This window comes from Actinokineospora sp. UV203 (assembly GCF_056323665.1).
The window spans coordinates 6,050,902-6,104,639 of sequence record NZ_CM150484.1 but is presented as its reverse complement, the minus strand read 5'-3'; the positions used below and the strand labels follow the sequence as shown (position 1 = coordinate 6,104,639).

Genomic DNA, 53,738 nt, shown 5'->3' with positions numbered 1-53,738 from the left:
GGTCAGCGCCCCTTCACGCGGAAGCAGGTCGTCGCCCTCGACGTGGGCGACGGAAACCTCGATGCCGAGCTTGTCCGACAACGCCCGAACCGCCTGGGCGAGGCCGGCGGGGTTCAGCCCACCGGCGTTGCTGACGATCTTGACCCCGCGCTCGACGGCCAACCCGAGACAGTCCTCAAGCTGCCGGACGAACGTCTTCGCGTACCCGCCCGTCGGGTCCTTCATCCGCTGCCTGCCAAGGATCAGCATGGTCAGCTCAGCCAGATAGTCGCCGGTCAGGACGTCAAGATCGCCGCCGGTCAGCATCTCGCGCATCGCCGAGAGGCGGTCGCCGTAGAAGCCGGACGCGTTGCCGATGCGGATCACGTCTTCGCCCTCCCGGTCCCCGGCGCCCCCGCGAAGGCCTGCGCGATGTCGAGCCACTCGTCGGCCTCCGCGCCGAACGCGACCAGCGCGGTGTCGTCGCGGTGCACGCGCTGGGTCACCAAGCGGCAGAAGTCGACCGCGGGCCCGGTCACCCGTTGGGAGGCGTCCTCAGGTCCCCAAGTCCACCGGGTCATGTCCGGCGCCAGCAGCTCCACGCGAAACGGTGAAGCAGGTGGCGTGCGCCCGTTGAGCTGGAAGGCGAAGTCCCGCGTGCGCACCCCAAGGTGGGCGACGTGCTTGATCCGCGGACTCGGCGACCGCTTGATCCCGAGCGCGTCGGCCACATCGCAGGAGTGCGCCCACGTCTCCATGATCCGGGCGGTCGCCATCGACGCGGCGCTCATCGGCGGCCCATACCAGGGCAGCTTCGTCCCCGCGGGCACCTGCGCGAGGGCGGAGTGGAGGGCGTCCCGCAACGAGCGCCAGCGCGCGAGCAGCTTCGCCGGCGGCTCGGCGGCGCCCTCGGCGGCCCCGTCGTCGACGAAGTGCGCGACGTTGCCCCCGCTCAGCGCGGCGGCGAACTCGGTCTGGAAGGCCTCCGGGTCGGTCACCGCCAGCAGGGACCGCTCGTCGGTCCAGGCCAGGTGGGCGACCTGGTGGGCGACCGTCCACCCCGCCGCGGGCGTCGGCGTGGCCCACTCGTCGTCGGACAGCGGCTCGACCCAGGAGTCGAGTTCGGCGCCTTCGGCCCGCAGGTCAGCGAGCAGCGCGGTCAGATCGATCACCTGTCCACCGTCGCACGCCGGACCAAACAAATCAAGCATGCGTGCTTGATTTTATTCTCGACCAGTCCTCCGAATACGGCGAACGGCCCCCTGACCAGTGCCTTTGGTCAGAGGGCCGTTCCAGCTCGACGTCGTTTCTCGATCGGGTGATCCCTGCTCGACCACCCGAGCGAGGTCCAGCCGAGCCGTGGTTGCTCACCCCACAGCGTCGGTGTTAGTGGTGGACCTCCTCTCATCCAGTCGCTTTGCCGCCGTCAGGTTTGGCGGCGAACCAGGTTCCGCCGACGCCCTGCCCCTTGATGTCGCACGGGACCTTGTCGTCGGCGAACAGATAGAGCGGCCAACCCCCCGCCGTGAGCTGCCGGGACCCGTCACCGCGCTCAACGGTCCCCAGCACGGACGGGTCGGCCCCGTCGAGCTTCGGCGAGGCGCCCTCGGGGACCAGCAGCGGCGGCCACTTCGCCGCGCACTCACCATCGCAAGTGGACTTCGGCGGGTTCGGGGTGTCCTTGTCGAACCGGTACAGCGTCATTCCCGCCGCGTCGGTGAGGATCTGGCCGAGCGGCGCCACCGGCATCACCTTCACCTCAAGGGATCCGGCTTCAGGGGCGATGGCTTTCTTGCCCGCCGAGGTGAAGCCGAACCAGGTCCCGCCGACCCCCTGCCCCTTGACGTCACCCGGCTCCGTGTCCTGGGCAAAGGTGTAGGCGGGCCACCCGCTGATGCTCAGCTGCCGCGTGCCGTCCGTGCGCTTCAGGCTCGACACCAGCGCCTTGTCCACCCCGTCGACAGCGACCTCGGCGTTTTCCGCAACCAAGACCGGCGGCCATTTCGCCGCACACTCACCGTCGCAGTTGGACTTCGGCGGTTTGGCCGTGTCCTTGTCGAACCGGTAAAGCGTCTTCCCGTCGCCGGTGGTGATGATGGCCCCCAAGTCCGGGACGGTGGCGACCGCGAGTTTCGCCTGCGCGGCACCCGTGTCCGGAGACGCGTCCGACTTGACCACCGCGACCTCACTCGGAATCGTGCCGGGCGATTCGCCGCCGCACGCCGTCGCGGCGATGCCGATCGGCACCAGCGCCACGGCCAGGGCGAAGTTCCGAATTCGCGTCATTGGCTCTCCCATTTCCGTATCGGCTTTCCCAAGGGAATACGTGACAGCGGCCGATCCGGTTCTACTTTTCTGGCGCCTTGAGTGTCGTGATGACTTTTCCGGAGGAAACGCGGCGAACCTCGACCCGGTCGATCTGGGCCACCGGATAGGGCGTCGTCCCGGACACCACAATCCGTTCACCCGGTTTCGGCGGGTCGAACAAGGCGATTTCCGTGCTCTCCCCGCCCCGGGACACGACCACGACCGAACACGGGGTCGAGCCGGTGATGCCGCCGAGGTCGAGAGCGATCCGGCTGCCCTCCGGCGTGGTCTCCACCCAGGCGTGCGAGGTCGACGATTCGAGGGACCCGCTGACGCCGCCCGGTTCCTCGGCGACGGGATCGAGCCGGGTCAGCGCCGAGGGCGACTCCGAGGCCTGCCCCGCGGGCGAGTCGGCGCCCTCCCATCCGAGGAACCCGATCGCGGTCACCGCGCCCGAGAGGAACACCAGCACCGCCGCCGCGGTCGCCGCGCGCCAGTTCGGGAACCGCCGCCGCTCGACCTTCGAGGGCAGGCCGTACAGCACCGCCCCCCGCGCGGGCGCGTCCGGCCAGGTCTCGGCGACCGTGTCCAGCAGCCCGGGCAGCTCTTGCAGTTCGAACAGCTCCACCTGGCAGTTCGCGCAGCCCACGAGGTGGCCTTCGAACGCCTCCGTGCCGCGGGCGTCGAGCGTCCCGAGGGCGTAGGCCGCCACGTCGAAATGCGAGGCCATGGCGCTCACCCCCGCGCCCGAAGCGCGCGCCGCAGTGCCCGCATCGCGTGGTAGGTCCGGGATTTGACCGTGCCCGGTGGGATGCCCAGCCGGGCCGCGGCCTCGTCGACCGTGTGGCCCTTCAGGTACGTCTCGATGATCGCCTCGCGCTGATCGGGCGAGATCCGACGCAGCGCGTCGTGCACGACGATCGCGTCGACCGTGCTGTCGGCCTTGTCGGAGACGCCGACCCGGTCCTCGGCGATGTCGGTGCCGCGGATCTCGATGGGCCGGACCTGCCGCCCCCGGTGCGTGTCGATCACGATCCGGCGGGCGACGACGAACAGCCAGCCGCGCAGCATCTCCGGCCGTTGATCAAGTTTGTCGGCGTGTTTCCAGGCCCGGATGAAAGTCTCCTGGACGACGTCCTCGGTCCATTGCCGGTCGTATTTCGTCAGACCGAGAACATGGGCGCTGAGCTGATTCGCGAATTGCCGATAAAGCTGGCGCACCCACTCGTCCTTCGGGTCGTCAGGCACGACCGCGACCGGTCTGACTGCCCGCGTATGGCGACCCACTCGGGGGAGCATGGCCGACTGCCGTGATTCTGTCCATTCAGCACGCTCGGTCACGGAAACCCTCATTGTCCGGTCATTATTCCGTTTGGTCCATCGAATGAGTGCCGACTGGCGTAATGCCGCTCGATGAGGACGCGGGCGGGGATGCCGTCGCGGGGCGGGCGGGCGTGCGGCGGGCGAGAGGCGGTGGGGACGGGAAGCAGCCGGTCCAGCGTCGCCGACCAGTCGAGCATCGCGTGCGGGCGGTCCCAGGTGGCGACCGCGACCAGGTTCCCGGCCCGGACGAACCCGGTGACCCCAGCGTCGAGCGGGACGGTGTCGGTGGCCAGCGCGGGCATCCCGACGTGCTGCACCCGCACGTCGAACTGGCTGGTCCAGGCCCTGGGCAGCGGGGTGAACGGCTTGGCCGCCCACTTGCCCGCGAGCAGGTTCTCCGCCGCCGCCCGGCCGCCTTCGACGGCGGTGATCCAGTGCTCGACCCGCCGCGGGACCGGGTCGAACCGCAGGTTGGGCCACCGGGCGATGTCCCCGGCGACCACGACGTCGTCGACCCCGGCGGCGAACAGCGTCGGCTCGCAGAACACCCCGTCGTCCACCCGCAGACCGGACCCGCGCAGCCATTCCACCGACGGCGTGCTGCCCACGGCCAGCACCACGCACGCGGCGAAGACGACGTCGCCGTTGTCCAGGTGCAGGCCGACCCCGTCGCGCCCGGTGTCCCACTTCCTGATCCGGGCGTTGCTCCGGGTGTCGACCCGGTGTTCGGCGTGCAGTTCGCCCGCCGCGTCGGCGATCGCGTCGCCGAAGCGGTGCAGCAGCTTGGCCGAGTTGTTGACGACGATGACGTCGCGCCCGATCGCCCGCATGCTCGCGGCGAACTCGCAGCCGATGAACCCGCCGCCGACGACCACCGCGGGCAGCCTGCTCGACCGCAGCGCCGCCTGGACACCCTCGGCGTCCTCGACCGTGCGCAGCACCCGCACCCGCGGGTCGTGGCGCGGCGCGGCGGGCAGGGACCGGGGATACCCGCCGGTGGCGAGGATCAGGCCGTCGTAGCCGACCTCCTCGCCGCCAGGCAGCAGGACCGCGTGCCGGGCGGTGTCGAGCCCGATGGCCCGGGTGCCCAGCCGCCAGCCGACGTCGAGGTCCACGCCTGCCTCCAGCGTCACGTCCCGGGCCTTGAGGCTGCCGCGCAGGAGCTGTTTGCACACCGCGGGCCGGTGGTACGGCTTGCGCGGCTCGTCGCCGATCACCACGATCTCGCCGTCGAAACCCAGTTCCCGCAGCCGTTCCGCGGCCCGGAAGCCCGCGGCGCCCGCGCCGACGACGACGATCCTCTCCACCGTCACCGGGCACTCTCCCGCAGCCGGATCGCCTGCATCGGGCAGTTGCGCGCGGCAGCGGCTACGGCGGTCTCGTCGGCCGCGTCGATCCGCCTGCCGTGCCGGAGCCGGTTGTCGCCCAGCCGGAACACCTCGGGCGCCTCGGCGACGCAGATCCCGTACAGCTCGCACCGGTCGTTGTCGACGCGCACCACCGTGGCACGTCCGCGTCCGCGTCTCATACCTTCTCCGTCTCCACTCCGAGTCGTTCGAGCGTGTGCGCGGGCAGGGCGCGCAGCACCGCCAAGGTGACGGCCGGGACGAGCAGGGTGATCCCGCCCAGCCACAGCACCGACAGATGGCCGTTGGCCACGGCGCCCAGCAGGGAATGCAGCGCGCCCAAGGGAATCGCGAGGTACGCCGTGCGGTGCAGCCACGCCCACCGGCGGTAGGCCGTCCACCCGCGCAGGCACGCGCTGAGCGCGATGGCGACCATCAAATACAGCGACACCACGCCGAGCCCGTGCCGGACGTTGGGGACGAACGGCGTCAGCAGGTGCTCCAGTGGCATCGCTCCGCTTGGGAGGAACCGGAAGCACACCGCGTGCACCACGCCGAACACGATCGTCAGCGTTCCCAGCGTCAGGTGCGCGGCGCGCATCGCCTTGCGGCTGACCGCGTGCCGCCCCCACCCGGTGACGGTCATCACGCCCAGGCACAAGGTCAGGCACATGAGCCCGTAGGCGAAGCGCGCGCTGAGCGCCGCGACCGCCCGCACGCCGGGTTCCCCCGCTGCCTGGGCGAGCAGGTCAGCAGTTGCGGCCACTGTTGACGCACCTCACCACGTCACCCATCTGCGTGCGGTTCATCAGCAGGTGGACGAAGCCGTGGTCGGAGTCGGGCCGGTGGTTCTCCTGCGGGAACCCGTCGAGCGCGAACCCTTGGGCGAGATTGGCTTTCGCCGGGACCGCGTACTCGACGGTCATGTCCAGCTGCGGTATCGCGACGGTGTTGCGCGGACACCGGCCCGAGCTGTCGGGGAATCGCACGTGGTCGCGGTGGTTGGCGCTGTCGAGGCTGCGGCCGTCCCAGCAGCTCGGGTATTCCAGCAGGCGCACCACACTTCGGCCGCGGGGGCAGACCGGGTACTTGGCCGTGGTCCGGTCCTCGAAGCCCTTGCACGTCCAGCTGACCCGGACGTTCGCCGGACCGTTCTCCCCCGGCTTCGCGTCACCGGTGGTCATCCGCAGCCCCTGCGGCGCGGCGACGACCTGCTGGAATCGGTTGCCGCGGAACAAGAGCGTGACTTTGCCGTCGAGGATCGCGCCGAGGTTGCCGTCCTTGCCGCCGCCGGGCTGGCCTGCGTCGTCACCGTTGCGGGTCAGGTCGCGCAGGACCGGCCACAGGTACGACGACTTGTCGCCGGTCACGCAGGTGGTGCCGCCGCGCAGCAGGGACCGGTCGTTCGAGCGGCCGTTGGTGGTCAGGTTCCCGACGTGGTCGTGCTGGTGCTGGGCGGCGTTCACCACACCCGGCGCGGCGATGTGGTTGTCGGAGTTGCGGTGTTTCTCCTTGTTGTCGCCGCACTTGTTGACGAACGATCCCGGCGACGCCCGCCGCTCGATCTGGACCTTGTTCGGCCGGACCTTGGTGATGTCGACGTAGAACGCCTTCTGCGGGGCCGTGCCGGTGCCGGGCCCGCCGCCGTGGGCGCGGGCGATGCCGATGCCCGCCGCCGAGCCGCCGACGACGAGTGTGGCGACCGCGAGTGCCGTCCAGTGCTTGACCTTCATGTCCTGGTTCCTTCCATTTCGTTGACTGCGAACGCTCCGACCGAGGGCGGCGTCGCCTTCCCGCGTGAGCGGCGCAGCCAGGTGATGAGCAGCACCACCAGCGCGGACTCGGCGAACACGAGCAGCCCGACCAGCGCGAACGACTGGGCGTCGGCCCGCAGTTCGGTGTCGAAGGAGGTGCCCGCGAGCGGCTCGGCAATCGTGGTGAAGTCCACCAAACCGGTCTTCTCCAACAGGTTCTGGTGCCGCAGCACGGCCTGGTTCGCGATGGACGCGAGGTCGCGCACCTCGGTGTTGCGGCTGCCTCCGCGCACTTGGGCGACGGTCACCAGGACCGTGCCGTGGGCCTGCCGCAGGCGGTTGGCGAAGATCTGGTCGAACTCCTCGGGACTGCCCGCCGCCCGCATCTCCGCCAGCCAGCCCTGTTGCAGTTCGTTCGGCTGATCAGGCAGCGGGACCCGCAGTTTCGCCGCGGACTGCCGGACGGCGACGTCGAGTTGCCCGTGGTCGACCATGAGCGTCATTCCGAGCGCCTGGATCTTCGGGTTGCGCGAGACCTCGCGGGCGATCTCCCCCGCGGGTCCTTCCCAGAGGCCCGCTCGGCGCGCGGCACGCAGCAGTTCCACGTCGGCGGCGCCGAGCGGACCCCATTCGGTCGGTCGCGGCTCGGGGTTCCGCGACTCGACGAGGAGTGTGGGCACCAGCCCCACCACGACAACCGCGAGGAGCAGCACCGCGGCCACCGCGGCGAGGACGCGGCGGGGGCCGAGCAAGTCACGGATTGACCGCACTGGACCCCTCCAGAACCGTGGTGATCTCGGCCTTGCCGCCGGTGGCGCCGACGACGAACCAGTCGGCGTCGCGGCCGGTCATCTCGCCGGGCATCGAGTCCCCGGCGAAGGTGTAGAGCGGCCTGCCCGCCAGCGTGGCCTGCTTCGGCCCGCCAGGTCGGTCGACGGAGCCGACCATGGACTGGTCGAGATCGGTGATCTTGAGGTCTTCGGTGAAGGGCACCGGCCGCCAGGTCTCCGCACACTTCCCCGTGCACGCTGACCTGGCCGGATTGGTCTTGTCCTTCACGAATCCGTAGACCGTGCGGCCGGCGCCGTCCACGACAATGGGCCCGCTGTTGAAGCCGCGCACCAGTTGCAAACCGGCGGGGCGCGGCTGTGCCGCCACGAGTTCGACGTGGTGGCCCCGGCGTTCCTTGGGAGTCGCTTCCTCGCCGCCGTGGCATCCCGCCACGGCGAACGCCAAGCCCACCAGCATGACCGCCGACCGCTTCATTCCAACCTCCGCGCTGACGTCTTGGGTCTGTGCAAGGAGGTACGAGGAGAAAGTTCGCACGGTTTAAAGAAAATTGGGCGCCCCCGCGAACTTCGCGGGGGCGCCCACTGGCACGAGGTCACCCAACCACCGCGCGAGTCCCCAATTCCCGACACCGAGTTCTCAGTTCAGGTCCGCCGCCGAAATGGGAACTCATCGTCGGGAGGTGGGGGACTCGCGGGGTGGGTCAGCCGGTGAATAGCAAGCGGTTGGGGGTGGCGGGGCTGGGGTTCTGGATGCGGTCGCGGGTCGAGGCGCGGACCAGTTCGCGTTGGACTTGGGTGGGGGTGGCGTCCGGTTGGGCGGCCAGGATCAGCGCGGCCGCGCCTGTGACGTGCGGTGTTGCCATGGAGGTGCCGCTGAGTGTCGCGGTCTCGCCATCGAGGAACGACGACGGGATGTCGACACCGGGCGCGTAGAGGTCCACGGCGGGACCGAAGTTCGAGAAGTCCGCTTGGTTGTCGGCGGCGTCGGACGCGGCGACGGTGATCGCCTCGGCCACCCGGGCGGGCGAGGTCTCCCCCGCGTCCTGGCCGTCGTTGCCCGCCGCGACGGCGAACGTGACACCGGCGCGGATGGCGCCGCGGACCGCCTCGTCGAGCACGTCGTCACGGGAGCCGCCGAGGCTCATGTTGGCCACCGACGGCCCGTCGAGGTTGCGCACGACCCATTCGATCCCGGCGATCACCCCGGCGGTGCTGCCGTCGCCGTCCTCGTCGAGCACCCGCACCGGCACTATCTTGATTCCCTTGGCGACGCCGAAGTCGCTGCCGCCGATCGTGCCCGCGACATGGGTTCCGTGGCCGTTCAAGTCGTCGGGGTCGCCATCGCCGTCGATGGCGTCGAATCCGCCGACGACCCGGCCGCCGAAGGTCGGGTGGTCGGCGTCGACCCCGGTGTCGATCACGAACGCGGTGACGTTCTCGGCCAGGGAGTCGACGGTGAAGTCGTCGTCGAGCGGAAGATCGCGCTGGTCAAGCCGGTCGAGCCCGTAGGACGGCGGCGCTTCGCTGATCTTGATCCGCTGGTTGGCCTGCACGTACGCGACCGACCGGTCGGCGGCGAGCCTGCGCGCTTCACGGTCGGACATGGTGGCGACGTAGCCGTTCACCGCCGCCTCGAAGGTCTGCTCGGTCCGACCGCCGTACCGCGAGGTGAGGGCGCTCGCGGTACGGGTTTTCTTGTCCCTGAGGACGACGATGTAGCTGTCTTTGATCGAGTCGGGGCTGTCGGCGAGCCGTACGACCCCTTCCTGGGCGTGCGCGGGCATGGACACCGCGACGATGGCGAAAACGGCGGCGGCGGTCAGCCCGATGCCGCTGAGAACGCGCGTGGTTCTCCGGCGCTTCCTGTTCATCAAACGTGGTCCTCCGGTCCGAATGACTCGGGCGCAGGTGTCCACACAGGACAGAGCCGAGAAGGATCAGCCGAAGGCACATCGGCTGGGTGCCGACGATAAGGGCTCAAGTCGAGCCGCGTCAATGCTTACGCGCGGAGATCCCCGCGACCGCGCTGCCAGTCGGAAACCCCGTCCAGACCGGCGTTCAGCTCTTCGCCGAGTAGCGCCGCCCGGTGTTCGACCGCCGCGTCGCCCAGCAGTGACCGCACGAGTTTCGACTCGGTCAGCCGGGTCAGCGCGTCCCACGGTGTGCGGGCGAGGTCGCCGACGACCCGGCCCTCGGCGGGCAGCGGGAGCCGCTCCGCCACCCCGGACATCCCTGCGGCGAGCAGGGCGGCGAGCACGAGGTGGACCTGCGCGTCGGCGCCCGCGAACCGGGCCTCCATCCGCAGCGACGGACCCTGTCCGACCAGGCGCACGGCCGCGGTCCGGTCGTCGGTCCCCCACCGCAGCGTGCGCGGCGAGAGGGGGCCGGTGCGTAGCCGGACGTAGGAGTTCCAGGTCGGCGCCCAGAAGGCGGTGAGGTCGGCCGCGGCACGCAAGACGCCCGCGAGGAAGTGGCCGAAGACGGTCGACGGCTCGGTGGGCTGCACGCCCGCCACCAGCGACGTGCCCGCCGCGTCGGCGAGGGACAGGTGGACATGGCAGGAGCTGCCGGTGCCGGTGGACTCGGCGGCCAGGTAGCCCGCCCGGACCCCGCGCTCGGCGGCGGCCCGGCGCAGGACGAGCTGGTGCAGCATGGCGTCGTCGCAGGCGGCGAGGGCGTCGCGGTGGCGTAGGACGATCTCGTACTGGCCGGGGTGCGCCTCGCCGCGAGCGGACTCGGCGCCGAGGGCCAGCCGGTCGACGGCGGCGTGCAGGTCCGGCAGCGGGGACAGGCCGTCGACGGCGTAGTTGTGCACCCGGTCGGCCAGCGGTGCGCCGTCGAGGGCGGTGAACGTGACCTCGTGCTCGATTCCCACGGCCGGAACGAAACCGAGCTTTTCGGTGGCGGCGACCTGTTCCCGCAGCAGCGTGCGCGGGGCCTCGGGGACCGGGCGGCCGTCGGGCCACTCGACATCGCAGACGACGAACCAGGTGCCAGGCTCGTCCGGGGCGAGGGTGGCCAGGTCGGGCCGCAGCCGCAGGTCGCCGTAGCCGCCGAGGAACTGGTCGACGGCGGGGGCGTTGACCTCGGCCCGCTCGGGGTTCCAGCCGAACACGGCCGCGCCAAGGCCGTGGCCGTTGGGCAGCACCGTGTCGACGAAGAACTCGGCCGCCACCTCGACCGCGGCGAACCGGGCGTGCGGGTCGGGCACCAGGCAGACGACGCGGCGCACGTCCCCGGACGCGACCGCCGCCCGCAGCGCCCCGGACAGCGAGGACGCGGCGAGCGCGCGGTCGGCCAGGGTTCTCGGCCCGACCGGCCGACTGTGCTGGATGGTCATCGCCGGTTCGTCATCGCTGGAGTCACGGCCTTGGCGCGAGCGCCCGGACGGTCTCGATCGGGTCGGCCCCGGTCGGCAGGACGGCGATGGCGGGCGTGGTCAGCCCGGCGTCCACATAGGACTGGACGCGTTCGCGGCAGTGGTCGACGCTGCCGTGCACGATCAGGTCGTCGACCACGGAGTCCGGGATCGCCGCGTTGGCCCCGGCGCGGTCGCCCGCCGCCCAGGCGTCGTGCATGGGCTTGAGTTCGTCGCCGCGGCCCAGCCAGTCGTGGAATGCGGCGTACGCCGGGACGGTGAGGTAACTGCTGATCAGCAGCCTGCCCAGGGCGCGGGCGGCGTCGGCGTCCTCGGTGGGGCAGACGAAGATGCGGGCGACCAGTTCCAGGTCCGGGCCCACCTCGGCCCGCACGGTCGGCACGTCGCCCGCGCCGAGCCAGTTGGTGATCGCGCCGTCGGCCTCACGGGCGGCCAGCTTGAGCATCCCGGGCCGCAGCGCCGCCAGCATGATCTCCGGCGGCTGGACCGGCGGGCGCTCCAGCCGGAACTTGGTGATCTCGAAGGTGGCGTACTTCTCGGTGATCTTGTCCCCGGCCAGCGCCGACCGCAGGAACCGGAGCGTGTCGCGCATCCGGTGGAACGGCTGGTCGAAGTCGATGCCGTTCCAGCCCTCCACGATGGTCGGCGAGGAGGTCCCGATGCCGAGGGCGAAGCGGCCGGGCGCGAGTTCGGCCATGGTGGCGGCGCTCATCGCGAGCAGGCCGGGCCCACGGGTGTAGACCGGCACGATCGCCGTGCCGAGTCGGAGCTCGGGGGCCCATTCGGCGGCCAGCGCCAGCGGGGTGAAGGCGTCGGTGCCCGCGGTCTCGGCGGACCAGACGTCGGTGTAGCCGAGGTCGGGTAGCTCCTTGACCAGGTCCCGGTGTGCCGCCAGGGGAACCCCGGTCAGCGGCAACGTGATGCCCCACCTCGACATAAGCGCCTCCTGGATCGTCTCTTGCCGACAGCGTTCCACACCCCGACGCCGCTCATCCATCACTGTCATTTCCGACACGGTCCTGTTCGAGGTCTTGCGCCTGGTGCAGCCACGTGGTGAACAGGTCGACGTCGATGTCGGCCGGGCCGCGCAGCTTGACCGCCGCCATCTCCCGCCCGCCGGGCTCCAGCCTGCCGGATGGGTCGGCGATCTCCTGCCCCCGCCAGAATCCGAAGGTCACATAATCGGAGTACGCCTTGAGGTAGCAGATCGACGACTTGCCCGGTTCGGGCCCGCGCTCCACACCGGGTGTCCGTGCCACACCGCGCCTGCGTCGGGCGGCGCCGCGTCGATGAGCGGCAGGAGCGCGTCGGTGATGGGGCTTCTGGTGGCGGGACGGACGCGGGGACCGGTGTTTCTGTCCGATCGGCGGCCCGCTCCGGCGCGACGACCGGGCGAGGGGGATCTGTGCCCGGAGAGCGGGCGCAGGCGGCTTTCCTATGAGCGGGCGGAGTATCTGTTCAAGCGGGCCACGGGCCACACGCTCCGACAGCTGCGTTTCACACCCCGATAACTCTCATCCATCAGTGTCATTTCCAGGAGGCGAAACACCTGATCTCATGGAACACATGAGCGAACCACTGCCTGCCCGGATGCGCGCCCTGGCCAGTGAGCTGACGAGACTGCGGGAACAGGCGGGCCTGACCACCCGCCAGGTCGCGGCCCGGATGGGCACATCCATCGCGACCATCAACCGGACGGAAAACGCCAAGCGGATTCCGTCAGTGGCGGATGTCGCCACCATGCTGGCGATCTACGGGGTGAAGGGGGCGGAACGCAGCCGGATCTTGACCATGGTCGAGGAGATGAGTTCCTCCGGCTGGGTGGAAACCAGCGGCCGGTTCACCCGCCTGCTGACTCCGCTGGTCGACTTCGAGTCGGAAGCCACCTCCATCGTGAACTTTGCGCCGTCGCTCGTGCCCGGACTTCTCCAAACTCCCGGTTACGCACAAGGGGTCACTGCAACAGGCCGCTTGGACAAGCCCAAGCGCGACGCGTTGGTCGCCACCCGGTTGGACCGCCAGAAGACGTTGGTGAAACGAATGGCGCCCCGGTACACGGCCTTCCTGGACGAAGCTGTGGTCCGAAGGCCGTATGGCGGGCCAGAGGTGATGGCGCACCAAATCCGGTGGCTCATGGATCGGGCGAAACTCCCCAACGTGGAGATTCGCGTGATCCCCTTCCGGCACGGCGGCTACCACAACCTGGGCTACTACTCGATGCTTGAGTTCGAGCGAGCGCCGACGATCGTCTACCTCGAGCATCAAGGCGCGTCGGGCTTCCTGCATGAGCAGGTAGACATCGACTTCTTCGAGCACACGATTTCAGGCTTGGCGAAAGTGGCGCTGGGATCCGCCGATTCGGTGAACTTCCTGGCGAGAATTTTGGCCGATTACGAACGGAGCTGAAACAGCATGCACGCTGAGTGGCGGAAATCGAGCTTCAGTGGCGGGGCCACTGCCGACTGCGTCGAGGTCTCCTACTCGGCAGAGGTGTGGCTGCGCGACTCCAAGAAGCCCGATGCCGGAACCCTGCGCCTGCCCGCGTCGTCATGGCTGCCCGCTCACCTGACGTCGCTGGTGGTTCGCACCGGCTGACATGTCAGTCGAGCGCCTCACGGCGCAAGTCGACGGAGCACTCCACCTCAGCGATGAGGTTCGGCGCCTTCTCGCTCACGCGACCGAACTCCTCGGCGATGCCCAACGAGCATTCGCTGCGGGCTTCGCCGGTACCGCTGACTCTGAGGCCGCCGCTGTCGAACGCTCCTTGGCGGAAGTCAGTCACATCCTCACCCATCAGATCGCCACCATCAGCGAGGCGGAACAGATCTTCCGGGGTTACCTGCGCGCGATCGGGGCCACGAGCTCGATTCCGCACGATCGTGCACCACCCGTCGACAGGGTCGAACGCATCCGCGCATCGCTCCCCCCGGCGGTCACACCTGGCTCCGGCCAGAAGACCCACGGTCGATGGACCGACGCCAACGGCGAAACCCACGAAGAGGTAAGCGGCAAGGATGAGAAGTACGAAGAGGTCGTGCGGCTACTTAAGAGTATGCGGGCACGACGGATGCCACTCGTCACGACACACGTCGAAATCAAACTCGCCGCACACATGCGAAAGAACCAGGTCCGTTCCATCACATTGATACTGAACAACATTCCCTGCTTGGGCGACATGGGTTGCGACGCGCTTATCTCCGTCATTCTTCCGGCGGGGTATACGATGACGGTCCATGGATCCGACGGCATTGTCCGCGAGTACCGAGGAGGTGGCACGTCCGAGTGGGTGCCATAGTCGTGCACTACGACCGCGCACATGCGTCGTCGCCGGTCCGGGTCGATACCGAGCAGCAGATCGACGACTTGATCGACCGGCTCCGCGCCGAATCACCCGCCCAAGCGCCACTGTTGATGCAGGTCGCACTGGCCGTCGATCCCTACACGCAGGGACTCGACGTGGGGATCAAGCGTGACCGAGGCGTGCTGCGCTACAGCGGGCGCGACTGGTTCGAAGGCGTGTACAGCGTCGGCGAACTGCCCGCCGATGAACCACCCACGTACTTCTACATGGATACGGACACAGAGTTTCCGACAAATTCGGAACTGTCGATCGACACCATTCGGTTGGCTGTCAAAGAATTCATGACAACAGATGGCGCCCGTCCCACCTGCCTTGACTGGCAACCCGCCGGATGACCAGACGGCTGCCCGACGACTGCCGCCGCCAAGACCAATGGAAACCGATGCGCCGCCATGATTCAGGTCGGCATCAGCGGAAACGAGGGCTACCCGATCCTCGAAGTCGGACTTGGCCAAGAGCGGGGCTTTATCACCTACCACGCCGAGGATGGTGGCGCCACCAGCGGCGACGGCAATCCGGAGGGCGTGATGGAAGTCGTGGAATGCGTGTACATGGGCAGCGTCAGCGAAATCCCGGCCGATGTGGAAGTGCCCATTGAGCAGGTACGACACGGCCTTCGCGAGTTCCTCGACACCGGCTCGCGTCCGTCGACAGTGCGGCAGTAGCTTGCCTCGGCTGGCGGCCCTTCGGCCCTAGTTGGACAGTGCGCGCTGAGGTGGAATTGATCGACCAGGGGCCGAGTGAAACGGGTCAACCATGCGCGCGATCGTGATGGACGAATACGGCGGCCCGGATGTGCTCCACCTCAAGGACGTGCCCACGCCCGAGGCCGGGCCGGGGCAGGCGCGGGTCCGGGTACGGGCGGCGGGGATCAACCCGTACGACGCCAAGCTTCGCGCGGGTTTTCTGCGGGATTTCTTCCCGATCACGCTGCCCGCGATCCCCGGCCTGGAAATCGCGGGGACCGTCGACCAGGTCGGGCCCGATGTCGACTGGGCCGAGGTCGGCGACGAGGTGTTCGGATTCGCCGACACCGGCGGCTACGCCGAATACGCGCTGGTCACCAAGGTGGTGCCCAAACCGGCCGAACTGGACTGGACGACAGCGGCGGGCCTGCCGTTCGCGGCCGAAGCGGCCAGCGGGGTGCTCGACCAACTGGCTCCTGCCGACGGCGAAACCATCCTGATCAACGGCGCGGCAGGCGCCGTGGGAACCGTCGCCACCCAACTCGCCATAGAACGCGGCGCGACCGTGATCGGGACCGCCAGCGAAGGCAACCACTACCACCTGCACGACCTGGGTGCCACGCCGGTGACCTACGGCCCCGGCCTGGCCGACCGAGTACGAGCCCAAGCCCCCAACGGCGTCGACGCGGTGTTCGACATGGGCCAAGGCGGCCTCCCCGACGCGATCGACCTGCGCGGCGGCACCTCCCGGATCATCACCATCTCCGACATGAGCGCCTATCAGCTGGGAATCCCCCTCTTCGGCGCAGCCGAACGCGACCCCTCCGCCCTGGCGGACGTCGCCCAGCGAGTGGCCGACGGCCGCCTCGCCCTGCCGATCCGCACCTTCCCCCTGGCCGACGCCGCCGCGACCCACAAACTCGTGGAAACAGGCCACAACCGAGGCAAGCGGGTCTTCACAGTGGAGTGACCGCTGAGCCGCGCACGGTGTCGCACGCGGCTCTCGGCGGTCAGCTCAGACCTTCGCCTGGTCTCCGGCGATGTTCACCATCCACGCGACGCCGTACTGGTCGCTGCACATGCCGAACTCGTCGCCCCACATCTGCTTCTCCAGCGGCACCTGCACGGTCCCGCCGCCGGACAGCTTCTCCCACCAGCCGTGCAGCTCGTCGGAGTCGTCGCCGCTGAGGCTGACCGCGTACGCGGAACCCGGGTTGTACTCCTGGCCGGGCGGGGTGTCGGCGCCCATGAGTGTGAAGCCGTTGTCCGCCTCGAGCATGGCGTGCATGATCTTGTCGGACTCCGGCGCGTCCGGCATGCCGAATTCACCGAAGGTGTTCAGCGTCAGGTTGCCGCCGAAGACGTCCTTGTAGAACTCCATCGCCTGCCGTGCGTCGCCGTTGAAGCTGAGGTAGGGGTTGAGACGGGAAGCCACCGGAATCTCCTTGTCACCAGACTGGATCGAACCCGTCGAAGCCTAGCCACGGCCACCGACAATCACCGGCTGGAACGGGGCCTGACCTGTTGAAATAGGCCAGGCCCCGAACACTCACAGACCCAGTGCCGACTTCAGCCAGCGCACCTGCATCAGCATGAAGTTCTCCGCTACGTCGTCCTCCTGCGGCGTCATGTGCGTGACCCCCGGCAGCGGCAGCAGCGCGTGCGGCCGGCCGGCCGCGACCAGGGCGCTCGACAGGCGGATCGAGTGGGCCACCACAACGTTGTCGTCCGCGAGCCCGTGGAGGATCAGCAGCGGCCGGTCCAACTTCGGCGCGTCGTCGATCAGGGAGTTGCGGGCGTAGACGTCCGGGCGCTCGTCGGGGTGGCCGAGGTAGCGCTCGGTGTAGTGGGTGTCGTAAAGCCGCCAGTCGGTGACCGGGGCGCCCGCGATGGCCGCGTGGAAGACCTCGGGCGCGCGCAGGACCGCCAAAGCCGACAGGTATCCGCCATAAGACCAGCCGCGGATGGCCACCTTCGTCAGGTCCAGGTCGGGGTGGTCGGCGGCGACCGCGTGCAGGGCGTCGACCTGGTCGGTCAGGGTGACGTCGGCGGGTTCGAAAGCGATTGCGCGCTCCCACTCCGGGCCGCGCCCGGGCGTGCCGCGACCGTCGGCGATGATCACGGCGAAACCCTGGTCCGCCAACCACTGCGGGACGAGGTAGGCGTTGCGTGTGGACAGCACACGCTGCGCGTGCGGGCCGCCGTAGGGGTCCATGAGGACCGGGACCTTGGTGCCCGGCACATGCCCGGTCGGATACAGGACCGCGACCCGCAGCGCGCGCTCGCCGACCGTCAGCAGCTGGACGTTCGGGGTCAGCGGCGGCTCGACGGCGAGACTCTCGACCTCACCGAGGACCTCGCCCCCACGCAGGACGCTGATCTTGGGGCCGGACCAGCCGAGCGACCAGGACGTCAGGATCGTCACGTCCCCACCGCGGGCGGCTGAATGCACGCCGTCCACAGTGGACACCTGGACCACCTGCTCGACCGTCTCGCCCGCGCGGTACACGTGGACCTGGGTCGGGTCGTCGGCCGAGGCGGTGAACAGGATGTCGTCGCCGACGTCGAGCACCGAGCGGACCTGCAGGTCGCCGGAGACGGCCTCGTCGCCGACGAACAGGCGGTTGGCGCCATCGGCGGCGGCCACGCGCACCAGCTTGCCGTCGGGGGTCCACGCCGGGACACCGGTGACGATCTCGATCCAGGTGTCGTCGGTGTCGGTATGCACGACCTCGGTGGCGCCGGTGTCCGGGTCGACCGCGCGGATCTCCACGGTGCGCTGATCACGGGACTGCACGGCGATCAGCGGCTTGCCCGCGGCTGACCAGTGCGCGGTGGTCAGGTACTCCAGCTCGCCGTCCCAGTCGACGTCGACGCGGGTGCCGTCGAGGCTGACAATGGCGAGGCTGACCTTGACGTTCGGCGTTCCCGAAGCCGGGTAGGACACCGTCACCGGGGTCGCCTCGGGGTTGGCCGGGTCGGCGATGTGCCAGCGCTGGACCTCGCGCTTGTCGGTGAACGCGACCAGCAGCTTCGTGCCGTCCGGGGACCACCAGTACCCGCGCGAGCGGCTCATCTCCTCGGCCGCGACGAACTCAGCGAGCCCACACGCCCGGTCCTCGCCCTCCGGCGCGGCGATGGCCCGGTCATCGGCGCCGTCCACGCCGACCACGCGCAGAGCGTCGTCGGCGACGTAGGCGACGTGGGTGCCGGTCGGGTCGGGGCGCGGGTCGATGATCGGGGTCGCGGTGGCCAGTTCGCGCGTCTCCCCGGTGTGCGCGTCGGCGACGAAGAGCCGACCGGACAAGGCGAACGCGACGACTCGGGACTGCGCGTCGGTGGCGCAGCCGATCACCCCGGCGCCCTGTTCGCGGCTGCGCTCACGGCGCGCACGCTCCTCCGGGGACAGCTCCTCGGAGCCGCCGAGCAGCACGGCCGGGTCGCCGAGCCGGGTCGCGGCCCCGCTCGTCAGGTCCTGCTTCCACAGGATGTGGGTGCGGTCCTCGCCGGTCGCCGACCTCAGGAACAGCGCGTAAGCGCCGTCCGGGGCGACGCGGAACTCGCGGGGGGAGCCGAGGGTGAAGCGCTGGGTGCGCGCTTGAAGGCGGAGAAAGGTCGTCTCACTGGTCACACCCACAACCTAAACGAACGGCGACCAGGGGCCCGTCTCGAACCAGCCGGCGGCCGATTACGGCGGCCGCCAGAAAGGGGCGGCGGAGACCCCCAGCCCCCGCCGACCCGGGTGGTACCGTACCATACGGTATGGCACGTTTTCGGAAGGGTCGCGAAGCATGGCGGGTAAGCGGGACTGGCTGCGCGAGGGAATCTCGATCTTGACCGTGGAGGGGTCCCAAGCGCTGACGATCGACCGGCTCTGCGGCCGCCTCGGTCTGACCAAAGGGTCGTTCTACCACCACTTCGCCGGAATGGCGGGGTACAAGGCCGCCCTGTTGGAGCACTTCGAGCGGATCGGCACGCAGCGCTTCATCGAGGCGGTCGAAGCCGACCCCGTCGAACCGGTGGTCATGCTCGACCGCCTGCTGGACATGGTGATGGCCAGCACCGAACTGGGGCTGGACACCGCGATGCGGGCCTGGGCGCAGCAGGACGCGCAGGCGGGCGAGATGATGGCCAGGGTCGACCAGGCCCGCGTCGCCTACATGGAATCCCTCTGGCTGCGCCACCGCGGCGACGCGGCCGAGGCCCGCATGGTCGGCCAACTCCTCTACGCGGTCCACGTCGGCGCGCGGCACATGCTTCCGCCCCTGGAGCGACACGAACTCGGTGGCGTGTACCGGCTGCTTCTGGACCGGCTCAAGGGATGGACCGGCCCATGATCGGCGAACTGCAGTGCGTGGTGCTGGACTGCCCGGACGTTCTCGAACTGGCGGACTTCTACCGCTCGCTCCTCGGCGGCACCGTCAACCAGCCCGATCGCCGGTGGTCAGTCGACGACGATTTCGCCACCCTGCACACGGAATCCGGTCTGGTGCTCGCGTTCCAACGGGTCAGCGACTTCCGCCGCCCGCGATGGCCGGACCCGGCACACCCGCAACAGTTCCATTTGGACATCGAGGTGCAAGACCTCGACGAAGCCCAGGGGCGGGTCATCCACCTCGGCGGCACCCTCCTGCACGTCGATTCCCGAGGGTGGCGCGTTCTCGCGGACCCGGCGGGCCACCCCTTCTGCCTGCTCGGCTGATCCGCGCGCACTCCGCGAGCGGATCCGCCACGAGCGAACGCCACGGCGGTGCGGCCGAGTGGCGTCCATAGTGGGAACCATGCCGAACGTCGACCACACCGAAAGCCTCCGTACCGCCGAGCGGCGCCTCCAGACCGCCCAGTTGACCTCCGATGTGGACACGTTGAGCGAGCTGATCGACGACGCCGCATGGTTCACCGGCCCGGACGGAAAGCTCTACACCAAACAGGACGACTTGAGCGCACACGAAACCGGCCATCAGGTGCTGAGCCGCCTCGACGAGGAGGACCTGCGGGTGCTGGCCACCGCGCACAGCGGTGTCACCTGGTTCCTCGGCACCTTGGAAGGCACTGTCGGCGGCCAACCGCTGACCGCCCGACTGCGCTACACACGGACCTGGGCCCGTGGCGAGCAGACGGGCTGGAAGATCATCGCGGCCCACGCCACATTCCTCACCGAGGAACCATCCGCGGCCTGAGCCTCGCGCGCGGGCGACAAGATCACCAATGTCTGGAACTCCGGGCGGCCCATGGTCTTAGATCGTGGGGTGACTTTCGCCATCGGCATCTTCGATCTGTTCACCTACGCCATCCCCGGATCGCTGTACCTGGCGTTCTTCGCCCACGTGATCACCCGCCTGCACCTGCTCGGCGGCGGCGCGATGGCGGGCACACCGGCCTGGCTGCTGGTGGTCCTGGTCGTGCTGCTGAGCTACCTGCTCGGTTATCTGGCCTATCCGGCGGGCGAGGCGGCGAACCGGATCGTGCCGCGTCGGCGCAAGCGGAATCCGAGCCAGGAATTCGTGGAACGGGTTCCCGCGTCCAAGGACCGCGACTTCGTCCATGCGGACAAGTTCCTGCTGCTGTCCGCCCTGGAGCTGCACGACAAGGACGTCGCGCTCGAGGTGAAACGACTGCGGGCGACGGGCCTGATGCTGCGCAACTCCGCACCACCACTCGCCCTGGGCTTCGGCGCCGCGGTGGTCGAGTTGTTCGTCGGCCGCAATCCCGCACTGGCGGCCGGCTGCGCCGTTCTGCTGCTCGGCGGATTCGTCGCGTTCATCGTCCAGGCCCGCCGCCTCGGGCACTGGGCGATCATGAAGACACTCGAACTGTGCTACTGGATTCCCCACATCGACGACCGGTGCCGCCAAGCCCCGAAACCCTCAGCGAGCCCCGGGGCGACTTCCAGCGGGTCGTGACGTCAGGACTTGGCGCGGGCCGGGTCGGCCATCGGCACGATGTGTTTTTCACCGAGTCGGGTGACCACCGCCAGCGGCTTGCTCAGCACCGAGACCAGTCGGGCGACGGCTGGGCGTCCCTGCTTGCGCAACAACAGCGGCCCGATCTTCCCCATGATCTCCGTCGCCGCGGGCAACGGCCTGCCGAACAGCGTCAGCTCCGTGATCAGCCCGTTCTCGTCGAACCGCAGCAGCTGCGCCTCTTCCAGCGCCTCCCGGCCACAACGCCCGTGATAGAACAAAGCCCGGGTCTTGTCGTCGCCGACCTCGGTGTGGAACTTGATGTCGCTGATCACCGTGAACGCGGCCGCCATCATCGCCGACACCTGGTCGGGTCCGGTGAAGCGGAATCGGGCGGTCAGCGGTGAGATGACCGTGACGGTCGGGGCGAGCAGCGGCCGAACCGCTTTCGCGTCAGCGCTCTCGGCTGCCGCCCGCCAGGCGGCTGTGGTCTGGTCCGTGGTCATACCCGACGGTACCGACTCAGCCCTCCACCGCGCGGGCGAACGACTGCAGGGTCAGCGGCCAGCCGCGGTCGGAGTCGAAGGCGCCCTGAAGGTCACCGCCCGCGTCGCCGTGGCGTTCGATGTGGCGGTGTTCGAGTTCGACGCGGGTGGTGTCTGGGCCCTCGGGGACAAACCGGACCTCGATCTCGCTGGCCCGCGAGGTGTCCGGGTCGTACTTCCAGTCGCCCTGCAGCTGCCAGGTCAGAACGAACCGGTCGTGCGGGTCGTAGGCGAGCACCGATCCCCAGTCGCATTCGGCGCCGTCCTTCCCGATCTCGAACCAGCGGCCGCCGGACTTGGGCTCGATGACGACGTCGGCGAAGTCGGTGTCGCCGATGTGGTGTTCGGCGGGCCACCACGCGCCCATCTTGGTGGTGAACACGGTGAACGCACGCTCCTGCGTAGCCTTCACGGTGATCGATTTCTGGACGCGCATCTCAGTTTCCTGAGTCATGTTTCCTCCTCCTCGACAGCGGCCGCGAAAGCCGCCAATGCCTTGTCCCACAACTGATCGAGATAGCCGCGCAGCGCCGCGACGCCCGCCGGGTCGACCCGGTAGCGCCTGCGGGTGCCCTCGGCGTGGTCGACGACCAGGCCCGCGTCCTTGAGCACCTTGAGGTGCTGCGACACCGCGGGCCTGCTCACCGGCAGCTCGGCCGCCAGCTCGCCCACCGCGCGCGGCCGTTCGACGATCAGCTCGAACACCGCCCGTCGAGTCGGGTCGGTGAGTGCCGCGAAGGCTGCTTGGTAAGTCACCACGAACGGTAAGTTACGCCTTACCGAGATGCGGGTCAACGGTTTCTTGGCCAATCCCTCGCCATTCCACAGGATTCTCATATCCGGCGAGCGGACCTTGGACCCATGAACCAGTGCCCGCCGCTCTACACCCACCCCCAGCCGCCGCGTGGCCGCGTCAAGCGCGGCGCCGTCGCCCTGGTCGCCGCGTCCGTGCTGGGCGCGGGCGCCCTCGGCGGCGTGGCGGGCGCGCTGATCGGGACCGACCTACCGTCCGCGCTGCACCCGACCATCGCCCAGAACGCCTCGGTCAACACCCCGACCGACATCACGGCGACGGTCGCCAAGGTGATGCCGAGCGTCGTGCAGGTCGGTGTGCGGACCGCGAACGCCGAGGGCGTCGGGTCCGGCGTCATCCTCAGCGCCGACGGCCGCATCCTGACCAACAACCACGTCGTCGCCGGCGCCCGCGAGATCACGGTGACCTTCGCCGACGGCAAGACCGCGCAGGCCGAGGTGCTCGGCGTCGACCCGGGCGCCGATCTCGCGCTGCTGCAAGCCAAAGGCGTCTCCGGGCTGACCCCGGCTACTCTCGGCGACTCCGGCGATCTGAAGGTCGGCGACGAGGTCATCGCGATCGGCTCGCCCGCCGGTCTGCAAGGGACGGTCACGACCGGCATCGTCAGCGCCCTCGACCGTGACGTCTCGATCCCCAACCGGGGTTCGCGAGGCGCGTCGTACAAGGCGATCCAGACCGACGCGTCGATCAACCAGGGCAACTCCGGCGGCCCGCTGTTCGACACCGCGGGCCGGGTCATCGGGATCAACTCGGCGATCTACTCCCCCGTCTCCGGCGCCGACGGATCAGCTGGGAGCGTGGGCATCGGCTTCAGCATTCCGATCGACGCGGTGAAGTCGGTGCTGTCGAAGATCGAGTGACACCACGCACCGGGCGGGCCACGTGGGCCGTGGCCCGCACGGTGCGTGTCCTACACGTTGCGCGGGAATCCGAGATTGACGCCGCCGTGTGAGGGATCGAGCCACCGGCTGGTGACCACTTTCGTCCTGGTGAAGAAGTGGATGCCGTCGGGGCCGTACGCGTGGGTGTCACCGAAGAGGGAGTCCTTCCAGCCGCCGAAGGAGTAGTAGCCGACCGGCACCGGGATCGGCACGTTCACGCCGACCATGCCGATCTCCACCTCGTGCTGGAACCGCCGGGCCGCGCCGCCGTCGTTGGTGAAGATCGCCGTCCCGTTGCCATACGGGTTGGCGTTGACCATCTCGACAGCGTCCTCATAGGTCGGCACGCGGACCACGGACAGCACGGGACCGAAGATTTCGTCTTGGTAGAGCGCCATTCCCGGTTCGACGTGGTCGAACAGGGTGGGCCCGAGCCAGAAGCCCTCGGGTTCGCCGTCGATCTCGTGGTCGCGGCCGTCGACGACCAACTCAGCGCCTTCGCCGGTTCCCCTGTCCACATAGGACGTCACCTTGTCCCGATGGGCGGCGGTGACCAGCGGGCCCATCTCACAGCCCGGACGCCTGCCGTCGCCGACCTTGAGTTTCGCGATCCGGTCGCGGATGCGGCTCACCAGGTCGTCGCCCACCGGGTCGACGGCGACAACGACCGAGACGGCCATGCACCGCTCCCCCGCCGAGCCGAAACCCGCCGACACGGCCGCGTCCGCCGCGAGGTCGAGGTCGGAGTCGGGCAGTACGACCATGTGGTTCTTGGCCCCGCCCAACGCCTGCACGCGCTTGCCGTGCCGCGTCCCGGTTTCGTAGACGTAGCGGGCGATCGGGGTCGAGCCGACGAACGAGATCGCCCGCACGGCCCGGTGTTCGAGCAGGCCGTCGACCGCGACCTTGTCGCCGTGCAGCACGTTCAGCGCGCCGTCGGGCAGGCCCGCCTCGGCGAACAGCTCGGCGATGAAGTTGGCCGCCGACGGGTCCTTCTCGCTCGGCTTGAGGACCACCGTGTTGCCGCACGCCAAGGCATTCGGCACGAACCACAGCGGCACCATCGCCGGGAAGTTGAACGGCGAGATCACCCCGACCACGCCCAGCGGCTGGCGCAGCGAGTACACGTCGACCCGGGTCGAGACGTTCTCGCTGTACCCGCCTTTGAGGAGGGTGGGCACCCCGCAGGCGAACTCGACCGCCTCCATCGCGCGCTGCACTTCGCCCGCCGCGTCGTCGGTCACCTTGCCGTGTTCGGCCGTGACCAGATCGACCAGCTCCCGCTTCCGGGCGTTGAGCAGTTCGCGAAATCCGAAAAGGACAGACGTTCGAGCCGCCAGCGAGGCGTCCCGCCACTCCACGGAGGCCGTGCGCGCCGCCGAGACGGCCGCTTCGATCTCCGTGGACCCCGCGAAATCGACATGGGCGGCGACCTGTCCGGTCGCCGGATCGAAGACCTCGCCGAAGCGGTCGGTGTCGCCCGACCACGGCTTGCCGTCGATCCAGTGGCTGATCCTGCGCATCAGCTCTCACCGCCCCGCACCGCGGCGATGGATTCGCCGAGCACGTCGAGGGCTTCGTCGACTTCGTCCTCCGCCAGCGTCATGGGTGGCGCCAGCCGGATGACATTGTTGTGCAGCCCGCCCTTTCCGACGAGCAGTCCGCGCGACCGGGTTTCCTCCAGCACCCGCGCCGCGGCCTTCGGGTTGGGTTCCTTGCCGCCCGGCACCACGAACTCGATGCCGATCATCAGGCCCTTGCCCCGAACGTCCCCCACCACCGGGTTGCGCGTGGCGATGTCGTGGAGCCCCTCGGACAGGCGCAACCCGAGCTTGGCCGCGTTCGCCTGCAAGTCGTTGTCCAGGATGTAGTCGAGCACGGCGTTGGCGCCCGCGGTGGCCACCGGGTTGCCGCCGAAAGTGGAGATCGAGTTGGCCGTCAGGCAGTCCATGACGTCCGGGCGCGCGACCAGTCCGCCGATGGCCAGCCCGTTGCCCAGGCCTTTGGCGAAGGTCATCATGTCCGGGGTGACGCCGTGGGCCTGCATGCCCCAGAAGTGCTCGCCCGTGCGGCCCCAACCGGTCTGCACCTCGTCGGAAACCAGCAGGATGCCGTATTCGTCGAGAATCTCCTTGTATGCCTGGAACAAGCCGTCCGGCGGAACGCAGAACCCGCCCACGCCTTGGATGGGCTCGGCGATCATGCACGCCACGTCGCCGGAAGTGGTGGTCTGCAACACTTCCCGAAGGTCGTCGGCGCACGCCCGGATGTAGTCCACATCGGACAGATGGCCGAACGGACTGCGGTAGCGGTAGCCGCCCTGGGCGTAGCTGACCTTGACCGGGGACAGCGAACTGGCCGACCAGCCGCGGTTGCCGGTGATGCCCACGGTGGCGAACGCACGGCCGTGGTAGGAGTTGCGGATCGCCAGGACCTGGTTGCTGCGGCGGAACTGGGTGGCCAGCATGAGCGCGGTCTCGTTGGCCTCGGTGCCGGAGTTGGTGAAGAACACCTTGGCGTCGGGGATGCCGGACAGCTTGGCGATCTTCTCGGCCAGCTCCACCTGCCCCCGGATCAGGTAGAGGGTCGAGGTGTGCAGGACGCCGGTGTCGAGCTGGCGGCGGATCGCGTCGCTGATCTCGGCGACGTCGTAGCCGATGGCGTTGGTCAGGATGCCGGCGAAGAAGTCGAGGTAGGTGGCGCCCGTCGAGTCGGTGACCCGCCTGCCCTCGGCGCGCACGATCTCGATCGGCTCGTCGTAGTAGAGGGCAAGCCACGACGGCAGGACGGCGCGGTGACGGTCGATCAGCTGGTTCTGCTCGATGTCGGCCATGCCGCGAGTCTGGTCCGCGACCGGCGTCGGCACCATGGTCACTCTGTATCGGCGATTGGGGATGACGCTACAGAGTGACCACCGGGAACGGTCACGTCGCAGCAAAGGCGATTAGTGTTTCTCTCACCGTTTTCAGGAGACCCCTCATTCGCCGGACGGTCGCCTGCGACTCGGTCACAGTGGTCAGGTGACGATCACCCAGCTTCGGCTGTCGAGACCGGTCGCCGCGCCATGGCACCTGCCGCGGTGTACCTCGCCGTCCGACTCGCCGGGCTGCTGATGCTGGCCGTGTTCGCCGAGTTCCACGACGAGAAGCTGCAGACCCTGCTGCGGTCGTGGGACGGGAACTGGTACCTGACGATCGCCCAGAACGGCTACGAGCAGGTGCCGAAGGATTTCGTCGACGCCTTCGGGAACCACACGTCGCACACCGCGATGGCGTTCTTCCCGGGGTTCCCGTTCAATCCTGCGCGGGGTCGCTGCGGCCACGGGGGTCAGCCAGTTCGCTGCGGCCCTAATCGTCAACGTCGCCGCGGGCATCGCCGCCGCCTACGCCGTCGCCCGCATCGGCCGTCGACTCGCGGGCGGACGCGGTCTCGTGCTGGTCGCCCTGTGGGCGGGCACGCCGATGGCGATCACTCTGTCGATGACGTACACCGAGGCCCTGTTCACCGCGTTCGCCGCGTGGGCGCTCGTGTCGGTGCTGGAGCGGCACTGGGTGGAAGCAGGCTGCTACGCCGTCGGCGCGGGCCTGATCCGCCCCACCGCCACCGTCATCGTGGGCGTCGTGTGCCTGGCAGCCCTGCTGGCGCTGCGGTCCGACCGCAGGTGGGAGGTAGTGGTCGGCGGCCTGCTCGCCCGACTGGGCTACTGGGGCTACGTCGCCGCCCAAACCGGGAACTCGGCGGGTGGTGGGCAGATCCAGCGGGAGGGCTGGAACTCGCGGTTCGACTGGGGGGTGTCGAGCTTCACCTTCGCCACCCGCATCCTGGCGGACGGCAAGGTGGTGATGGACCTGCTGATCGTGCTGATCCTGCTGGGCGCGATCGCTCTGACGGCTGCGAGCGCGGCCCTCTATGGGGCGGGGATCGTGGCGGTGACGATCGGATCGGACGGGATGATGGCGTCGAAGCCTCGGATTGGTGCCCGCTTTCGTGCTGCTGATCCCGATCGCGGTGGCTTTGGCGGGGTGGTCGAGGGTGACGATGGTGGCGTGGACGGTCACCTTCATGCTGTTCGGCTCCTGGTTCAGCGCCTACAGCCTCACGGCGTGGGACTACACGATCTGAACCTGGCCGCTCGACAGACGTCGATATAGCATGTGCTATATGGATGCGGACGCAGGGCTCGAAGCATCTTTGGCGAGTGTGGCCGCCGAAGCCGATGAACTGCGCACCCGCGCAAGCGCGTCGCTACGCGAGGCGGTAGGAAAGCAGCCGATCAAGGCCTCACGCAGAACCAGATCGCCCGCGCCATCGGCCGAAGTCAGCCAGAGGTGTCCAGGCTGATCAGGGCGTATCGAGCCAGGCGGTTCCAGCCGAAATCACCACTGGGCAGAATCCTCGCGCGGCACCGAGACGAAGTCCTCGCCCTCGCTCATGCCCACAAGGTCAGCAACGTCCGGGTCTTCGGGAGCGTCGTACGCGGAGACGACGATGAATCCAGCGACATCGACCTCTTGGTCGATCTTGCCCCGGGAGCCGACCTGTTCGATTTGGCTGCCCTCGACCTCGAATTGGAGCGGCTGCTCGGACACCCGGTCGACATCGTCCCCGCCCGAATGCTCAAGCCACACGTTGCCCCCTCCGCGCTCTCCGACGCGGTCGACCTATGACCAGGCGGCGACGCAGCGATTCCCAACACCTCGAAGACGCCCGCGAGCATCTGCGCGTGCTTGATGAGCACCTCTCACGTGGATCACTCGACGACGTCTTGGTGCGGAGGTCGCCATCGACGCTGTCGGCAAGGTGAGCCCCAGCCTGCTCCAATCACCTGACGACTGGCCAAAGATCGTCGGTATGCGCAACATGCTGGCGCACCAGTACGCGGATCTCGACCAAGAGATCCTGCAGAACACCATCGACCACCGGCTGACCGGGTTCATGGATCTCATCGAGCGCCTCCAGCAAGCCGCTCTCCGCGCGGACGAGTCGGGCTGATCCTGGAGATCCACGACTGACGCAACCCCGCGAGGTATTCACCGAACTACTCGAAGCGGATGCTTCCACCGTCTGAACTCGCCCTCCTCAACGCACTCGAACGCCAATGGCACACCGCCACAGCAATGGTCACAGCCCACCCCGCCATCCCGGAACCGCGCCACGTCAATTCATCGGCGCCGCAGAGGCATAACGAATTCAGCGCCCCTCACACCGTTGGCATGAGGGGCACCACAACTCAGCAGCTCAACCCGCCCACAGACGATCAAGCTGGAGCAATGTCCTCCAGAACTCCTCCATAGGGGCACCATGACCCGCCAACCTGGCGATCAACGCCCAAACACAGAAAAACCGCTTGACCAGCAGAAACTGGATGATCAGACGGATTCAACCAACTTGTGGAGCTGAGGGGACTCGGACCCCTGACCCTCACACTGCCAGTCAACCGGCGCCAGAGATCATGATCGACCACAGATCGCCAGGCGCAAGGGGCTCATCCACGCCCGTGGATTCATCAACAGCGACGAGGACTACATGAGATTCTGCAAGGCGATAACACTGGTACCCAGATTGCCCTTCGAGCCTTTCCGATAGACGGCCGCCATTGCGTTGGACCGCGTCACGAAATGCTTCCAGCGTAACCGTTCGCCCAAGGCCAGAAAGGGACGGCTTGAGAAGATCGGGGATGATACTGCGAGAAGTCGTCGCTAGTCGATGAACTTGCACGGCGATACCCTCGCACACGTCGCCGAACAAGCCGAATTCTAGAAGTCCATAATCTAGACGGAGAGACCGTCTTCTTCGATCCGCGACACAACTGTCGCCTAGTGCACCGCGCACTTCCTCCGCCGAGCTGCCGATGCCTAGACCTGCAACGGTACCAGTAACCGCGACGCGCGCAAGAAAATCAATTGCCGTCATTTGATGTTCCCCAGCGCCTTGATCAGGTAGTTCATTTCCGACGCCCGGTTCTTCGAATTTCCCCAGTTGTGGTTATTCATATCCGCCATGGCGGATCGCGCCTTATCGGCAAGGTCTGCCCTCAACTGCGGGTCGTTCATAACGGCATTTCTGGCAACCGTCACATCGCGCGCACTCGCCATACCGTTACTCGCTCATCGTGAATCGAAGTCCAGTAGCAGCCAGGAGTTCGCAGGCGTTCATCACTGAAACCTGGTAATCATCCAGGTCATCCGGTGCGCCCGCCGCCCCTTGCGGAGGGGCGCTGAACGCGGAGCTGTCTAGGGCACACCGGAAGACCATTTCAGCTTCTCCTCGTCAGGGTGTACCCAGGTAGCGATACGCCGTATTAAACAAGCCATTTGGACCCGGGACGATCAGAGCATAAGGAGCCTGAGCAATCGTTCCATCCGGCCTGATCACCTGCCCGAGACCATCAGGCAATCTTACCGAGAACGGCCCGGCCTCAGGGGCATGAACACCCCGGAGGAAGTCGGCCGCAGCGTCGTTATCAAGCCATTGCCCCCTGATCATTTCCGGTGCTGCGAGCTCGGTCGGTCAGACTGCGGGTGTTCTTCGCCCCAGCACCATGCGTCTTAAACGAGTGCCCCCAGGTCTTCACGCTGTTCGCGGCCCAGTGGACTGAAGTCCGTGCGGACCACGGTCGGCGCCTAAGTCCGCTTGCGAAAGCGCACACCAGACATGTCACTCCTCCACACGCCCTTGGACCCGTCACTTCCTGGACAGAACTGATCAACCCGCAATCCTGACGGACACACCGCCTCGACACTGCCCCCAGGCGGCCCGGCAATACGTCCGGAAGAGTTCGATCTAGAAGCGGCCGCCGCCGCCGATGCGGCGGGAGCTGCTGGAGCCGCCGAAGGAGCCGGGGCTGTAACCACCACCGCCCCCGCCTCCCCGCAACACGCTGTTCAGCAGAATCCCGCCCAAGATCGCGCCCGACGTGCCACCGAACGGGGACTGCGGTGTGTTGCGCCGCTCCCATTCGCGGACATCGGCCTCCGCTGCCTGGGCGGCGCGGGCACCCAAGTCGGCGGCGGTTTGGGCGTGTTGGAGGGCCGTCGACGGGTCGGACTCGCGCAACCGCCCGGCCTCGTCGAGGTGGCGTTGGGCTTCTGACAGGCGAGTGCGTGCTTCGGCTTCGACAGCGCCCCTGCGGGTCGAGATGAAGTCGCCCGCGGCGGACACCTGGGCGGACGCGGCGGTCATCGCCTGGTCGAACTGCTGGCGAAGGCGTTCGACGCGCTGCTTCTCCGAAGCGGCGGCGGCGATGGCCTTGTCGAGTTCGACGTCGGCCGCGGCGATCTCGGTGAAGCTGCCCAGCGGGTTGCTGCCCTGCGCGGCCTCGGCGCGCGCCAGGGCGGCGGTGGCGGCGGCGCGAGCGGAGGCCAAGTCCTCGCCGCCGTGAGCGGCCAAGTCACCCGCGGCGGCGATGTCGGCGCGGGCCTCCGCCAACGCGGCGGGCAGCGTGACGATGGCGTGGCGGATGTTGTCGGCGGCGCTGTCGACCGCGTCGAGGAGGGTGCGGGCCTGGCCGACCGCGCCCTCGGCGGCGCGGATTGCGGCGACGGCCGGGCCCTGTTGGCCCGCCGGGCGGGCCACGAACGAGCGGCCCTCGGTGATGTTCCGGTCGGCGAAGTCGAGCCGCTCCTTCGCGTGGGTGACATTGTCGCGCACCGGGGCGAGGGTGGGGGCGGGGAACTCCCCGATCAAGCGGTCCAGCGTCGCCGACGAGTCCGGCAGGCGGCTGCTGAGGGTGACCATCTCCTGGGTCAGCGCGTCGAGTCGCTGCGGCGCGTTGATCAGCAGGTCGCGCAGGCCGTCGAACTCGGCGACCTGGGCGTCGAGTCCGCGGTCGGCTTCGCCGCAACCGCTGATGATGTCGACCAACATGTCCCGCTGCTGCTGCGGAGTCTCGGGGATCTTGTCGTCGAGCCGCTGGCGGAGGGTGAACGCCTGGGCGAGCGCCGCCTTCGCGGTGTCGAACGCCTCGGCGAACGGGCGGGTCTGGTCGGCGCCGAACTCGCCGCGGGCCAAGTCGAGTTCCTCGGCGCTGGTGCGCAGGGCGTTGTCCAACTCGACCAGAAGATCCTTGGACCGCTGGTCGAGCGCCTCCACCGGCAGCGCGCTCAGTGCCGCCGTGTCGAGCGGGTCGATGTCGCGGGCGGCCTCGATGCCCGCCTTGACCCGCGCCCGCTTGCGGACACGCGTGTAGAGGTACACCCCGCCAAGTCCCGCGGCGATCGCGGCGCCGCCGATCAGCAGGCCGCGCCCCGAGGCCGACCCGCCGGCGGCGGTGTCGAGCCCGGACGCGGCGGCGACGGCCGCACCCGCCCAGTCCTGTGTGCGCAGGGCCGGTTCGATGCCGTCGACCAGCAGGTCTTCGAACTCGGCGTCGCTGATCTCCTGGGGCAGGCCGGCGGAGAACAGGTTGTACTCGCGGTCCACCGTGGCGACAGCCAGCACGACATCACGGTCGCCCAGCGCGCTGAGCGTGACGGTGCGCTGAGCCCACGAAGCGGCGGCCTGGCCGTCGAAGTCGGGCACGAAGACCACCCACAGGCGCAGCTTGCGCGAGTCGTAGAGCTTGTCGATCGCCGCCTGCACCTCGGCCCGCTCACCGGCGTCGAGCGCTTGCGCCGTGTCGGTGATCTGGTTCGGCAGCCGCGACGGCGGGTCGGCCGATGCCGCCCCCGGCAGGCAGATCAGGACTAGGAAAGCCACGACGGTCAACACCCGGGCGAACGGCATGGCGTGAATCTATCGGGTGGCGGACGGGTGTACCGGCTGGTCAAGGTGTACCGACCCGCCTCGTGGCCCCTTACAGTGTGTAGATGTACCCGACCGTGTCGGAGATCTTGGCGCTGCCGGTCATGCGGCAGGGCGTGCCGACCGTGGTCGCGGGCGCGTCCGGGCTCTCGCACCGGGTCCGCTGGGTGCACGCCGCCGAGGTCGCCGACATCGCCCACCTGCTGCGCGGCGGCGAACTGGTCCTCACCACCGGCATCGCCCTGCCCGACGACCCGGAGGCGCTGACCCGCTACGTCGACGAGCTGGCCGGGATCGGCGCCGCGGGGATCGTGGTGGAGCTGGTCCGACACTGGAGCCACGCCCTGCCCCCGGCGCTGTCGGCGGCCGCCGAGCGGCACCGGCTGCCGCTGATCACCCTGTCGCGGGAGACCAGGTTCGTCGCGGTCACCGAAGCCGTGGTCGGCCTGATCGTCGACGCCCAGGTCGCCGAGCTGCGCACCGCCGAGCAGGTGCACGAGACGTTCACCGCGCTCACCGTCGCGGGCGCCGAACCCGCCGAGGTCCTGCGCGAGGTGTCCAGGGCGTCGGGCCTGCCGGTCGTGCTGGAGACGCTGGCCCACGACGTCCTCGCCTACGACGCGGGCGGCGAGCCCCCCGGTGAACTCCTGGCCGACTGGGCCCGCCGCTCCCGCGCGGTCACGGTCTCCGAGCGCACCGCGTACCACGACGCGGCGGGCTGGCTGGTCACCGTTGTCGGCGCGAGGGGCAACGACTGGGGCAGGCTCGTGCTGCTCTGCCCGGAGCCCCCCGCCCATCACCACATCGTGATCGTCGAGCGCGCCGCCTCGGCGCTGGCGGTGCACCGGCTGGCCGCCCGCGACCGCGAAGGCCTGGAACGACACGCCCACCGAACCCTGCTCACCGAGCTGCTGGCCGCCCCCACCCCACCCGCGGACCTCGTCGCGCGGGCCACCGGACTTGGCGTGCCGCTGGAGAACCGCCAGCTCATCGGCGTCTCCGTGCGGCCGGGCACCGAGGTGACCCCGGCACCGGCGATGGCCACCCAGGAGGTCCTGCGCGACCTCGCGGAGGCCACCTCCCTGGCGACCCGGCGGGCCCGGGTGGCGGCCCTGGTCGGCATCGTCGACGACACCAGTGTGCGAGCACTGCTCTCACTGACCCCGCAGGCCGACACCCAGTCGGTCCTGCGCAGGCTGGCGAAGGAAATCCACCAGTCACCCCGCGCCATAGTCCTGGCGGTGGGGACGACGGTCGGCACGATCAGCCAGGCCCGACGCAGCCTGGTCGAAGCCGCCCACGTAGCCCAGGCCGCCCTACGCGCGCCCGGCACGAAACCCTTCCACCGCCTCGACGACGTCCGGCTGAGGGGATTGCTGCACCTGCTCGCCGACGACGACCGGGTGGCCGCCTTCGCCGACCGCGAACTGGCCGCCCTGATAGCGCGGGACGCGGCCCACGGCAGCAGGCTGCTGGACACGTTGCGGCACTACTGCGAACACGGCGGCAACAAGTCGGCGGCGGCAGCGGCCGCGCACATGTCCAGAACCGCCTACTACCAGCAACTCGCCCGAGTCGAGCAGATCCTGGGCGTGTCCATCGACGACCCGGAGTCGGTGCTTTCGCTGCACGTGGCGCTTCTGGCCTTGGACGTGCGCAACAGCGGGTAGACGAACTGCCCCAAAAGGCACGCGGCAACGCGCGCCTGCCGATAGCCTCGGGGAACGTGACCGATCTGATCTCGCGTCTCCCGAAGACCGACCTGCACCTGCACCTCATAGGTTCAGCCTCCGTCGACACCGTCCTCGAACTGGCCAAACGCCACCCGGACCGGGGCGTCCCCACCGACCGGCAAGCGCTGGCCGACTTCTACGCCTTCCGCGACTTCCCCCACTTCATCGAGGTCTACTCCGCCGTGGACGTTCTCGTCACCACCGCCGAGGACGTGACTCTCGACTTCCTCCGCGCCCACGCTCCTGAAGGGACAGTCGCCTTAGGACTCGCCGGGCTGGAGAACGGCGTGCCGCGGGCGAAGTTCGCCGACCACTTCGCCCAAGCCCGTGCCCTCGGCCTCAAAGCCGTCGTGCACGCGGGCGAGACCACCGGCCCGGACACCGTGTGGTCGGCGCCGCGGGACCTCAAGGCCGACCGCTTCGGCCACGGCACGAGTTCCACCCAAGATCCCGAACTCGTGACCCACCTCGTCGAGCACGCCATCCCGGTCGAGGTGTGCGTGTCGTCGAACCTGCGCACCAACTCCGTGCCCGACCTCGCGAGCCACCCGGTCGGCGAACTGCTCGCCGCCGGGGTCACCGTCTGCGTCGCCACCGACGACCCCGGCATGTTCGACACCGACCTCGCCCGCGCGGGCGTGGCCGCGAGCTACGCCCCGGACACGCTCAAGAAAGAGTTGACCGACCGGATAGCGAACATTGGGTGACACCACTATTGCTGTCCCTGATGATTCAGGGGACGGGAATGGGGACGACCATTTCCGCCGCGGGCACCCGACAGTGCCTGTCTTCCAATGCTCCGACCCTCCAGAACAGCACGACGGCCAGCACGAATATCACCGCGATCGCCGCGGCGGGCACGAGCCGAGCGCTGAGACCGGGTGGATTCTCTTGGCAATCAACAGGATTGTCATCGGCCGCAGTGTCCGATACGGATCGTCGCGAATCAAGCCAGGCCATGGAACCCCCCGGTTACCGCCGCCCCAAGGAAATTCGGCGAAACAGCGCCGATTCCCTCCGAAACTCGAACGTAACGTTTATGTCGGCATCGGGCAATAGGCCAAGGCGACGCACAGGGGGGCACATATAGGGGGTGCCCGATCGCATAGCCCGCGGCGACGCCACCCCCGGATTAAGCAACTGGCACTGTGTGCACTGTGTGCGGGAAGCATGAACACAGTGACACTGCCGGGTGACAGCGGCTGCCTCCACGATGCCGGGATGGAACTCTGATCCACGAGCATCGGAGTAGGCGATGGCGATTGCGGAACAGTCCACTCAGATCACCCAGCCCGACGGCCGGGTCGACCTGCCCGACCACGCCGGGATAGCGAACAGCCGCTACTACAACCCCGAACTCGCACCCGTGCCGGTCGAGAAGCGCACGTGGACGACGTATAACTACTTCGCGCTGTGGATGGGGATGGCGCACAACATTCCGAGCTACACGCTGGCGGCGTCGCTGATCGCGTTCGGGATGGACTGGCTCCAGGCGTTCATGACGATCACCCTGGGCAACCTGATCGTGTTGATCCCGATGCTGCTCAACAGCCACGCGGGCACCAAGTACGGCATCCCGTTCCCGGTGTTCGCCCGCGCGTTCTACGGGGTGCGCGGGGCCAACCTGGCCGCGCTGCTGCGCGGGTTCATCGCGTGCGGCTGGTTCGGCATCCAGACCTGGGTCGGCGGGCAGGCGCTCTACGTCATCGTCGGCACCCTCGCGGGCGACGGCTGGACGAACTCGGCGGTGGTGCTCGGGCAGCACTGGACGCTGTGGCTGTGCTTCGGACTGTTCTGGATCGTCCAGATGCTGATCATCTGGCGCGGGATGGACGCGATCCGCCGGTTCGAGAACTGGACCGCTCCCCTGGTGTCGGTGGGGTTCCTGATCCTGCTGGGCTACGTGCTCGTCAAGGCGGGCGGGCTCGGCCCGATCCTCTCGGCGCCGTCGAAGCTGGGCTGGGGTGCGGACTTCTGGAAGGTCTTCGCGCCGTCACTGATGGCGATGATCGCGTTCTGGGCGACGCTGTCGCTGAACATGCCGGACTTCACCCGGTTCGGCGGCAGCCAGCGCAAGCAGATCCGCGGCCAGATCCTCGGCCTGCCGACGACGATGTCGTTCATCGCCATCGTCGCCATCCTCACCACCTCGGGCGGGCAGGTGCTCTACGGCGAGGCGATCTGGGACCCGGCGCTGCTCGCGGCCCGGTTCGACAGCCCGGCGGTCATCATCGTGGCGCTGGTGGCGCTGGTGCTGGCCACCGTGTCGTGCAACCTCGCGGCCAACGTGGTCAGCCCGTCCTACGACTTCTCCAACGCCTTCCCCAAGCGCATCACGTTCGCGATGGGCGGGCTCATCACCGGGGTCATCGGCATCGCGGTCATGCCGTGGCGGCTGATCTCCGACCCGTCGATCTACATCTTCGCCTGGCTGGGTTTCTACGGCGGGGTGCTGGCCGCGGTGGCGGGCGTGCTCGTCGGCGGGTATTGGTTGGTTGTGCGCACGCACCTCGACGTCAAGGACCTCTACCGCGACGGCGGCGGCCGCTACTGGTTCAACGGCGGCTGGAACCTGCGCGCCGTGGCGGCCACCCTGGTCGGCGCGGTGCTCGCGGTCGGCGGCGCCTACGGCGGGCCGTTCCCCGCCGACGGGCTGATCCCGCTGCTCAAGCCGCTCTACGACTACAACTGGCTCGTCGGCGTCGCCGCCGCGTTCGCCACCTACCTGGCGCTGTCGCTGCCCTCGCGCGATAGCGATCCCGTTCGGCTACACGAAGGAAACGCACATGCCTAACATCATCAGGGCGGGGCTGGTCCAGCAGAAATGGACCGGCGACAAGGACTCCATGATCGCCAACGCGGTCGAGGCCATCGCCACCGCCGCGTCGCAGGGCGCGCAGGTGGTGTGCCTGCAGGAGTTGTTCTACGGCCCCTACTTCTGCCAGGTGCAGGACGCCGACTACTACTCCTACACCGAGGGCATCCCCGACGGCCCGACGACCGAGCTGATGTGCGAGATCGCCGAGCGGCACGGGGTGGTGCTGATCGTGCCGATGTACGAGCAGGAGCAGCCCGGGGTGTACTTCAACACCGCCGCGGTGATCGACGCCGACGGCACGTACCTGGGCAAGCACCGCAAGAACCACATCCCCCAGGTGAAGGGGTTCTGGGAGAAGTTCTACTTCCGGCCCGGCAACCTGGGCTACCCGGTGTTCGACACCGCCGTCGGCCGCATCGGCGTCTACATCTGCTACGAGCGGCACTTCCCCGAGGGCTGGCGCGCACTGGGCCTGGCCGGGGCGAAGATCGTGTTCAACCCCTCGGCGACCAGCCGGGGGCTCTCGGAGTACCTGTGGCGGCTGGAGCAGCCCGCGGCGGCGGTGGCCAACGAGTTCTACGTCGGCACGATCAACCGGGTCGGTGTGGAACCGCTGGGCGACAACGACTTCTACGGTCAGTCCTACTTCGTCGACCCGCGCGGGCAACTCGTCGGCGACGCGGCGTCGGACACCGAGGAGGAGATCGTCGTCCGCGACCTCGACATGGACAGGCTCGCCGAGGTCCGCGACCTGTGGGCGTTCTACCGCGACCGCAGGCCCGACACTTACGAATCGCTCACCCGGCCCTGAGAGGACGCGATGACCACGCTCATCCGCAACGGCACGGTCGTCAACGCGACCGGCCGGATGGCCGCCGACGTGCTGGTCGACGGCGAGACGATCGCCGCCGTGGCGGCTCCCGGTGTGTTCACCGAGGCCGACACCATCATTGACGCGACCGGGAAGTACGTGATCCCCGGCGGGATCGACGCGCACACGCACATGGAGATGCCGTTCGGCGGCACCTTCTCCAACGACACCTTCGCCACCGGCACCACGGCGGCGGCGTGGGGCGGCACGACAACGATCATCGACTTCGCCGTCCAGGCCAAAGGAACGTCACTGCTGTCCACTATGGACAAGTGGCACGAGAAGGCGGACAACCACTGCGCCATCGACTACGGCTTCCACATGATCATCTCCGACGTGAACGACTCGTCGCTCAAGGAGATGGAGTCGTGCATCGACGCCGGGGTCAACAGCTTCAAGATGTTCATGGCCTACCCCGGTGTCTTCTACTCCACCGACGGCGAGATCCTGCGCGCGATGCAACGCGCGTCGGAGACCGGGTCGATGATCATGATGCACGCGGAGAACGGCATCGCCATCGACCAACTCGTCGCCCAGGCCATCGCCGCGGGCCGCACGGAACCGGTGCACCACAGCCTGACCCGGCCACCGGAGCTGGAAGGCGAGGCGACCTCCCGGGCGATCCAGCTCGCGAAGGTCACCGGCGCGCCGCTCTACATCGTGCACCTGTCGGCCCGACACGCGCTCGAAGCCGTGGCGGCGGCCAGGAACACCGGACAGAACGTGTTCGCCGAAACCTGCCCGCAGTACCTCTATCTGTCCATTGAGGACATGAAGAAGCCGGGCTTCGAAGGCTCGAAGTACGTCGCGTCGCCGCCGTTGCGACCCAAGGACCACCAGACGGACCTCTGGCGCGGGCTGCGGACCAACGACCTGTCGGTGGTGTCGACCGACCACTGTCCCTTCTGCTTCAAGGACCAGAAGGAGATGGGCCGCGACGACTTCTCCAAGATCCCCAACGGGATGCCGGGCGTCGAGCACCGGATGGACCTGCTGCACCAAGGGGTCGTCGCCGGTGAGATCAGCCTGGAGCGCTGGGTGGAGATCAGCTCCACCACGCCGGCGCGGATGTTCGGCCTGCACGGTCGCAAAGGGACGATCGCGCCGGGCGCGGACGCCGACATCGTGGTGTACGACCCGACCGCCAAGCAGACCATCTCGGCGGCCACGCACCACATGAACGTCGACTACTCCGCCTACGAGGGCATGGACATCACCGGCAAGGTCGACACGGTCCTGTCCCGGGGCGCGGTGGTCATCGCCGACGGCGCGTTCCACGGCCGCGAGGGGCACGGCAAGTTCCTCAAGCGCGACCTGTCTCAGTACCTCATCTAAGGAGCGGGACATGGATTTCGGAGTGGTGCTGCAGACCGACCCGCCCGCGCGGGAAGTCGTGCGGCTGATGGCCGAGGCCGAGCAGCGGGGTTTCACCCACGGCTGGACGTTCGACTCGTGCGTGCTCTGGCAGGAGCCGTTCGTCATCTACTCGCAGGTGCTGGCGGCGACGAACTCGCTGGTCATCGGTCCGATGGTGACCAACCCGAGCACGCGTGACTGGTCGGTGACCGCGTCGCTGTTCGCCACCCTCAACGACATGTTCGGCAACCGCACCGTCTGCGGCATCGGCCGCGGCGACTCCGCCCGCCGGGTCATCGGCCAGAAACCGGCGACCCTCGACGTCCTGCGCGAGGCCATGCACGTCATCCGCGAACTGGCGGAGGGCCGCGAGGTCGAACACCACGGGGCGCCCGTGCGCATTCCGTGGGTGCGCGACGGCAGGCTGGAGATGTGGATGGCCGCCTACGGCCCGAAGGCGCTGAAACTGGTCGGCGAACACGCCGACGGCTTCATCCTGCAGACGGCCGACCCGGCCATCGCCAAGTGGACCATCGACGCCGTGCGCGACGCGGCGAAGGCGGCAGGCAGAGACCCTGGCGGCATCACCATCTGCGTCGCCGCCCCGGCCTATGTCGGCGACGACCTGGCTCACCAACGCGACCAGCTGCGCTGGTTCGGCGGCATGGTCGGCAACCACGTAGCCGATCTGGTCACCCGCTACGGCGAGTCGGGCCCGGTGCCGCACGAGCTCACCGATTACATCCGCGGCAGGCAGGGCTACGACTACGCCCACCACGGCAAGGCGGGCAACCCGTCCACCGACTTCGTCCCCGACGAGATCGTCGACCGCTTCTGCCTGCTCGGCCCGGCCTCGGCCCACGTCGACCGGATCGCGGAGCTGACGGAGCTGGGCGTCGACCAGTTCGCCCTGTACCTGATGCACGACCAGCGCGAGAAGACCCTGGCCGCCTACGGGGACGACGTGATCCCGCACGCGGGCTGACTCGCCCGATGGGGCGGCCGGACGTGTCCGTTCGGCCGTCCCGAAGGCGATAACCGACCGACGCCCGCGCCAGCAGGGTGAGGGGACCATCCCGGATCCCGAGGAGTCGGCCCATGAGCGAGCCTGCGAGCGAATCAATGTCACAGTGCCTTCGCGAGTGGAGCCCCCGAACTTGTGAGGTGGCCGCATGAGCGAGCTACCTCCGCTGAACGAGGAACTGGCGGCGGGCGACCAGAGCGACCACGTGTTCGCCATGCAGGAGCGCCTCGCCGCGTTCGGGTACTTCCACGCCCCCGCTGACGGCGTCTTCGGGGAGTCCACAGAGGACGCTGTGCGCGAGTTCCAGCGCAACTACGGGCTTCCCGAGGACGGCCACGTCGGCCCCGAGACCTGGGAGGCGCTCGGCCGGGAGACCGTCAGCTACGCCGAACCCGAGGCCGAACCCGAACCCACAGGCCCGGAGGTCGGTGCGCTGTCCGAGGACGGCCAGTGGCGCTGGGACGGCAGCGACTGGCAGGCCGTGACCACCACCGAACCCACCGACGCCACGCCCGGGATGCTCTCGGAGGACGGGCAGTGGCGCTGGGACGGCGAGCAATGGCAGCCCGTCGGAGGCGCCGACGAGGAGCTGTCGACCGCACAGTTCCAGGATGTCATCGCGCAATCCATGCAGGTCAACTCGTCGGAAATGGCGTAGGAGGGCACCGTGACCGGAGCACTTGGCACAGCGGGCGCGGCGCTCGATGTGGTGAACAAGGGTGTGGAGACGATCAAGCTGATCATGCGGCCCGGCCACGAGTTGGTCGTCGAGGAGGGCGGTTTCGCCCGCTGCCTGCCCGACGGCGTCTCCGACAGCACACTCGAGGGCGGCGCGGACGGGGAGATCGTCGGGATCTCCTCGGAGTACCACGGCGAGACGCAGAAAGGCATCCTGGGCGAGACCCTGGGCGGCTTCCTCGGCGCCGCGTGGAAGTGGGACATGGTCTTCAGCTGGAAGTACAACGTCCGCGACAACGACCACGGCGCCTACATCCTCGACGCCTCCGCCGACGTGCGCACCAGCCTGGCCTCCGACCAGATCGCCTGGGAGTGGAAGGTCAGCTTCCCCGGCGAGGGACGCTGGGTCGACCGGGACGAGGGCATCGTCGAGCTGCCGTTCAAGGTCAACATCACCTGCACGCACTCGGTGATCTACGACAAGCTCTGGTACAAGCAGGTCTTCCGCGGCTGGATGCGCGGCGATGGCTCATTCCGCTGCGCCGGCCAGTAGCGGGTCGTTCTTGTTGAGCCGCTTGAGTTCCGCGGCGACGTCGTAGGCCGGTTCCGGCAGCTTGGGGTCGAGCTCGCGCAGGGTCTCCAGGAGGATCTGCGCGATCGCCCAGTTGCGGTACCACTTGCGGTCGGCCGGGATGGCGTACCAAGGGGCGTCCTCGGTGGAGCAGCGGTCGAGGACGTCGGCGTAGGCCTTCTCGTAGTCGCCCCACTTGGCCCGGACGTCGAGGTCGCTCGGGTTGTACTTCCACTGCTTCTCCGGCGTCTCCAGCCGGGCCAGCAGACGCTCGCGCTGCTCCTCGGCGGAGATGTTCAGGAAGCACTTCACGACCGTGGTGCCCGCCGCGGCGAGTTCGGCCTCGAACTCGTTGATCTCGTCGTAGCGCGGCTCCCACTTCGCGGGCGGGACCAGTTCGTCGACGCGGACCACCAGGACGTCCTCGTAGTGCGACCGGTCGAACACGCCGATCAGGCCCGCCGCCGGGACCTCCTTGCGGATGCGCCACAGGAAGTGGTGGCGCTTCTCGGTCGCGGTGGGCTTCTTGAAGGACGCGACCCGCACGCCCTGCGGGTTCATCAGGCCGAAGACGTGCTCGATCGTGCCGCCCTTGCCCGAGGTGTCCATCCCCTGCAGAACCAGCAGGACACTGCGCTCACCACCGCCGAAGGTGCCCTCCGCCCACAGCGCCTCCTGCAGTTTCGCCAGCTCCGCACCGGTCCCGGCCAGGCCTGCCGCGGCCTCCACCTTGAACGACGGGCCGACCGGCGTGTCGCGCGGCGCATGCGGGATCTCGCCGCCCGGGCGTACCCTCAGCGCGTCGCGGACGGACGTGGACGTGCCTAGCTTCTTACCCATCCAGGAAGAGTAAACCGCCGAGCCGACTTCTGCTCGCGCAACAAACGGCCGTCCAACCTGGAGATGGCGCAACAAATCGGCGTAATAAGCAACACTCGCCGGATGAAACCATCATGCCGCCCCTTTAGCCTGGGGGCATGACCGTGACTGTCCCTCCCACCACCGCAGCCACGCCGGAGTCGGCGGCCGACTTCATCGCCCTGGACGGGCGCTGGAGCACGCACAACTACCACCCGCTGCCGGTGGTGATCGCCGAGGCCGAGGGTGCCTGGGTGACCGACGTGCACGGCAAGCGCTACCTGGACTTCCTCGCCGGGTACTCCGCGCTCAACTTCGGCCACCGCCACCCCGCGCTCGTCGCCGCGGCGGTCGAGCAGCTGCACAAGGTGACGCTGACCAGCCGCGCCTTCCACCACGACCAGCTCGGGCTGTTCTGCCGCGAGCTGGCCGAGCTGACCGGCACCGACCTCGTGCTGCCGATGAACTCCGGCGCCGAGGCCGTCGAGTCCGCCGTGAAGGTGGCTCGCAAGTGGGCCTACCGGGTCAAGGGCGTCCCGGAGAACACCGCGGAGATCATTGTCGCGGGCTCGAACTTCCACGGCCGGACCACCACGATCATCTCCTTCTCCACCGACGAGGTCGCCCGCGCCGACTTCGGCCCGTTCACCCCGGGCTTCAAGGTCGTCAAGTACGGCGACGCGCAGGCGCTCGAAGCCGCGATCACCGACCGCACCGCCGCGATCCTGGTCGAGCCGATCCAGGGCGAGGCGGGCGTCCTCGCGCCGCCGTCGGGCTACCTGCGCGAGGTCCGCGCGCTGTGCGACCGCAACAACGTGTTGTTCATCGCCGACGAGATCCAGTCCGGCCTGGCCCGTACCGGCACCCTGTTCGCGCTCGATGCCGAGGGTGTCCGCGCCGACCTCTACACGCTGGGCAAGGCGCTCGGCGGCGGCATCCTGCCGGTCTCCGCGGTCGTCGGCCGCGGAGACGTCCTGGGCGTGCTCAAGCCGGGCGAGCACGGCTCGACCTTCGGCGGCAACCCACTGGCGTGCGCCGTGGGCCGCGCGGTGGTCAAGCTGCTCGCGACCGGCGAGTTCCAGGAGCGCTCAACCACCCTGGGCGCGTACCTGCACGGGCGGCTCGGCGAACTGGTCGGGCGCGGCGTCGCGGAGGTGCGCGGCCGGGGCCTGTGGGCGGGCGTCGAGATCGCCCCCGGCGGCCCCACCGGCCGGGCGGCGTCGGAAGCCCTGATGGAGCGCGGCGTGCTGTGCAAGGAAACCCACGACACCACGCTGCGGGTCGCGCCGCCGCTGGTGATCACCGAGGCGGAGATCGACCTCGGGGTCGACGCCATCGCCTCGATCGTCACCCACTGAACTCCGGGCGGCCGGGTGCGCGTCGCCCCGGCCGCCCGGCCTCCACTCACCGCCGCTTTATCGGGCTCTGCGTACCCGGGTCTCGTCCCACACCGGTTCGTCGGATTCGGACACCACACCGTCGGATTGGAACACCAGGAACCGGTTGAACGACCGGGCGAACCAGCGGTCGTGCGTCACCGCGACCACCGTGCCCTCGTAGGCCTCCAGCGCGTCCTGCAGCGCCTCGGCGGAATGCAGGTCGAGGTTGTCGGTGGGCTCGTCGAGCAGCAGCAGGGTCGAGCCGCCGAGTTCGAGCAGCAGGATCTGGAACCGCGCCTGCTGCCCACCCGAGAGCGTCTCGAACCGCTGCTCGGCCGACCCGCCGAGGCCGTAGCGGCTCAGCACCGAGGCCGCCGCGCCGCGGTCGAGACCGGTCCGCGCGCCTTCGCCGTGCCACAGAATGTCGACCAGGGTGCGGCCGACCCACTCCGGATGGTGGTGGGTCTGGGCGAACAAACCCGGCACGACGCGCGCGCCGAGCTTGCGGACGCCGGTGTGCGCGACGCTGTCGCCGTCGGACAGCAGGCGCAGGAAGTGGCTCTTGCCCGAGCCGTTCGATCCGAGCACCGCGACCCGGTCGCCGAAGAAGACCTCGACGTCGAACGGCTTCATCAGCCCGGTCAGTTCCAGGTTCTCGCACGTGATCGCCCGGATGCCGGTGCGCCCGCCGAGCAGCCGCGGCTTGACTTTCTGCGGTCTGGGCGGGACCGGCGGCGGGCCGATCTCCTCGAACTTGCGCAGCCGCGTCTGCGCGGCCTTGTACCGGCTCGCCATCTCGTGGCTGGTCGCCGCCGCGCGCTGCATCAGCTTGACCAGGTCCTGCAGCTTGGCGTGCTCCTCGTCCCAGCGCCGCTGCTGCTCGGCGACGCGCTCCCAGCGGGCCTCGCGGGCGTCGTGCCAGCTGACGAACCCACCGGGGTGCGTCCACGCGGTGCCCGCCTCGACCGTGACCACCTGGGTGGCCACACCGGCGAGCAGCTCCCGGTCGTGGCTGATCAGCAGGATCGCCTTCGCGCTCTCGGCCAGCCGCCGCTCCAGCCAGCGCTTGCCCGGCACGTCGAGGTAGTTGTCCGGCTCGTCGAGCAGCAGGATCTGCTCGCGCCCGCGCAGGAGCGCCTCCAGCACCAACCGCTTCTGCTCGCCACCGGAGAGCGTCCGGACCTCGCGGTAGCGCGCCTTGTCGTAGCCGACACCGAGCGCGGCGACGGTCACGGTGTCCCACAGGACTTCCGCGATGTAGCCGCCCGCCTCGTCGTAATCGGCGATCGCCTGGGCGTAGCGCATCTGCGTTGGCTCGTCGTCGGTCTCCATCAGGGCCAGCTCGACCCGGTCCAGCTCGGCCGACGCCGCCCGCAGCGGGGCGGGCGCGACGGCGAGCAGCAGGTCGTGCACCGTGCGGTCGTCGCGGACCGAGCCGACGAACTGCGGCATCACCGCCAGCCCGCCCTGAATCGAGACACCGCCGTCGGGCGAGGTCAGCTCGCCGGAGATGATCCGCAGCAGCGTGCTCTTGCCCGCCCCGTTCTCCCCGACCACCGCGACGACCTGGCCCGCGCCGATCCGCAGCCCGGCGTCGCGGAACAGCACCCGGCCGTCGGGCAGGGTGTAGGAGAGCCCGGAGGCATCGAGGTGTCCCATGGCTCGTGCGCCTCCCCGGAATTTTATGTTGGGGTCACCTGCCGCGTAATGGTGCGGGTGGGTGGGCGACCGTGGTCGAGTTTCGTCACGGTCCCCTTGGGGCCGGTCCGATGCGCGGTTGAGTTTGTCATAGTGGTGTGGTGGAACGTCCGCTGCTCACCGCGCCCCGATTCGGCCTGGCCCTCGCGGGCGTTTTCGTGCTGGTCATGGCCGCGATCGGGGTGGAGGTCGCGGGCAACACCGCGGAGGGCCCGTTCGACAAGGCCGTGTTCGACGTGCTGACCCGGCGGCCCGACCTGGCGATCCCGCTGACCCTGTGCACGCACCCGGCCGTGACGATCGCCATCGTGGCGATCATCACCGCCATCGCCGTGCGGGCGGGCAGGCCCAAGGTGGCGGCGCTGGCGGTCCTCGGTCCGGTGGTGGCGGCCGGGATCAACACGGTGGTGCTCAAGCCGCTCTTCGACCGCACGCACCAGGACACCCTCGCCTACCCGAGCGGCCACACGACGACTCTGGTCGCGATCCTCACGGTGATGGTCCTCGTCGCCGCGGCGAACTCGACCCGCGCTCAAGCTGTCGGCACCGGTGTGATCGCCTTCGGATTGTTCGCCGTGGGCGCGGGAGCGATCGTCGGCCGCGAGTTCCACTACCTCACCGACACGGTCGGCGCGCTGTTCTGGGGCGTCGCCGTGGTGATCGTTCTGGCCGCGCTGATCGACTTCGCCGCCCAGCGCGTGGCGACCCACCGTCCGTGACGTCACCCGTGGAAAGCACCGCACCGTGACAAGTTCACTCGTCCGGATCACTCGATGTAGCGAACGGACCACCCTGTGGCGTCAGAGGGTCGCGGGCGTACTGTGCTTGTACGGGAAGCCGGACGAGAGGATGTACGTGACTGACACGCCCATCTACGACCAGGTGCGCCAGGAGCTGCGGGATCATCCGCGGCCAGCCAAGGCCCGATCACGGGCCGCCGACTCGGACGCCGGTGTGTCCGTGTGGGCCTTGATCGACCGCTCGCAGCGCGCCGCCGACTCCCCACGGCGCTGACTCAGCGAGCGGCCGCGGCGTCACGGGACAGCGCGACCAGCCTGCTGACCGCCCGCAAGTACTTCTTGCGGTATCCCCCGCGCAGCATGTCCTCGGTGAACAGGGCCGACACCGGCTCCCCAGACACCACCACCGGGATTGCGCGGTCATAAAGCCGGTCGGCGAACGACACCACGCGCAGCGCGACGTCTTGGTGCCGCAGCGCGTGCACACCCCGCAGGTGCACGGCGGACACGCCGTCGACGAGCTTGCCGTAGCGCGAGGGGTGTAGCGATCCGAGGTGCCCGCACAGCGCGTCGAAATCGTCCACAGTGGACCCTTCGATCGCCTCCGCACTGGCGTCGAGGTCCACATCGGACAGTGGGGCGGGGGCGTCGGGCAGGCCGCGGTGGCGGTAGTCCGGGCCGTCGACGCGCACCACGGAGAACCGCGACGACAGCGCCTGGATCTCGCGCAGGAAGTCGTCCGCGGCGAAGCGGCCCTCGCCGAGCTTGTCCGGCAGCGTGTTCGACGTGGCCGCGACATGCACGCCCGCGTCGGTCAGCTGCGAGAGCAGCCGGGTGACCAGCATGGTGTCGCCCGGGTCGTCGAGCTCGAACTCGTCGATCGCCAGCAGCCGGTGCTGCTTGAGCCGCTCGACGGCCTGGGTGAAGCCGAGCGCGCCGACGAGGTGGGTCAGCTCGACGAACGTGCCGTAGGCCTTCGGACCGGGCACGGCGTGCCAGATCGAGGCGAGCAGGTGGGTCTTGCCGACGCCGAAGCCGCCGTCGAGGTAGAGCCCGGGCCGACCGGTCTCGGCCTTGCCGCCGAACATCCGCGAGAACAGCGACTTGTCCCGCCGCGCGTTCACCTTCGCGGCGAACGCGGCGCAGTCGCGGACAGCGGCGGCCTGGCTGGGCTCGTCCGGGTTCGGGACATAGGTGTCGAACCGGACCGCACCGAACCGGGGCGGCGGGGCCATCGTGGCGATCAGCTCCTCCGCGCCGATCTCGGGCGCGCGGGCGAGCAGGCTGGCGGGCATGCACGGGAGCGTAGCGGCGTGATGGGATGTCCTAGTGCACATGTTGTGGCCCGAGAACCGGGTTTCCCCAGGTCAGGCTTCACCGGCTGTGGTGGACGACACCGAACTCGAAACGCTCTACGCCTATCCGGGCGACCTTGACCGGGCTTGGGTGCAGGTCAACTTCGTCAGCAGCACCGACGGCGCGGTCGCCGTGGCGGGGCAGTCGGCCAGTCTGTCCAGCCCCGGCGACAAGCGGATCTTCGCCTTGGGCCGCGACCTCGCCGACGTGGTGCTCGTGGGCTGGGGCACCGTCCGCGACGAACGCTATCGCGGGATCAAGAGGACTGAGCTGCGACGAGAGCGTCGCTCCCGGCTCAGGCTGGCGCCCGTGCCGCCGATCGCCGTGGTCACCGGGCGGTGTTCGGTGGCGCCCGACTCGCCGCTGGTCACCGACACCTTGGTGCCGCCGATTATCGTGACCGCCGAGTCGGCCCCGGTCGACCGGCGCGCGGCGCTGACGGCGGCGGGCGCCGACGTGATCGTGGCCGGGGACGAGCGAGTCGATCCGCGGGTGGCGCTGGTCGAACTGGCCACGCGCGGGCTGCGGCGGGTGTGCTGCGAGGGCGGTCCGCAGCTGTTCGGCTCGCTGATCGAGGCCGACCTGGTCGACCAGCTGTGTCTGACGGTCTCGCCGCTGCTCGCGGGCGGGCGCGCGGGGCGGATCGCCATGGGAGCGCCGCCGGAGGTGCCGCGGCGGCTCGCGCTGGCGTCGGTGCTGACCGAGGACGGCTTCCTGATGCTGCGCTATCGCCGGGAGGAGTGACACACTCGTCAACCGGGCGGCAAGTATCCACTTGAGACGCCGGATGTCATCTGATGGTGTCCTTTCGGATTAACTCTTTCCGGTCAACATGCCGCGTCGCCCAGGCACGTACCCCGGTGCCTTCGAGAATGGATCACGATGTCGATCCGTTGCAGTCCAGCCGAAGGAGCCTGCCCAGCATGGTGACGACCAACAGTCAGAACGACCTGCGCGACACGGTCCCGGCCGCCCGCCAGTCCCCGGCGCCCGCCCGTCTTGCCGACGAGAACGGCCAGGGCAAGACCACCATCGCGTCCAACGTCGTGCAGAAGATCGCAGGCATGGCCGCCCGCGAGGTCTCCGGCGTGCACGCCATGGGCGGCGGCATGTCCCGCGCGTTCGGCGCGATCAAGGAGCGCATCCCCGGCGCGGGCACCTCGTCCACCGCGGGCGTGTCGGTCGAGGTGGGCGAGAAGCAGGCCGCGATCGACCTCGACATGATCGTCGAGTACGGCGCGAGCATCGCCGACCTCGCGCGCGCGGTGCGCCGCAACGTGATCACCGCGGTCGAGCGGATGACGGGCCTGGAGGTCATCGAGGTCAACATCTCCGTCGAGGACGTCCACCTGCCCGACGACAACGCGGGCGACGAGGCCGCCGAGAAGTCCCGGGTCGAATGACCGCGATCCACACCGGCGAACTGGTCGACCGGATCGGCGAGGCCGTCCTAGCCGATCCGGCGGTGGCCCGGCTCGACGGCGGGCCCTTCCAGACCGTCGCGACCTATCTGCCCGGCAGGCGCGTGGTCGGCGTGATCGCGGCCGACCGGATCACCGTCTCGGTGGTCCTGCGGCCCGACCGGCCGATCCCGGCGGTCGCCGCCGCCCTGCGCGACCGAGTCCGGCGCGTCGCGGGTGACCTCCCGATCAATGTGCACGTCAACGACCTCGAGAGCAAGGAAGTACCGGCATGAACACGACCCAGATCGGCCTGGTCTCGGGCCTGCTGCTCGGGCTGGCCGCCACCCAGGGGTTCGGCGCGTTCCTGATCACCCTGGTGCTCGGTTTCATCGGCCTGGTCGTCGGGCGGATGCTCGACGGCGAGCTCGACCTGTCCCAGGTCCTCAGCGGCGCCAAGGGCAAGGACCGGTGACCCAGGTCAGCGAGCGGCGAGTCGACGACCGCGGCACCCTGCGGGTCGACCTGTCGGTGGTCCGCAAGATCGCCGAACACGCGGCCGACGAGTCGCCCGGCACCACGGCCATCGCCCGCAAGCTGGTGGGCGTCGAAGTCGGCACCCACGGCGCTCAAGTGGACGTGACCGGCGACGGCGACCAGGTCCGGCTCAAGGTCGACGTGGCGCTGCATTACCCGGCTCCCGTGCGGACCGTCGTCGAGGACGTGCGCGAGCGCGTCATCACCGAGGTCGAGCGGCTGACCGGCCACCACGTGCGCGGCGTCGACGTGACGGTCTCCGCGCTGCGGCCCAAGATCCGTCCCCGAGTGGAGTGAGCCCGTGCGTGTCCTGGTGAGAATTCTGAGCCTGCTGCTCGGCCTGGCGTTGGCCGCGGCGGGCACTTTGCCGGCCATCGAAGTCGCGTGGGCGTGGTGGCGACCGGCGAGCCCGTCCCTGCTCGTCCCCTGGCGGCAGTGGCGCGACACGCTGGCCGACCTGAGCTGGCAGAGCACCGCGGTACTGATCACCGCGGCCGCCGTCGCCGCCGTGGGCCTGCTGCTGGCCCTGTTCGCGTCCCTGGCGCGGCGCACGAATGTCGGCCTGCGGGAGCCCTCACCGGGCGTCACGGTCGAAACGTCGCCGCGTTCGCTGGCCCGGATCGTGGGCACGCGCGTCCGCGGCGAGGACAACGTGACCGGCGCGTCGGTGAGCGCCACAGCCAAGCGGGTCCGGGTGCGCGCGACCAGCGCCTTGGAGTCGGAGGCCCAACTGCGCCCCCGGCTGCTCGGCGCCGTTCGGTCCACCCTCGCCGACTTGCCTTTGCGGCGTCAGCCCAAGGTATCCGTGGTCGTCGACTCCCCCAGGGACCGCTCATGACCTCTCCCGCCACCCGCGCCGCCGCCCGCTCCTACGGCGGCGAACGCGCCTTGACCATGACCACCGGCCTGCTTCTGCTGCTGCTCGGAGTTGGCGCGGGCCTCTTGGGCTACGGCGTCTTCGGCGAGGGCAGGGCAACCCGCCCAGTCCTGGACCCGGAAGTCCTGCGCGCCTTGGTCGACTGGCAGTTGGCGGCCCGAATCGGCGCGATCGTGCTGGGCCTGCTGCTGCTGGCCTTCGGCCTGCGGATCGTCTTCGCCACCCTGCGCCCGGAGAAGCACCCCGACCTGGCGCTGGACCCGACGATCGGCCACGGCGTACTGGTCACCTCCAGCGCCATCACCGAAGCCATAGCCACCGACGCGGAGCAGGTGCCCGGGGTGAGCAAGGCCCGGGCGACCATGGTCGGCGACGAAGAAGAGCCCGCGCTCAGGCTGAGCCTGTGGCTTGAAGACGGCACCGACGTCAAGCAGGTGTGGCAGGAAGTGGACGACACCGTCCTGCGTCAGGCCCGCGAATCCCTCGGTGTCGACCACCTGCCGACAGCGGTGCGGCTGGAGCTTGGAGCGGCGCAACGCCAACGGGTGCGCTGAACTCAGCCGTTCTTGAGCTTGCGCCAGCCCCCGGCCCGATTGTTCGCGATGATCTGCCTGAACATCGCCAGCAGTGCGGGCGAGTTGATCTCCTCGCCCGGACGAACGGCGACGGTCCGGGCGGTCTTGTTGTCGTGTCCGGCGGTGATGATCCCGTCCGGGTCGGGGACGATTCCACCGTCATAGAGGAAAATGTTGACGTGGTCCTTCGCGGGCAGCAGCGCGCAAATATTGCCCCGCAGCACGAAATACGGCCGGTCGGTGAACTTGATGGTCTCCTCGACCTCAGGGTCCGCGGCGTGCACCAACTCCCGCACCTGCCGGTAGATCGCCTGCTGCCACGGCTGCAAACTCTCGATGCGGGCGTCGACGCGTGGATCGGTCACGCCACCCACGATAGGCGCGTTTCGCTGCCGAGGCGCCGCTGAACGGGCAGTATGGGCGGCGTGGCGCTTCCTCTGACTCCGCCGGTGCAACCGATGCTGGCCAAGGCTGTCAAGTCGATCCCGGACGGCACGAACCTGGTGTTCGAGCCGAAATGGGACGGCTTCCGCTGTCTGGTCTTCCGTGACGGCGACGAGGTGATCCTGCAGTCGCGTTCGGGCAAGCCGCTCAACCGCTACTTCCCCGACGCCGAGGCCGCCTTGCGGGAGGCGCTGCCGGAGCGGGTCGTGATCGACGGTGAGCTGGTCGTCGACATCGACGGCAGGCTCGACTTCGACAAGCTGGCCGAGCGTATCCACCCGGCGGCGAGTCGGGTGAAGATGCTCTCGGAGACCACGCCCGCGCGCTTCATCGCCTTCGACGTCCTCGCCTTGGGCGACGAACTCCTGCTGGAGGCCCCGGGCGTCGAGCGGCGGCGCAGGCTCGAAGACCTGCTGAAGGTCACCGACTCGGTGCACCTGACCCCGGCGACGACCAGCTCGGACATGGCCCGCCAGTGGTTCGAGATCTTCGAGGGCGCGGGGCTCGACGGAGTGATGGGCAAGCCCGCGGACGGCCCGTACACGCCGAACAAGCGCACGATGCTCAAGTTCAAGCACTCGCGCACCGCGGACTGTGTGGTGGCGGGTCTGCGCTGGTACAAGGACACCGAGCCGGGTGAGGCCGTGGGGTCGTTGATGTTGGGGCTCTACGACAACACCGGGGGCCTCAACCACGTCGGGGTCGTCGGGTCGTTCTCCGCGGTCCGCAGGCGGGAGCTGGCGGTGGAGATGGCCGAGCTGATCCCCGGCGGCGCCGAGGGGCACCCGTGGGCGAGTTGGCATGAGGAGCAGACGACCCGGATGCCGGGGGCGGTGAGCCGGTGGCGCACCACTGAGCAGCCGTGGGTGCCGCTGCGGCTGGAGCGGGTGGTCGAGGTCGCCTATGAGCACACCGAGGGCGGCTACCCGAGCCGTTTCCGGCACACCGCGCAGTTCCAGCGGTGGCGCCCGGACCGCGAGCCCGCTTCGTGCACGTACGAGCAGCTGGAGGAGCCCGCGCGGTACGACTTGGCGTCGGTGCTGCGCGGTGAGGTGCGGGCCCGCTAGACGTCGGGGCGGGCGGTGCGGGTGGCGCCCGCGGACGCGGCCACGACACAGCAGATCGCGACCCACTGGGCGGCGCTCAGGGCCTCCCGCAGCACGACCAGCCCCGCGATCGCGGCCACGGCGGGCTCCAAGCTCATCAGGACGCCGAACACCCGCGGGGGGATGCTGCGCAGGGCTTCGAGTTCGAGCGAGTACGGGATCACCGAGGACATCAGCGCCACACCAAGGCCGACGAGCAAGACCATCGGCGAGAGCAGCGCGGTCCCGGCGTCGACAATGCCGACCGGCGCGGCGATCAGGCCCGCGCACGCCATGGCCAGCGCCAAGCCTTTGCCGTCACTGGACTGACTGCCGAGCTTGGCGCTGAGCAGGATGTACCCCGCCCAACAGACACCGGCACCGAGCGCGAACAACAGCCCGAGGACGTCGGCCCCACCCAGGGTCTGCGCGAGCAACACGACACCGGCCCCGGCGAGCACCGCCCACAACGCGTCAAGCCAGCGCCGCGTGCCCAGCAGGGCGACGCTGAGCGGGCCGAGGAACTCCACGGTCACCGCGATGCCGAGGGGGATGCGGGCGAGGGAGAGGTAGAACAGGACGTTCATCGTGGCGAGCACAAACCCGTAGCCGACGATGACCGGCAAATCCTTCCGCGCCACCCGCGGCGAGGGCCGCCAGATGAGCAGAAGGACGGCGGCCGCGAACACCAGCCGAAGGGCTACCACCCCGGAGGACCCCGTCACGGAGAACAACTGCTTGGCCAGCGCGGCACCGACCTGCACGCTGACGATCCCTACCAACACCTGCGCCGTAGGCGGAATGGCCCCCACCAACCGAGGCGTCCCGGAGACAACCGCCCCAAACCACGACGAAGGCGACCGACCCGCCCCATCGACGTGCGCGACAACCACGAGCCCAAGCCTCTCTCTCCCCGCCGCCCCGACCCCCGAGCAAACCCCCACCCTCCCTGGGGGGCTGCCCTTGTCCAGTTTATCGGCGATCGGGCGGTGATGGGCTTATGCCGATCTTGCTGTGGACAACCGCCGGACACTGTGGACAATCCCGGCGAATCCATCCTAAGTCTGGGCGCGACAGATTTACCGTGGTCTCACTCACGAGCCGGCACGCTGTGGGCCGGTGATCAGGCATAGGAGGGACGCGCGGGCGTGAGGGTCGGACGGGTGTCCTGGCTGCTGCCGGTCGCGTTGCTTGCCGCGTGTACCGCGGGGCCCTCGGAGCGGCCGGCGATCGTCGTGAACGAGGGGGACCCGGGTCCGCCCGCGACCACCGAAGCCGGGCCGCAGCCGCTGCCGCCGCTTGGTGAGCCGAAGAACCAGGCCGTGCGGTGGGCGCAGTGTGGGCCGGAGGTCACCGACCGGCTGACCAAACTGGCTCCACCGGCTTCGCTGAAGATCGACTGCGGGCGGGTCAACGGCGTCCTGGACTCCCCGTACGCGCCCGGCCGGGGCACCATGCGGATGCAGGTGCTGCGGGTCGGCACCGGGCCGGTGCCGCTCGTCGTGGTGAATGACGTGGATGGGCTGCCCAGCACCCTGTACGCCGTCAAGCTGGCGATGACCCTGTCCCCCGACTTCCTCACCAAGTTCTCCCTCGTCGGCCTCGACCGCCGCGGCACCGGCAACTCCGACGCCGTGCGGTGCGTCCCGGAGGAGGTCCGCGCCGAACTGGTCGCGCTGGACCCACGGGCGGGTGACGTCAACGCCTGGGTCGATCTGGCCCGGACCGCCGGGCAGCAGTGCACCCTCGCGCTGGAGTCGCGGCTGCCCGCGATCGACACCTGGCGGACGGCAGCCGACCTTGAGTCCGCCCGGGTGGCGCTCGGCATGGAGCGGCTGCACGCGATCGGCCACGGCGAGGGCTCCCGGGTGCTGTCGGTGTTCGCCGAGCGTTACCCCAACCGGGTCGGCCGGATGGTTCTCGACGG

At 69.1% G+C, this 53,738-nt stretch carries 65 protein-coding genes (2 of these 65 only partly in view); 34 read left to right on the top strand and 31 right to left on the bottom strand.

The window, feature by feature from the left end; genetic code table 11:
- The 15 genes from ACUZ2Y_RS29415 to ACUZ2Y_RS29345 form a co-directional block, all read right to left on the bottom strand.
- Positions 1-315: the 5' portion of an acyclic terpene utilization AtuA family protein gene (locus ACUZ2Y_RS29415; RefSeq protein ID WP_476332134.1), read on the bottom strand. 1,290 nt of this gene lie to the left of the window's left edge; only the first 315 of its 1,605 coding nucleotides appear in the window; the start codon lies at positions 313-315; its stop codon lies off the left edge, out of view.
- Between the two features lie 47 nt (positions 316-362).
- Entirely contained in the window at positions 363-1,151 is a 789-nt protein-coding gene (locus tag ACUZ2Y_RS29410; RefSeq protein ID WP_476324986.1) for a TIGR03084 family metal-binding protein, read from the bottom strand.
- A 232-nt stretch (positions 1,152-1,383) separates the two neighbouring features.
- Positions 1,384-2,265, bottom strand: a complete 882-nt coding sequence (locus ACUZ2Y_RS29405; RefSeq protein ID WP_476324984.1) for a hypothetical protein — start codon at positions 2,263-2,265, stop codon at positions 1,384-1,386.
- Positions 2,266-2,326: 61 nt separating this feature from the next.
- Positions 2,327-3,016 (bottom strand): hypothetical protein, encoded by a 690-nt coding sequence (locus tag ACUZ2Y_RS29400; RefSeq protein WP_476324982.1) that lies wholly within the window; start codon positions 3,014-3,016, stop codon positions 2,327-2,329.
- A gap of 5 nt (positions 3,017-3,021) precedes the next feature.
- Positions 3,022-3,573, bottom strand: a complete 552-nt coding sequence (locus ACUZ2Y_RS29395; protein ID WP_476324980.1) for a sigma-70 family RNA polymerase sigma factor — start codon at positions 3,571-3,573, stop codon at positions 3,022-3,024.
- Positions 3,574-3,635: 62 nt separating this feature from the next.
- Entirely contained in the window at positions 3,636-4,922 is a 1,287-nt protein-coding gene (locus tag ACUZ2Y_RS29390; protein ID WP_476324978.1) for an NAD(P)/FAD-dependent oxidoreductase, read from the bottom strand.
- Positions 4,919-5,137 (bottom strand): ferredoxin, encoded by a 219-nt coding sequence (locus tag ACUZ2Y_RS29385; protein ID WP_476324976.1) that lies wholly within the window; start codon positions 5,135-5,137, stop codon positions 4,919-4,921. Before ACUZ2Y_RS29385 ends, ACUZ2Y_RS29390 begins: the two co-directional genes overlap by 4 nt.
- Entirely contained in the window at positions 5,134-5,721 is a 588-nt protein-coding gene (locus ACUZ2Y_RS29380; RefSeq protein WP_476324974.1) for a ferric reductase-like transmembrane domain-containing protein, read from the bottom strand. The genes ACUZ2Y_RS29385 and ACUZ2Y_RS29380 overlap by 4 nt, the downstream gene beginning before the upstream one ends.
- Positions 5,705-6,688, bottom strand: a complete 984-nt coding sequence (locus ACUZ2Y_RS29375; RefSeq protein ID WP_476324972.1) for a DUF1996 domain-containing protein — start codon at positions 6,686-6,688, stop codon at positions 5,705-5,707. The genes ACUZ2Y_RS29380 and ACUZ2Y_RS29375 overlap by 17 nt, the downstream gene beginning before the upstream one ends.
- A complete protein-coding gene (locus ACUZ2Y_RS29370; RefSeq protein ID WP_476324970.1) occupies positions 6,685-7,479 on the bottom strand; it encodes a DUF4142 domain-containing protein in 795 nt (264 codons plus the stop codon). Before ACUZ2Y_RS29370 ends, ACUZ2Y_RS29375 begins: the two co-directional genes overlap by 4 nt.
- The gene (locus ACUZ2Y_RS29365; protein ID WP_476324968.1) at positions 7,463-7,975 is read right to left on the bottom strand and encodes a COG4315 family predicted lipoprotein; all 513 of its coding nucleotides are present in this window, start codon (positions 7,973-7,975) and stop codon (positions 7,463-7,465) included. The genes ACUZ2Y_RS29370 and ACUZ2Y_RS29365 overlap by 17 nt, the downstream gene beginning before the upstream one ends.
- Positions 7,976-8,201: 226 nt before the next feature.
- Complete coding sequence (locus ACUZ2Y_RS29360) at positions 8,202-9,371, bottom strand: S8 family peptidase (protein WP_476324966.1); 1,170 nt, start codon at positions 9,369-9,371, stop codon at positions 8,202-8,204.
- Between the two features lie 128 nt (positions 9,372-9,499).
- Complete coding sequence (locus tag ACUZ2Y_RS29355; protein WP_476324963.1) at positions 9,500-10,840, bottom strand: type I glutamate--ammonia ligase; 1,341 nt, start codon at positions 10,838-10,840, stop codon at positions 9,500-9,502.
- 22 nt (positions 10,841-10,862) lie between these two features.
- Entirely contained in the window at positions 10,863-11,816 is a 954-nt protein-coding gene (locus ACUZ2Y_RS29350; protein WP_476324961.1) for an LLM class F420-dependent oxidoreductase, read from the bottom strand.
- Positions 11,817-11,868: 52 nt separating this feature from the next.
- Positions 11,869-12,138, bottom strand: a complete 270-nt coding sequence (locus tag ACUZ2Y_RS29345) for a DUF1801 domain-containing protein (protein ID WP_476324959.1) — start codon at positions 12,136-12,138, stop codon at positions 11,869-11,871.
- Between the two features lie 307 nt (positions 12,139-12,445).
- Between ACUZ2Y_RS29345 and ACUZ2Y_RS29340 the strand changes: the two genes are divergently transcribed.
- The 6 genes from ACUZ2Y_RS29340 (at position 12,446) to ACUZ2Y_RS29315 (ending at position 15,896) form a co-directional block, all read left to right on the top strand.
- Positions 12,446-13,285, top strand: a complete 840-nt coding sequence (locus tag ACUZ2Y_RS29340; protein ID WP_476324957.1) for a helix-turn-helix domain-containing protein — start codon at positions 12,446-12,448, stop codon at positions 13,283-13,285.
- Between the two features lie 6 nt (positions 13,286-13,291).
- Positions 13,292-13,474, top strand: a complete 183-nt coding sequence (locus ACUZ2Y_RS29335) for a DUF397 domain-containing protein (RefSeq protein ID WP_476324955.1) — start codon at positions 13,292-13,294, stop codon at positions 13,472-13,474.
- A gap of 1 nt (position 13,475) precedes the next feature.
- Positions 13,476-14,174: a DddA-like double-stranded DNA deaminase toxin gene (locus ACUZ2Y_RS29330; protein ID WP_476324953.1), complete on the top strand. Its 699-nt coding sequence runs from the start codon at positions 13,476-13,478 to the stop codon at positions 14,172-14,174.
- 2 nt (positions 14,175-14,176) lie between these two features.
- Positions 14,177-14,575, top strand: a complete 399-nt coding sequence (locus tag ACUZ2Y_RS29325) for an Imm1 family immunity protein (protein ID WP_476324951.1) — start codon at positions 14,177-14,179, stop codon at positions 14,573-14,575.
- Between the two features lie 57 nt (positions 14,576-14,632).
- On the top strand, positions 14,633-14,905 hold the full coding sequence (locus tag ACUZ2Y_RS29320) for an Imm1 family immunity protein (protein WP_476324949.1): 273 nt from the start codon (positions 14,633-14,635) through the stop codon (positions 14,903-14,905).
- 91 nt (positions 14,906-14,996) lie between these two features.
- Positions 14,997-15,896, top strand: coding sequence for an NADP-dependent oxidoreductase (locus tag ACUZ2Y_RS29315; RefSeq protein ID WP_476324947.1), 900 nt, complete (start codon positions 14,997-14,999; stop codon positions 15,894-15,896).
- 45 nt (positions 15,897-15,941) lie between these two features.
- Here the strand turns inward: ACUZ2Y_RS29315 and ACUZ2Y_RS29310 are convergent, their stop codons facing one another.
- Both ACUZ2Y_RS29310 and ACUZ2Y_RS29305 read right to left on the bottom strand, forming a co-directional pair.
- A complete protein-coding gene (locus tag ACUZ2Y_RS29310) occupies positions 15,942-16,361 on the bottom strand; it encodes a VOC family protein (protein ID WP_476324945.1) in 420 nt (139 codons plus the stop codon).
- 114 nt (positions 16,362-16,475) lie between these two features.
- Entirely contained in the window at positions 16,476-18,557 is a 2,082-nt protein-coding gene (locus tag ACUZ2Y_RS29305) for a S9 family peptidase (RefSeq protein WP_476324943.1), read from the bottom strand.
- A gap of 160 nt (positions 18,558-18,717) precedes the next feature.
- Here ACUZ2Y_RS29305 and ACUZ2Y_RS29300 point away from each other — a divergent pair, with 160 nt between their 5' ends.
- The 4 genes from ACUZ2Y_RS29300 to ACUZ2Y_RS29285 all read left to right on the top strand — a co-directional run bounded on the left by ACUZ2Y_RS29300 (position 18,718) and on the right by ACUZ2Y_RS29285 (position 20,829).
- The gene (locus ACUZ2Y_RS29300) at positions 18,718-19,263 is read left to right on the top strand and encodes a TetR/AcrR family transcriptional regulator (protein WP_476324941.1); all 546 of its coding nucleotides are present in this window, start codon (positions 18,718-18,720) and stop codon (positions 19,261-19,263) included.
- On the top strand, positions 19,260-19,628 hold the full coding sequence (locus ACUZ2Y_RS29295; RefSeq protein WP_476324939.1) for a VOC family protein: 369 nt from the start codon (positions 19,260-19,262) through the stop codon (positions 19,626-19,628). Before ACUZ2Y_RS29300 ends, ACUZ2Y_RS29295 begins: the two co-directional genes overlap by 4 nt.
- Positions 19,629-19,707: 79 nt before the next feature.
- On the top strand, positions 19,708-20,106 hold the full coding sequence (locus ACUZ2Y_RS29290; protein WP_476324937.1) for a nuclear transport factor 2 family protein: 399 nt from the start codon (positions 19,708-19,710) through the stop codon (positions 20,104-20,106).
- A 69-nt stretch (positions 20,107-20,175) separates the two neighbouring features.
- Positions 20,176-20,829: a hypothetical protein gene (locus ACUZ2Y_RS29285; protein WP_476324935.1), complete on the top strand. Its 654-nt coding sequence runs from the start codon at positions 20,176-20,178 to the stop codon at positions 20,827-20,829.
- 2 nt (positions 20,830-20,831) lie between these two features.
- Here the strand turns inward: ACUZ2Y_RS29285 and ACUZ2Y_RS29280 are convergent, their stop codons facing one another.
- From ACUZ2Y_RS29280 to ACUZ2Y_RS29270, 3 genes are read right to left on the bottom strand one after another with little or no spacing between them, the layout of a single operon-like run.
- On the bottom strand, positions 20,832-21,335 hold the full coding sequence (locus ACUZ2Y_RS29280) for a nuclear transport factor 2 family protein (protein WP_476324933.1): 504 nt from the start codon (positions 21,333-21,335) through the stop codon (positions 20,832-20,834).
- Between the two features lie 16 nt (positions 21,336-21,351).
- Entirely contained in the window at positions 21,352-21,828 is a 477-nt protein-coding gene (locus ACUZ2Y_RS29275) for an SRPBCC family protein (protein WP_476324932.1), read from the bottom strand.
- Positions 21,825-22,130 carry an ArsR/SmtB family transcription factor gene (locus ACUZ2Y_RS29270; protein ID WP_476324930.1) on the bottom strand — a complete coding sequence of 102 codons (306 nt, stop codon included), beginning with the start codon at positions 22,128-22,130 and terminating at the stop codon, positions 21,825-21,827. The genes ACUZ2Y_RS29275 and ACUZ2Y_RS29270 overlap by 4 nt, the downstream gene beginning before the upstream one ends.
- Positions 22,131-22,235: 105 nt before the next feature.
- Here ACUZ2Y_RS29270 and ACUZ2Y_RS29265 point away from each other — a divergent pair, with 105 nt between their 5' ends.
- Positions 22,236-23,048: a S1C family serine protease gene (locus ACUZ2Y_RS29265; protein ID WP_476324928.1), complete on the top strand. Its 813-nt coding sequence runs from the start codon at positions 22,236-22,238 to the stop codon at positions 23,046-23,048.
- Between the two features lie 50 nt (positions 23,049-23,098).
- Here the strand turns inward: ACUZ2Y_RS29265 and ACUZ2Y_RS29260 are convergent, their stop codons facing one another.
- The 3 genes from ACUZ2Y_RS29260 to ACUZ2Y_RS29250 all read right to left on the bottom strand — a co-directional run bounded on the left by ACUZ2Y_RS29260 (position 23,099) and on the right by ACUZ2Y_RS29250 (position 26,331).
- A complete protein-coding gene (locus tag ACUZ2Y_RS29260; RefSeq protein ID WP_476324926.1) occupies positions 23,099-24,592 on the bottom strand; it encodes a CoA-acylating methylmalonate-semialdehyde dehydrogenase in 1,494 nt (497 codons plus the stop codon).
- Positions 24,592-25,938 (bottom strand): aspartate aminotransferase family protein, encoded by a 1,347-nt coding sequence (locus ACUZ2Y_RS29255; protein ID WP_476324924.1) that lies wholly within the window; start codon positions 25,936-25,938, stop codon positions 24,592-24,594. The genes ACUZ2Y_RS29260 and ACUZ2Y_RS29255 overlap by 1 nt, the downstream gene beginning before the upstream one ends.
- 147 nt (positions 25,939-26,085) lie before the next feature.
- Positions 26,086-26,331, bottom strand: a complete 246-nt coding sequence (locus tag ACUZ2Y_RS29250) for a hypothetical protein (protein WP_476324922.1) — start codon at positions 26,329-26,331, stop codon at positions 26,086-26,088.
- A gap of 169 nt (positions 26,332-26,500) precedes the next feature.
- Between ACUZ2Y_RS29250 and ACUZ2Y_RS29245 the strand changes: the two genes are divergently transcribed.
- The 3 genes from ACUZ2Y_RS29245 to ACUZ2Y_RS29235 all read left to right on the top strand — a co-directional run bounded on the left by ACUZ2Y_RS29245 (position 26,501) and on the right by ACUZ2Y_RS29235 (position 28,061).
- The gene (locus ACUZ2Y_RS29245) at positions 26,501-27,220 is read left to right on the top strand and encodes a hypothetical protein (RefSeq protein ID WP_476324920.1); all 720 of its coding nucleotides are present in this window, start codon (positions 26,501-26,503) and stop codon (positions 27,218-27,220) included.
- A 177-nt stretch (positions 27,221-27,397) separates the two neighbouring features.
- The gene (locus ACUZ2Y_RS29240) at positions 27,398-27,736 is read left to right on the top strand and encodes a nucleotidyltransferase family protein (RefSeq protein WP_476324918.1); all 339 of its coding nucleotides are present in this window, start codon (positions 27,398-27,400) and stop codon (positions 27,734-27,736) included.
- A 133-nt stretch (positions 27,737-27,869) separates the two neighbouring features.
- Positions 27,870-28,061 carry a HepT-like ribonuclease domain-containing protein gene (locus ACUZ2Y_RS29235; protein WP_476324916.1) on the top strand — a complete coding sequence of 64 codons (192 nt, stop codon included), beginning with the start codon at positions 27,870-27,872 and terminating at the stop codon, positions 28,059-28,061.
- 441 nt (positions 28,062-28,502) lie between these two features.
- On the opposite strand, the gene ACUZ2Y_RS29230 is transcribed toward ACUZ2Y_RS29235, so the two are convergent.
- The 3 genes from ACUZ2Y_RS29230 to ACUZ2Y_RS29220 form a co-directional block, all read right to left on the bottom strand.
- Positions 28,503-28,982, bottom strand: coding sequence for a hypothetical protein (locus ACUZ2Y_RS29230; protein WP_476324914.1), 480 nt, complete (start codon positions 28,980-28,982; stop codon positions 28,503-28,505).
- Positions 28,979-29,164 (bottom strand): hypothetical protein, encoded by a 186-nt coding sequence (locus ACUZ2Y_RS29225; RefSeq protein ID WP_476324912.1) that lies wholly within the window; start codon positions 29,162-29,164, stop codon positions 28,979-28,981. The genes ACUZ2Y_RS29230 and ACUZ2Y_RS29225 overlap by 4 nt, the downstream gene beginning before the upstream one ends.
- A 688-nt stretch (positions 29,165-29,852) precedes the next feature.
- Positions 29,853-31,793: a TPM domain-containing protein gene (locus ACUZ2Y_RS29220; RefSeq protein ID WP_476324910.1), complete on the bottom strand. Its 1,941-nt coding sequence runs from the start codon at positions 31,791-31,793 to the stop codon at positions 29,853-29,855.
- Between the two features lie 83 nt (positions 31,794-31,876).
- Between ACUZ2Y_RS29220 and ACUZ2Y_RS29215 the strand changes: the two genes are divergently transcribed.
- The 8 genes from ACUZ2Y_RS29215 (at position 31,877) to ACUZ2Y_RS29180 (ending at position 40,844) form a co-directional block, all read left to right on the top strand.
- Positions 31,877-33,481, top strand: a complete 1,605-nt coding sequence (locus ACUZ2Y_RS29215; protein ID WP_476324908.1) for a PucR family transcriptional regulator — start codon at positions 31,877-31,879, stop codon at positions 33,479-33,481.
- Between the two features lie 56 nt (positions 33,482-33,537).
- Positions 33,538-34,251 carry an adenosine deaminase family protein gene (locus tag ACUZ2Y_RS29210; protein ID WP_476324906.1) on the top strand — a complete coding sequence of 238 codons (714 nt, stop codon included), beginning with the start codon at positions 33,538-33,540 and terminating at the stop codon, positions 34,249-34,251.
- 548 nt (positions 34,252-34,799) lie between these two features.
- On the top strand, positions 34,800-36,338 hold the full coding sequence (locus tag ACUZ2Y_RS29205; RefSeq protein WP_476324904.1) for an NCS1 family nucleobase:cation symporter-1: 1,539 nt from the start codon (positions 34,800-34,802) through the stop codon (positions 36,336-36,338).
- Complete coding sequence (locus ACUZ2Y_RS29200; protein WP_476324902.1) at positions 36,331-37,173, top strand: nitrilase-related carbon-nitrogen hydrolase; 843 nt, start codon at positions 36,331-36,333, stop codon at positions 37,171-37,173. The genes ACUZ2Y_RS29205 and ACUZ2Y_RS29200 overlap by 8 nt, the downstream gene beginning before the upstream one ends.
- A 9-nt stretch (positions 37,174-37,182) precedes the next feature.
- Positions 37,183-38,568 carry a dihydropyrimidinase gene (hydA, locus tag ACUZ2Y_RS29195; protein WP_476324900.1) on the top strand — a complete coding sequence of 462 codons (1,386 nt, stop codon included), beginning with the start codon at positions 37,183-37,185 and terminating at the stop codon, positions 38,566-38,568.
- 10 nt (positions 38,569-38,578) lie between these two features.
- The gene (locus ACUZ2Y_RS29190) at positions 38,579-39,574 is read left to right on the top strand and encodes a TIGR03842 family LLM class F420-dependent oxidoreductase (RefSeq protein ID WP_476324898.1); all 996 of its coding nucleotides are present in this window, start codon (positions 38,579-38,581) and stop codon (positions 39,572-39,574) included.
- A gap of 187 nt (positions 39,575-39,761) precedes the next feature.
- Positions 39,762-40,271 (top strand): peptidoglycan-binding domain-containing protein, encoded by a 510-nt coding sequence (locus tag ACUZ2Y_RS29185; RefSeq protein WP_476324896.1) that lies wholly within the window; start codon positions 39,762-39,764, stop codon positions 40,269-40,271.
- Positions 40,272-40,280: 9 nt separating this feature from the next.
- A complete protein-coding gene (locus tag ACUZ2Y_RS29180; protein WP_476324894.1) occupies positions 40,281-40,844 on the top strand; it encodes a hypothetical protein in 564 nt (187 codons plus the stop codon).
- Here the strand turns inward: ACUZ2Y_RS29180 and ACUZ2Y_RS29175 are convergent.
- Positions 40,821-41,702 (bottom strand): PPK2 family polyphosphate kinase, encoded by an 882-nt coding sequence (locus ACUZ2Y_RS29175; protein WP_476324892.1) that lies wholly within the window; start codon positions 41,700-41,702, stop codon positions 40,821-40,823. The two genes, ACUZ2Y_RS29180 and ACUZ2Y_RS29175, sit on opposite strands and share 24 nt — an antisense overlap.
- Positions 41,703-41,839: 137 nt before the next feature.
- Between ACUZ2Y_RS29175 and rocD the strand changes: the two genes are divergently transcribed.
- Positions 41,840-43,078 (top strand): ornithine--oxo-acid transaminase, encoded by a 1,239-nt coding sequence (rocD, locus tag ACUZ2Y_RS29170; RefSeq protein WP_476324890.1) that lies wholly within the window; start codon positions 41,840-41,842, stop codon positions 43,076-43,078.
- 57 nt (positions 43,079-43,135) lie between these two features.
- Here the strand turns inward: rocD and ACUZ2Y_RS29165 are convergent, their stop codons facing one another.
- Positions 43,136-44,758, bottom strand: a complete 1,623-nt coding sequence (locus ACUZ2Y_RS29165) for an ABC-F family ATP-binding cassette domain-containing protein (RefSeq protein ID WP_476324888.1) — start codon at positions 44,756-44,758, stop codon at positions 43,136-43,138.
- 140 nt (positions 44,759-44,898) lie between these two features.
- Here ACUZ2Y_RS29165 and ACUZ2Y_RS29160 point away from each other — a divergent pair, with 140 nt between their 5' ends.
- Positions 44,899-45,516, top strand: a complete 618-nt coding sequence (locus ACUZ2Y_RS29160) for a phosphatase PAP2 family protein (protein WP_476324886.1) — start codon at positions 44,899-44,901, stop codon at positions 45,514-45,516.
- 136 nt (positions 45,517-45,652) lie between these two features.
- A complete protein-coding gene (locus ACUZ2Y_RS29155; protein ID WP_187222322.1) occupies positions 45,653-45,811 on the top strand; it encodes a hypothetical protein in 159 nt (52 codons plus the stop codon).
- 1 nt (position 45,812) lies between these two features.
- Here ACUZ2Y_RS29155 and zapE read toward each other — a convergent pair whose 3' ends face one another.
- Positions 45,813-46,832, bottom strand: coding sequence for a cell division protein ZapE (gene zapE, locus ACUZ2Y_RS29150; RefSeq protein ID WP_476324884.1), 1,020 nt, complete (start codon positions 46,830-46,832; stop codon positions 45,813-45,815).
- A gap of 40 nt (positions 46,833-46,872) precedes the next feature.
- Between zapE and ACUZ2Y_RS29145 the strand changes: the two genes are divergently transcribed.
- From ACUZ2Y_RS29145 to ACUZ2Y_RS29115, 7 genes are all read left to right on the top strand, one after another.
- Positions 46,873-47,637, top strand: a complete 765-nt coding sequence (locus ACUZ2Y_RS29145) for a pyrimidine reductase family protein (RefSeq protein ID WP_476324882.1) — start codon at positions 46,873-46,875, stop codon at positions 47,635-47,637.
- A gap of 179 nt (positions 47,638-47,816) precedes the next feature.
- Positions 47,817-48,296, top strand: a complete 480-nt coding sequence (locus ACUZ2Y_RS29140) for an Asp23/Gls24 family envelope stress response protein (RefSeq protein ID WP_476324880.1) — start codon at positions 47,817-47,819, stop codon at positions 48,294-48,296.
- A complete protein-coding gene (locus ACUZ2Y_RS29135; RefSeq protein WP_476324878.1) occupies positions 48,293-48,589 on the top strand; it encodes a hypothetical protein in 297 nt (98 codons plus the stop codon). The genes ACUZ2Y_RS29140 and ACUZ2Y_RS29135 overlap by 4 nt, the downstream gene beginning before the upstream one ends.
- On the top strand, positions 48,586-48,768 hold the full coding sequence (locus ACUZ2Y_RS29130; protein WP_091381384.1) for a hypothetical protein: 183 nt from the start codon (positions 48,586-48,588) through the stop codon (positions 48,766-48,768). The genes ACUZ2Y_RS29135 and ACUZ2Y_RS29130 overlap by 4 nt, the downstream gene beginning before the upstream one ends.
- Positions 48,765-49,127 (top strand): Asp23/Gls24 family envelope stress response protein, encoded by a 363-nt coding sequence (locus ACUZ2Y_RS29125; RefSeq protein ID WP_476324876.1) that lies wholly within the window; start codon positions 48,765-48,767, stop codon positions 49,125-49,127. Before ACUZ2Y_RS29130 ends, ACUZ2Y_RS29125 begins: the two co-directional genes overlap by 4 nt.
- A 4-nt stretch (positions 49,128-49,131) precedes the next feature.
- Positions 49,132-49,668, top strand: a complete 537-nt coding sequence (locus tag ACUZ2Y_RS29120) for a DUF6286 domain-containing protein (RefSeq protein WP_476324874.1) — start codon at positions 49,132-49,134, stop codon at positions 49,666-49,668.
- Positions 49,665-50,261: an alkaline shock response membrane anchor protein AmaP gene (locus ACUZ2Y_RS29115; protein WP_476324872.1), complete on the top strand. Its 597-nt coding sequence runs from the start codon at positions 49,665-49,667 to the stop codon at positions 50,259-50,261. The genes ACUZ2Y_RS29120 and ACUZ2Y_RS29115 overlap by 4 nt, the downstream gene beginning before the upstream one ends.
- 2 nt (positions 50,262-50,263) lie before the next feature.
- On the opposite strand, the gene ACUZ2Y_RS29110 is transcribed toward ACUZ2Y_RS29115, so the two are convergent.
- On the bottom strand, positions 50,264-50,647 hold the full coding sequence (locus ACUZ2Y_RS29110) for a DUF1801 domain-containing protein (RefSeq protein ID WP_476324870.1): 384 nt from the start codon (positions 50,645-50,647) through the stop codon (positions 50,264-50,266).
- Between the two features lie 51 nt (positions 50,648-50,698).
- Between ACUZ2Y_RS29110 and ACUZ2Y_RS29105 the strand changes: the two genes are divergently transcribed.
- The gene (locus ACUZ2Y_RS29105; protein ID WP_476324868.1) at positions 50,699-51,793 is read left to right on the top strand and encodes an ATP-dependent DNA ligase; all 1,095 of its coding nucleotides are present in this window, start codon (positions 50,699-50,701) and stop codon (positions 51,791-51,793) included.
- On the opposite strand, the gene ACUZ2Y_RS29100 is transcribed toward ACUZ2Y_RS29105, so the two are convergent.
- Complete coding sequence (locus ACUZ2Y_RS29100) at positions 51,790-52,704, bottom strand: EamA family transporter (protein ID WP_476324865.1); 915 nt, start codon at positions 52,702-52,704, stop codon at positions 51,790-51,792. The two genes, ACUZ2Y_RS29105 and ACUZ2Y_RS29100, sit on opposite strands and share 4 nt — an antisense overlap.
- Before the next feature lie 255 nt (positions 52,705-52,959).
- On the opposite strand from ACUZ2Y_RS29100, the gene ACUZ2Y_RS29095 reads away from it, so the two are divergent.
- Positions 52,960-53,738, top strand: partial view of an alpha/beta hydrolase gene (locus tag ACUZ2Y_RS29095; protein WP_476324863.1) — the 5' portion only. Its footprint extends 751 nt past the window's final position; 779 of the gene's 1,530 nt are visible here — the first part of the coding sequence; it begins with the start codon at positions 52,960-52,962; its stop codon lies off the right edge, out of view.

Coding starts and splice junctions, on each gene's coding strand:
- ACUZ2Y_RS29140 (WP_476324880.1), top strand. CDS start 47,817: ATGGTGACGACCAACAGTCAGAACGACCTGCGCGACACGGTCCCGGCC.
- ACUZ2Y_RS29405 (WP_476324984.1), bottom strand. CDS start 2,265: ATGACGCGAATTCGGAACTTCGCCCTGGCCGTGGCGCTGGTGCCGATC.
- ACUZ2Y_RS29200 (WP_476324902.1), top strand. CDS start 36,331: ATGCCTAACATCATCAGGGCGGGGCTGGTCCAGCAGAAATGGACCGGC.
- ACUZ2Y_RS29115 (WP_476324872.1), top strand. CDS start 49,665: ATGACCTCTCCCGCCACCCGCGCCGCCGCCCGCTCCTACGGCGGCGAA.
- ACUZ2Y_RS29365 (WP_476324968.1), bottom strand. CDS start 7,975: ATGAAGCGGTCGGCGGTCATGCTGGTGGGCTTGGCGTTCGCCGTGGCG.
- ACUZ2Y_RS29355 (WP_476324963.1), bottom strand. CDS start 10,840: ATGACCATCCAGCACAGTCGGCCGGTCGGGCCGAGAACCCTGGCCGAC.
- ACUZ2Y_RS29190 (WP_476324898.1), top strand. CDS start 38,579: ATGGATTTCGGAGTGGTGCTGCAGACCGACCCGCCCGCGCGGGAAGTC.
- hydA (WP_476324900.1), top strand. CDS start 37,183: ATGACCACGCTCATCCGCAACGGCACGGTCGTCAACGCGACCGGCCGG.
- zapE (WP_476324884.1), bottom strand. CDS start 46,832: ATGCCCGCCAGCCTGCTCGCCCGCGCGCCCGAGATCGGCGCGGAGGAG.
- ACUZ2Y_RS29230 (WP_476324914.1), bottom strand. CDS start 28,982: ATGACGGCAATTGATTTTCTTGCGCGCGTCGCGGTTACTGGTACCGTT.
- ACUZ2Y_RS29175 (WP_476324892.1), bottom strand. CDS start 41,702: ATGGGTAAGAAGCTAGGCACGTCCACGTCCGTCCGCGACGCGCTGAGG.
- ACUZ2Y_RS29340 (WP_476324957.1), top strand. CDS start 12,446: ATGAGCGAACCACTGCCTGCCCGGATGCGCGCCCTGGCCAGTGAGCTG.
- ACUZ2Y_RS29300 (WP_476324941.1), top strand. CDS start 18,718: ATGGCGGGTAAGCGGGACTGGCTGCGCGAGGGAATCTCGATCTTGACC.
- ACUZ2Y_RS29400 (WP_476324982.1), bottom strand. CDS start 3,016: ATGGCCTCGCATTTCGACGTGGCGGCCTACGCCCTCGGGACGCTCGAC.
- ACUZ2Y_RS29185 (WP_476324896.1), top strand. CDS start 39,762: ATGAGCGAGCTACCTCCGCTGAACGAGGAACTGGCGGCGGGCGACCAG.
- ACUZ2Y_RS29255 (WP_476324924.1), bottom strand. CDS start 25,938: ATGGTGCCGACGCCGGTCGCGGACCAGACTCGCGGCATGGCCGACATC.
- ACUZ2Y_RS29290 (WP_476324937.1), top strand. CDS start 19,708: ATGCCGAACGTCGACCACACCGAAAGCCTCCGTACCGCCGAGCGGCGC.
- ACUZ2Y_RS29135 (WP_476324878.1), top strand. CDS start 48,293: ATGACCGCGATCCACACCGGCGAACTGGTCGACCGGATCGGCGAGGCC.
- rocD (WP_476324890.1), top strand. CDS start 41,840: ATGACCGTGACTGTCCCTCCCACCACCGCAGCCACGCCGGAGTCGGCG.
- ACUZ2Y_RS29375 (WP_476324972.1), bottom strand. CDS start 6,688: ATGAAGGTCAAGCACTGGACGGCACTCGCGGTCGCCACACTCGTCGTC.
- ACUZ2Y_RS29385 (WP_476324976.1), bottom strand. CDS start 5,137: ATGAGACGCGGACGCGGACGTGCCACGGTGGTGCGCGTCGACAACGAC.
- ACUZ2Y_RS29205 (WP_476324904.1), top strand. CDS start 34,800: ATGGCGATTGCGGAACAGTCCACTCAGATCACCCAGCCCGACGGCCGG.
- ACUZ2Y_RS29105 (WP_476324868.1), top strand. CDS start 50,699: ATGGGCGGCGTGGCGCTTCCTCTGACTCCGCCGGTGCAACCGATGCTG.
- ACUZ2Y_RS29315 (WP_476324947.1), top strand. CDS start 14,997: ATGCGCGCGATCGTGATGGACGAATACGGCGGCCCGGATGTGCTCCAC.
- ACUZ2Y_RS29215 (WP_476324908.1), top strand. CDS start 31,877: ATGTACCCGACCGTGTCGGAGATCTTGGCGCTGCCGGTCATGCGGCAG.
- ACUZ2Y_RS29360 (WP_476324966.1), bottom strand. CDS start 9,371: ATGAACAGGAAGCGCCGGAGAACCACGCGCGTTCTCAGCGGCATCGGG.
- ACUZ2Y_RS29275 (WP_476324932.1), bottom strand. CDS start 21,828: ATGACTCAGGAAACTGAGATGCGCGTCCAGAAATCGATCACCGTGAAG.
- ACUZ2Y_RS29220 (WP_476324910.1), bottom strand. CDS start 31,793: ATGCCGTTCGCCCGGGTGTTGACCGTCGTGGCTTTCCTAGTCCTGATC.
- ACUZ2Y_RS29225 (WP_476324912.1), bottom strand. CDS start 29,164: ATGGCGAGTGCGCGCGATGTGACGGTTGCCAGAAATGCCGTTATGAAC.
- ACUZ2Y_RS29295 (WP_476324939.1), top strand. CDS start 19,260: ATGATCGGCGAACTGCAGTGCGTGGTGCTGGACTGCCCGGACGTTCTC.
- ACUZ2Y_RS29350 (WP_476324961.1), bottom strand. CDS start 11,816: ATGTCGAGGTGGGGCATCACGTTGCCGCTGACCGGGGTTCCCCTGGCG.
- ACUZ2Y_RS29260 (WP_476324926.1), bottom strand. CDS start 24,592: ATGCGCAGGATCAGCCACTGGATCGACGGCAAGCCGTGGTCGGGCGAC.
- ACUZ2Y_RS29335 (WP_476324955.1), top strand. CDS start 13,292: ATGCACGCTGAGTGGCGGAAATCGAGCTTCAGTGGCGGGGCCACTGCC.
- ACUZ2Y_RS29280 (WP_476324933.1), bottom strand. CDS start 21,335: ATGACCACGGACCAGACCACAGCCGCCTGGCGGGCGGCAGCCGAGAGC.
- ACUZ2Y_RS29330 (WP_476324953.1), top strand. CDS start 13,476: ATGTCAGTCGAGCGCCTCACGGCGCAAGTCGACGGAGCACTCCACCTC.
- ACUZ2Y_RS29265 (WP_476324928.1), top strand. CDS start 22,236: ATGAACCAGTGCCCGCCGCTCTACACCCACCCCCAGCCGCCGCGTGGC.
- ACUZ2Y_RS29320 (WP_476324949.1), top strand. CDS start 14,633: ATGATTCAGGTCGGCATCAGCGGAAACGAGGGCTACCCGATCCTCGAA.
- ACUZ2Y_RS29145 (WP_476324882.1), top strand. CDS start 46,873: ATGTTGTGGCCCGAGAACCGGGTTTCCCCAGGTCAGGCTTCACCGGCT.
- ACUZ2Y_RS29165 (WP_476324888.1), bottom strand. CDS start 44,758: ATGGGACACCTCGATGCCTCCGGGCTCTCCTACACCCTGCCCGACGGC.
- ACUZ2Y_RS29130 (WP_091381384.1), top strand. CDS start 48,586: ATGAACACGACCCAGATCGGCCTGGTCTCGGGCCTGCTGCTCGGGCTG.